Genomic DNA, 57,671 nt, shown 5'->3' with positions numbered 1-57,671 from the left:
GATCGGCATCAACATGGAAGACATCCATTGCTGTTTGTGTATGAATATCTTTTTCATGCTTAAAAGCATCGATTAGCTTTTCGTCTTTAGCAATATGTGCTAAAACACGTAATTCGATTTGCGAATAATCCGCTGCAAACATAATCCATTCTTTTTCTGACGGCACAAAAGCCTGTCTAATTTTACGTCCTTCTTCTAAACGTATTGGGATATTTTGCAAATTCGGATCGACAGAGCTTAATCTTCCTGTTTGCGTCAATGCTTGATTGTAGCGCGTGTGAATTTTATTTGTGTCTTTATTGACTACTTTTAATAATCCTTCAATATAAGTAGACTGCAATTTACCTAATTGACGATACAGTAATATCTTTGGAATTATCTCATGTTCATGTTCCAACTGTTCTAACACATCTGCTGCAGTCGAATATCCTGTTTTTGTCTTTTTAATGACAGGTAACTGTAATTTTTCAAACAGAATCGGACCAAGTTGTTTTGGTGAGTTCAAATTAAATTCTTCACCTGCAAGTTCATACACTTCTTTTTCAATGACAGCAAGGCGTTCTTTTAATTCTACCCCCATATCTTCCAGGCGTTTTATATCAACTAAAACACCAGTATGTTCCATTTCAGCTAATATAAGTGCAAGTGGTAACTCAAGTTCCGTTAACAAATTATATTGTTCATTTTCCCTTAGTTCTTTCTCCATTAATTCTTCTAACGCAAATAAAGCCGTGGTTTTACGAACAATATGTTCTGCTAAAACGTTCTGTTCCGGCACTTTTAATTTTGCACCTTTACCGTATACCTCTTCATCATATAAAACATGTGCTTGATCCATTCGTTCCGCAATGGCGGGAATACTATGTTGATCATCTGGATTTAATACATAAGACGCTAATAATAGATCAAATACAATTCCCCTTAGTTGGATACCTCGATTTAATAACGCAGTCTCAATTAGTTTTGCATCAAAGACAACTTTCTCTTTCGTTGCATTTTCTGCCCAGTCTTTAAAAATTTCTGATTCAACTGCAATATCTGTCGGAACAAAGAACTTCCCTTTGTTATTCACAATGCCAATCCCTACAATTGGAGCTTGATGATAATTTTCCTGGATCATTTCAACTGTAATAGCATCGTGGTCGGTGAAAATATCTTCAGAAAGGTTGGTAATCATTTCAAATTCTATTTCTTCGAGTGGTTCTTCCTCCATCGCTTCAATTGCATCATCACTCACTCTATTTAATAAAGATTGAAAGCCTAGATCCTTAAACAGTGTGATAACTGCTCGCTCATCGAACCCATCAAAAGCCAATTCATCTAATTTCACTTCTACCGGAGACTCACAATGAATCGTAGCAAGTTCCTTACTCATGAATGCATCATCACGAAAGTTTGTTAAGTTTTCCTTCATCTTCTTCCCGCTAATTTCATCGAGATGTTCATAGACGTTTTCGAGTGTGTCATATTGCTTCAATAGTTTTGTCGCTGTTTTCTCACCAATACCAGGAACTCCAGGTATGTTATCGGAGTTATCTCCCATGAGTGCTTTTAAATCAATGATTTGATCCGGCGTTAATTCCATTTTATCTTTCATATAAGCTGGGGTATATGCCTCAATTTCACTAATTCCTTTTCGTGTTAGCTGTAATGTGACGTGATCAGATACAAGTTGTAATAAATCCTTATCTCCAGATATGATTGTGACATCATATTCATCCTTTTTCGCTTTTGTTGCAAGTGTTCCAATAATATCATCTGCTTCGTATTGTTCAAGTTCATAATGTTTTATTTGATACGCATCTAGTAATTCACGCATAAGCGGAAACTGCTCTGATAATTCTGGTGGTGTCTTTTGCCGTCCACCTTTATAGTCTCCATACGTTTTATGGCGAAATGTCGTTTTTCCTGCATCAAAAGCAACTAACATATGGGTCGGTTTCTGTTCTTCAAGTATTCGCAGTAACATCGTCGTAAATCCATATACCGCATTTGTATACACACCTTTATCATTGTTTAACAAAGGCAATGCAAAAAATGCACGGTAAAGTATGCTATTCCCGTCGATTAGCACTAATTTTTTAGCCAATCAAATTCCTCCTCTATTACAATCCAATATCATTATTTTACCATTGTTCATTGGAATCTAAAAGTGAAGCAGTATATAGTCGACATGGAAGATAGATTTTCCCCTTGTAATGAAGTTAAAACGTAGGAGGAAAATAAAAAAACACTATATGCCACAGGTTGACATGTAGTGTTTTTACTTTTCGAATAAATTTTCTTCATCAACTTTTATTATTTTAAATCTCTAATGGACTTAAATAATAATGGTAAAATCGACATAATGATTATCCCTAGACCAGTTATTTGAATAACCTTGGATACATTTGTGGTTTCAATAAGTAAACCAAAAATCCAATAGCCCACAGGGAGAAGTACAAGACCGCCAAACATGTCGAGGCTCGTTATTCTTCCTAACTTTTCGTTATCAACAAGATCTTGTAACAGACTTTCCCAAACAATAATGAATGTGGTCATTAAGAACCCGATAATAGTTGTGAAAAATAGCGTAATCAATAATGAACTTGTTAACGCAAGAAAAAGAATGGATAGCCCTGTTGCTCCAATTAATGAATAGTACAGAATTCCTCTCGGTGGTAATTTTTCTTGTCTCCCCATCCAGAAAGCACTTAGTAAAGCACCGATAGCCATGGATGATAATGTAAATCCGTATGCTTCTGCGCCTGAAATACCAGAAGAACTAAAAGTATCTTTAATATAAATAGGTAAGGCAATCACATCAAATGAAGCAATAAAAATATTAATAATCGATGATACAACAATGCCAATTAATAACCAGTTGGTTGTTTGAACCGTTTTAAACCCTTCCAGTAAGTCTTTCCAATAGCTCTGTCTTTTGGACTCTTTTTCACTAGATTCATTGATTTTCTTATATAAATGGATGGTTGACAGAAATAAAGCAGAAAAGAAAAATGTAAATGTAGTAATACCAAATACAATGAACAATCCAACTGCAGTAATCAGGAAGCCACCTACAACTGGCGCAAGCATCTGACTGACTTGTCTTGAAATAGCTCTAAGAGAATTTGCATTGACCAATTGTCTCTTTTCAACAAGTTGCGGAATAATCCCCCTTGTTGTTGGTCGCGAAAATGTACTGACCATCCCCAAAGAGGCAGTTAGTGCATATATATGCAGAACATTTAGTTGATCAAAAAACAGGAGCAGACAAATTGTGAAGACAACTCCAGATTTAATCAAATCCGATATAACTAATGTATACTTACGGTTCCATCTATCAGTAAAAACACCACCAAATAATAAAACGATTATTTGGGGGGCGATATAAAAGGTATTGGCCAGGCTTAACTCAGCTGCTCCACCATTAATATAGAAGACTAAAAAAGGTAGGGCGGCTTGATACATGGAAGAACCAAAGACGGAAACAGACTGTCCCAACCAAAACTTAAAAAAGCTTCGGTTGGACAGTGTATTAAAAAGTTTTGCCTTTGAAAATTTTTTAAGCATTATTTAAAAGCCTGTAACCTTCCATATGATACCTGAAGCCATTGAGCAAATATACATTTCTGATCCATCCTTATTAAATCTTAAACAAGACGGCATTGTTAAACCTTGAATAACAGGTATTTCAAATCGATAATCTTTTTGTATGTTGGGGTCAATTGCAACAATAGTTCCTTTATGTGGTTCTCCTTCTGTTATATCTTTAATAGTCCCTGATGTGTGTTCCGATACAATCAATCGACCATTGGTGGTCCATTCCATATGTGTAGGAGTTCTTAGGTTGTAAGCATGAATATCAATACTAAGATTCGTACGACTCTGTACTTTTTTCAACATTAAAATCCCTCCTAAATATATTATACTTTTTATTATATACACAGGTAGCTATAAGAGTCAAACTATTATATCGATTCATACAATTATGAAGTTGCAGCAACTAGCTTCGATAGCGACTCAAATGGTATTAACTGACTGCTATTGTCATTTGGCACAAAAAGCGATTCTGGAACAAATACTAGAATTTCCACCCGGTTGAATTGCCCTTTCTAAATTTTTCATAGCAGTGAGTTATTTTTAGTCATACTCTCACTCGTTTTGTTTATATTCAATGAAAATAACCTCTCGAACTTTATGTTAACAAGCACGCACGAGGGGTTATTGTCCTATGCATTAGTTCGCTTATTATTTTAGGCTTTCGTTATGTATGTTTCGTTGAGTAGCTGCATGTTCGAATAACAAGAATGAAGCATAAAGCTGTATAGATGAAGGTATCGTATAGAAAAAACTGAAAAAACTCTTGATTGTCCATGTATAGACAAACAAGAGCTTTATCATTACAAATCCTCCATCATTTTAGGAGATAGGGGGTTATTCTCTAAACACTTGGCAAGACCTACCAAGGGAGGAAAATAGGACCAATCCTCATAGCTAGAAGTCTATTATTGTAATATTATTTAACGAGGAACAAGAATCTCATTTCATTCCCGCAGAAATTTATTCTCTATTAATCGGCAAGCTCACTGTAAACGTTGTCCCTTTATCAAGCGCACTATTAACCTTTATTGTTCCCTTATGTTGTTCAACAATATGTTTCACAATCGCAAGACCAAGTCCTGTTCCACCAGTATTTCGACTCCGCGCTTTATCAATTCGATAGAACCGTTCAAATATTCTTGGTATTAAGTGTTGTGGAATGCCAATACCCGTGTCTTGAATTTCAATGTGTATCTGTCCGTCTTTTTCTTTTACAGTTAACTTTACTTGTCCGTTTTCTGTCGTATAGCTAATCGCATTACCGAGTAAATTAAACATGATTTGTTTTACTTTGTTACGATCAGCAGTTAACGTAGTTGGTTTCGTTAAATTAGTAGTCAAAGTGATATTTTTTTCATCTGATTTCTTCTTCATAACGGGAATTACTTCTTCTAAAAGATCTTCCATTTGGAACGTTGATAGGTTTAATTGAAATCCGTCTTTCTCTAATTTAGATAATATTAACAAATCATCAATTAATAGATGCAATCGTTTACTCTCATCATGGATAATTCCCAAAAATTTATTTCTTGTTTCTGCATCCGTGATATCCTCTTCTAGTAATGTTTCAGCAAATCCTGAAATGGAAGTCATTGGTGTTTTTAACTCGTGTGAAACATTTGCTACAAAGTCTTTGCGTACAACTTCAATCCGTTTTAAGTCGGTAATATCATAAAATGCTAAAACTGCACCTTTCAACATATTCCTCTCGTTAAAGATAGGGGCGCCTACCACTTCAATATAGATTTTATCTACATTATGAGACAATGTAAAAAAGCCCTTTATATTTTTTTCATACAAAAATGTTTCTTGTACAACTTGATGAATCTCTTCTTTGTTTAAAACATCATAATATAAATATCCGATAAAGTCCTGTTTTGTTTTATGAAACATTTTAAGAAACTTTCGATTGACTAAATGAATATACCCTTTTTCATCGATGAGAACGAGCCCACTCTCTGTATTGTCAATAACAGTAGATAACTGCTCGGCTTGCATTTGTTCATGGAACGCTAATTCGGATAAATTTCTTGCTAGCACATTAATTTTTTTACTTAATTCACCAACACTTCCATTAAAAGAAGTATGCACTCTTGCACGATAATTCCCTTTTACTAGTTCACCCATTGTCCTAGATGCTTTCTGTATCGGTAAAATATATCGATGAAATATTTGTAGAAGTATAATGATTAGAATGATAAATTGAATGAATAATACGGAAAATAGTACGATATAATCATTCACCAAAAGTTGTAATACCGCCCCCGTAATTACAGTTAGCATGAATATCCCTATTACGTAAATGAATAGAGATTTAGAAAATAATGCCTTCATCGAAATGCATCCTCCATTTTATAGCCTAACCCACGGATTGTTTTTATATATCGTGGATTTTTCGTATCTACTTCTATCTTTTCTCGTAATCTACTAACATGTACGTCTACAATTCTTGTATCGCCAACAAAATCGTAATTCCAAACTGCTAACAACAGTTGATCCCGAGATAATACTCTTCCGGCGTGCTTTGCTAGATAATATAATAATTCAAATTCCTTTCGAGTGAAGGAAATACTTTCTCCATTTTTAACAGCTTCGTAACGTTCTGGGTATATGGTGATATCACCTATTTTTAATGTAGTAGATTTCTGATTTTGCAACGCGGTAGTTCTTCGTAAAATTGCATTAATTCTAGCCACAACTTCTTTTGGACTAAATGGTTTTGTTAAATAATCGTCAGCTCCAAGTTCCAAGCCTTTAATTTTATCTTCTTCCGCTCCTCTAGCAGTTAACATCAATATCGGCGTTTCATTATGGTGACTACGTAAATATTTACAAACTTCTAAACCGTTTAGCCCCGGCAACATCAAATCTAATACTATAAGGGCATAGTTATTCTTTTCTGCCTTTTTAATAGCCTTCTTACCATCAAATGCAATATCTGTTTCAAATCCAGCCTTTTCAATATTAAAACGTAATAATGTAACAATCGCTTCTTCATCATCAACGATTAATATCTTTTTATCCACTATTTTTTCCCCTTTTTTAATGAAGTTTTCATTCGATTCTATCCTTATCTTACAATTGTTTCACTAGAAAGGGAATAAAAGAAATGAATTGTAAATGAATTTTTACACTGAAAGACAGTTTCGCGTATTACTTGTTGCATTTTAATATTAATTTAGGGTAAAAAAAGTCTTCCCTCAGTGAACTACTCCCACCACTCACCACCCTTACGGGTCGCTTGATGAGGGAGACTTCTTTCGGAAGTACGTTAAAAAAAGTTTTTTAGAGATTGGGCAGTCAAACTGTTCGGTTTGTAAGGTGGACTAACTTCTAATTTACCTTCCATCACTTTTTCACCATTTGAAGCAAAACATATAGCAGATAGTGTGACAATATGTTTCTCACTATCTATTGCGATAACCTCTACAGTAAATTTAATTTCATCCTGATGGTATACTGGTTTTGGAAACACCATATTATGCCTCAGGATGTGGCTTCCTGGGCCAGGTAAATACATCGAAATAACTGATGAGATCATACCAAACAACATGACAGATGGTACAATCGGTTGTTTATACGGTGTCTGAGATGCATAATCATGTTGAATATACAAAGGGTTCGCATCATTTGTTAAACCTAAATATAATAACAGATCTTTATCCTCTACTATATATGTGCTAACATATGTATCGCCAATCTTTAATTCTTCTATTTTCTTACCTAAATTTCTTTTCTTGCCAATCATTACATCACTCCTCATAAATAATATTTAGGGTTATTTTTCCGCCTATTTCTATGTGAATGACAAATAATTACATCTGTTAAATCAGTTGCTGTGTACTAGCCGAACATTATCCTCAAAACTGCTTGCGCTTCCGACAAATAGACCGTACTACTGCAGTTGTTGCGAGAGTATGATGCATATTAACCTACCTTATCGATCATCTGTCTTAGTAAGCGCTATCATTATTGGGAATTGAAGTATTTAAAAAAAGCTGAGACATAAGGGTTTGATCCCTCTTTTTGTTTTGTCTCAGCCTTTTACAATTACTATTTTAATATTTCAAGTACCTTTTTAACAGAATCAGCCGATTTATCTAAAGCAGCTTTTTCATCTTCGGTAAGTTCAAGTTCTATAATCTTTTCTAGACCATTCCCGCCAAGTACTGTTGGCACACCAAGATAGATATCACGATATCCATATTCACCTTCTAGATAAGCTATTGCAGGAAGCACACGTCGCTGATCCTTAAGTATTGCCTCTGCCATAATAGTTAAGGATGCAGCTGGCGCGTAATAAGCACTGCCGTTACCGAGTAGGTTTACAATTTCACCGCCACCTTTACGTGTACGCTCTACTATCGCATCTAGACGTTCTTTTGATATTAATGTTTCTAATGGTATTCCACCAGCATAGGAGTAACGAATCAATGGAACCATATCATCGCCATGTCCACCAAGTACAAATCCTGTAATATCTTTTACAGACAAGTTTAGTTCTTGGGCAACAAACGTACGGAAACGCGCTGTATCTAATACTCCTGATTGACCAATTACACGTTCCTTTGGTAAACCAGATTCCTTAAATACTGTATAGGTCATCGCATCAACTGGATTTGTTAACACAATCATGTACGTGTTGGGCGAGTAACTCACAATTTCCTTCGCAACAGATTTCATAATTTTAGCATTCGTATTGACAAGGTCATCACGACTCATACCTGGCTTACGTGCAATACCCGCTGTAATAATAACTAAATCAGAATCTGCTGTGTCTTCATAATTTGAAGTACCAATGATATGGGCATCAAATCCTTGCACTGGACTAGCTTCAAGCATATCTAGTGCTCTTCCTTTAGTTGGAGATTCCATATTAGGTATATCTACCAATACAATATCTCCTAACTCTTTCTGTGCAAGCATTAAAGCAGTTGTTGCACCTGTGAAGCCTGATCCGATAACTGAAATCTTTTTACGTTTCATTCCCATGGTGCGTTCCTCCCCTTGGTATTAATCCATATTCTTAATTAATTCGTCACCAAACTCGGAGCATTTTACTTCTGTCGCACCGTCCATTAACCGTGCGAAGTCATATGTTACAACTTTTGATGCAATTGATTTATCCATTGATTTCGTAATTAAATCAGCTGCCTCTTTCCAGCCCAAATGTTCAAGCATTAACACGCCAGAAAGAATAACAGATGATGGGTTTACTTTATCAAGACCTGCATATTTTGGTGCAGTACCGTGTGTTGCTTCAAAAATTGCATGTCCAGTATCGTAGTTAATATTTGCTCCTGGCGCAATACCAATACCACCAACTTGAGCAGCTAGTGCATCAGAAATATAATCACCATTTAGGTTCATTGTTGCTACAACATCAAATTCCTTCGGACGAGTTAGAATTTGTTGTAAGAAAATATCAGCAATTGCATCCTTAATAATAATTTTTCCAGCAGCTTCAGCATCCGCTTGTGCTTTATTTGCGGCTTCTAAACCCTCTGCCTCAACGATACGGTCGTATTGATCCCATGTGAATACTTTATCGCCAAATTCTGCTTCAGCTACTTCATATCCCCACTTTTTGAAAGCACCTTCTGTAAACTTCATAATATTACCTTTGTGTACTAATGTAACACTCTTACGTCCTTCACGGATTGCATATTCAATTGCAGCACGTACAAGACGCTTTGTTCCTTCTTCAGATACTGGCTTCACGCCAATTCCAGAAGTTTCTGGGAAACGAATATTACTAACACCCATTTCATTTTGTAAAAAGTCAATCACTTTTTTCACTTCATCAGAGCCTTTTTCCCATTCAATTCCCGCATAAATATCTTCTGTATTTTCACGGAAAATCGCCATGTCTACATCTTCAGGATGTTTCACTGGTGAAGGTACTCCTTCAAAGTAACGCACTGGGCGTAAACAAGTGAATAAATCGAGTTCTTGACGTAAAGCAACGTTTAATGAACGGAATCCACCACCAATAGGAGTTGTAAGTGGTCCTTTAATCGCAATTAAATATTCATCAATAAGTTCTAATGTTTCTTTCGGTAGCCATTCCCCTGTTTCATTAAATGCCTTTTCCCCTGCTAAAACTTCTTTCCATACGATGCTTTTCTTTCCATCATATGCTTTTTCAACTGCAGCTTCTAAAACTTTACGTGCTGCGCTCCAAATATCTGGTCCTGTGCCGTCTCCTTCGATAAATGGAATAATTGGATGATTAGGCACTTGAAGTTGGCCATTTTGTACTGTAATTTTTTCTCCCTGTGTCATATGTATCCTCCTAAAATGTTTATACGTATTTATTTTATCATATTCTAAACAAACACGCTTGTTTGTTTTCTATGATTCCATAGGAATAGCCGGTATAGCCGGCTATTCTTGATCATACTCTTTCTGTTAACGGAATGTACTTCTGTGTTTGTGGTCCTGTATATTCTGCTCTTGGACGGATCAGTCGATTGTTTGCATATTGTTCTAAAATATGTGCAATCCATCCCGATACACGACTAACAGCAAAAATTGGTGTAAATAGATCATGTTTAATTCCTAAACTATGATAAACTGACGCTGAATAAAAATCTACGTTAGCAGGCAAACCCTTTTCTTTTTTAATATATTCCTCAATTTTAACCGACATATTGTACCATTTTGGTTCACCGATTAATTCTGTTAATTGTTTTGACATCTTTTGTAAATGTTTTGCACGTGGATCTCCCGAACGATATACACGATGCCCCATGCCCATAATCTTTTCTTTTCGTTCTAATGCCGTTTTTACGTATGGAATTGCATTTTCTTCTTCACCGATTTCCGTAAGCATTTTCATTACTTGCTCATTTGCTCCACCATGAAGCGGTCCTTTTAATGCGCCAATAGCTGCAGTAACACCTGAGTACATATCAGACAATGTTGCAACACATACTCTTGCAGTAAATGTAGAGGCGTTTAATTCATGATCTGCATGTAAAACTAACGCCTTATTAAATGCTTCTACTTCAATATCTTTCGGTTCTACACCATTTAACATATATAAGAAATTAGCCGCATAGCCTAGTCCATCTTTTGGTCCAATTGGATCTTTGCCATCGCGAATTCGTGCAAACGCAGCAACAGCTGTAGCTATTCGTGCTTGTAAACGAATTGCTTTACGATAATTTGCCTCATCCGTCATAACATCCGCTTCATCATCATACAATCCAAGAACGGATACCGCGCTTCGTAGTGCTGCCATAGGATGTACAGAACTTAAATCATATGAGTGTAGATGGTTTACAACACCTTCTGGTAATGCCATATTTTCACTAATTTCCTTTTGTAGTGTTTCTAATTGCTCTTTATTTGGTAGTTTCTGATTCCATAATAAGTAAATGACTTCCTCAAAAGTTGCATGTTCGGCTAGATCATCAATTCGATAACCGACATATGTTAGTTGATCATCAATAATAGAACTAATAGCTGATTGAGTTGCTACTATTCCTTCTAAACCTTTCGTTGCTGTCATTATATCCCTCTCCTTTTCTAGTACTCTTGTATTCATACAAGTAATCTGTGTATTAGATTATTGACAATATGATTACAATTTTCTTACAAATTTATGATATTGTCATCCCCAAAACTCATTATAAGATAAATCACGTACAAAGTGAATTGAAAGCGTTTATTTTTTGAGAAATTAATTTATAGACATGTCTATTTTGTTCTTTTTCAACATATGTAATATCTTGAGTACTTTTTTAATAATGAGGTGAAAAATTGTACAAGCAATTTAGTCAGCAATTAATTAGGGCCTTATTCGTCTTGTTCATTCCAATAACGGTATATTTACTATGTATGTATACATTACCTTATATCTACCCATTTCTTATTGCTTTTATTATTGCTTTTACTATTCAACCGGTTGTTAACTTTTTACAATTTCATTTAAGGTTTCCGCGAATAATCGCTACAATTACAGTAATGCTAGTTTGCTTCACACTATTATTCGGTATAATTTTTATGATATTGACTGAGCTTATACAAGGAACGGTTTACTTAGCTAACCAATTACCGAGTTATTACCAAACCTTTATTTCTCAAATAAGCGATATCATTCATCAATATACGCTAAAAATTACATCCATATTCAAAAATATTAATCCGCAATTCAATGATACCTTTGACATATATGTGAAACAAATGACAAACTATGTTGGTACTACAGGGGCAAATATGTTGCGCGATATGCTATTTCAAATACCTAGCACATTATTACTTATCCCAACATCGGTTACGGTATTTATTTTTATTGGACTTGCAACATTTTTTTTCACGAAAGACTGGAACTATTTCAAAAGAAGAGCTTTCACAATACTTCCACAACACTGGAGAAAAAATAGCTCCTCTGTGTTCCGGGAATTGAAACATGCGTTGTTCGGATATCTTAAAGCACAGGTTATCCTTATATGTATCTCTTCTGTCATCATTTTATTTGGTCTACTTATATTACAAATCGAACACGCCTTAACCATAGCACTGTTTGCCACAGTTGCAGATATATTACCTCTCATTGGTACAGGAATCATCTTTATACCTTGGATTTTATACTTATTTTTCACTGGAAATTATCCATTAACGATTAGCTTAGCAATTTTATATATGATTGTCATTATTACGAGGCAACTTTTAGAGCCTAAGATATTGTCAGCAAATATTGGCATCAATCCTTTATTAGGCTTATTTGTCTTATTCGTAAGTATGCAAATGTGGGGATTAAGCGGAATTGTGCTAGCTCCTATTATTCTTATTTGTATCGTCATGCTAGTAAAATTAAAGTTATTCCATACAATTTGGCATTTTATAAAAGGAAAATCAAACAGTTAGTCGTTGTACCTGCGTATAGAGAGCATTTCTTCAGCGACGATAGCGAATGTGAATGGTGTTTTTTTGAACCATTTGGCGAATTCTTTCATGAAAAAGTCTCTTAAAAGCTGTTCTTGTCCACGGAATAACAAAAATAAAACCAACAAGGTCTGTAATAAAGCCAGGTGTAAATAAGAATAACGCACCTATAAAAATATAAATACCATCAACAATTTGTTCACCTGGCATACGATGTTCCAACATAGCTTGTTGCGCTTGTCGCCATGTTTCCATCCCTTGCTTTTTCGCAATTGTAACACCAATCATTCCCGTTAAAATAATCCCTATCACAACCCACCACGGCCCAGCAATTCCTCCAATCCAAACAAATACACCAATCTCTAGTGCAGATAAAATTATAAAAATTAGTAATAACAGGCGCATGACAAAGCTCCTTTTCAATTAAAATTAATATGACAGAGGGTGATAAATTCATTATTAACTTGAATTTATCACCCTTATCATGAAAAAAACAATTACTTTTTTATATTATTGTCCAGCTTCATCACTCGACGACTAGCAAACTTTGTACACTACAATACGTTTGTTTGCCCGATATAGATATCACCTTTTGCACTATCTAATGTAATATCTTGCCCATCTTGAATTTTTGTTAATGCATCCTCTACTCCGACAATAACAGGTATTCCTAAACTAAGACCGACAACTGCAGCATGGGAAGTAATACCACCCTCTTCAGTAATGACGCCACTTGCTTTTTCAAATGCTGGCATCGTTTCACGATCAGTCCCAATCATGACAAGGATGTCTCCATCTTGTACTTTTTCGTTTGCTTCTTTTGCGTCCCTTGCGATAACTGCTCGTCCGTAGGCACTACGTTTCCCAATACCTTGACCTTTGGCAATCACATCTCCTACAATATGAACTTTCATCAAGTTCGTTGTTCCACTCTCTCCAATCGGAACACCTGCAGTAATGATAACGCGACTACCGCGCTGGAATAAGTTTGTTTCTAATGCTTGTTTAACTGCAAAATCTAACATTTCATCTGTTGTGGAAGTTCTGCTGCCTTTAATACAATGAACACCCCATACAAGACTTAACTGACGATTAACATGCTCGGAAGAAGAAACAGCAATAATCGGTGCTTTTGGACGATACTTGGATATCATTCTAGCAGTATATCCACTTTCTGTCGGTGTAATAATGGCACTTACATCCAAATTCATGGCTGTATGTGTAACCGATTGGCTAATTGCATCTGTAATCGTCATATCAACAGATTTTGAGCGTTTTTTCAAGATTGTTTGATGGTCTAGACCCGTTTCTGCTTTCAATGCGATATTAGCCATTGTTTGAACAGATTCTACTGGGTATTTACCTGCAGCTGTTTCACCTGAAAGCATGACAGCATCAGATCCATCAAAAATAGCATTTGCGACATCAGATGCTTCTGCTCTTGTTGGACGTGGATTTCTTTGCATCGAATCGAGCATCTGTGTTGCCGTAATAACCGGCTTACCTGCTATATTACATTTTTTAATTAACACTTTTTGTACCAATGGAACATCTTCAGCTGGTATTTCTACACCCAAATCACCTCTAGCCACCATCAGTCCATCAGATACTTCCAATATACTATCAATGTTGTCGACGCCTTCTTGGTTTTCAATCTTAGGAATGATTTGTAGATGAGTCGCATTTTGTTGTTCTAGCAACTCTTTAATTTCTAAAACATCTGAAGGTCTTCTTACAAAAGAAGCAGCAATAAAGTCAACATCTTGTTCAATACCAAATTTAATATCATTCGCATCTTTTTCTGTAATTCCTGGTAAATTAATTGACACATTTGGTACGTTGACACCTTTATGATCTTTTACCAGGCCAGAGTTTAATGCTATTGTTTTAATCTCATGTTGTTCATGATTAATTTCTGTTACTTCTAATTCAATTAATCCATCGTCAATTAAGATTTTTGAACCTTCATGAACATCATTTATTAATCCTTCATATGAAACAGAAAATCGTTCAGCTGTTCCTTCGACTTCTTGCATAGACAGATAAACATTATTTCCTTGTTCGATATTCGCTTGTCCTTCTTTAAAAATCCCTGTCCTAATTTCAGGGCCTTTAGTATCAAGTAAAATCGCAACTGTAGTATGTAATTTTTCAGCCGCCTTCCGAATATTTTCAATACGTTTTCCATGTTCTTCGTAATTTCCATGGGAGAAATTTAAACGAGCAACATTCATTCCAGCTTTAATTAATTGTTCTAAGGTTTCTACAGATTCTGATGCGGGCCCAATCGTACAAACGATTTTTGTTTTCCTCATTTTTTTGCCTCCATACACGATTTATTAAATAGATAGTTCTCTTGATAATTGGTACATATCCATGTCGATGGTATGTTTTTCTTCTAGTATCTTATTAATGTCATGGTTGATAAGTCGATTGTTTTGAATACCCACCATTCTTCCAGCCTGACCTTCTAACAACAAGTCCACTGCTTTTGCAGCTAAACGACTTGCCAAAACACGATCAGCTGCCGTTGGGGATCCACCACGTTGAATATGTCCTAAAACAGTAACTCTCGTTTCAAAATTTGTTGCTTTTTCAATTCGCTCACCATAATCAATTCCGCTGCCAACACCTTCAGCCAAAATAATAATACTATGCTTTTTACCACGTTCATGGCCTCGTAAGAGCCGATCTACCACATCATCAAAGTCATCCGTATGTTCTGGAATTAATATACTTTCGGCACCATCTGCAAGACCCGCCCATAAAGCTAAGTCACCAGCATTTCTTCCCATTACTTCAATGACATATGTGCATTCATGTGACGTAGCAGTATCTCTTATTTTATCAATAGCTTCAATAATTGTGTTTAAGGCTGTATCGAATCCAATAGTAAAGTCTGTACCAGCGATATCATTATCGATTGTTGCAGGTACTCCAATACATGGAAATCCTTTATCTGTTAATGCCTTTGCACCACGAAAACTACCATCTCCACCAATGACGATTAAACCTTGGATACCAAATTTCTCCAACTGTTCAATCCCTTTTTGTTGTCCTTCAGCTGTTTTAAATTCATCACAACGTGCAGACAGGAGTTTCGTTCCTCCGCGTTGGATAATATCACCAACAGAGCCAACTTCCATTTTCTTGATATTACCATCTATTAACCCTTGAAATCCATTCATGATTCCGTATATTTCGATACCATGATAAATACATTTTCTCGTTACAGCACGGATAGCTGCATTCATTCCTGGGGCATCTCCCCCACTTGTTAATACACCTATTTTCTTCATACTATCACCTCTAGGCTTCCAAATTTAGATAAATTGAACCTACATTTTGCTTAGCACTTCTACAAAGTATGAGACATACATTTGTTTTAATGGATACCAAGTGGAATATTAGTTACATGAAATTCGTTTTTTTGAACTTTTTTGAGTGTCTTTTATCGCTACTAAAATGGTCCATACACTTACGAAAAATCATACCATTCATTTACCACTTATCATACCCTCCGTATTCAAAGATAATAGCAAAATTTAAAAATATCAATTGATACGTAACGATGTTTTCCATCATTTTATATATGGTATACCATTACGTGACATCTAGGTGAATAGTGTGTACTATTAAAGGAAATCTAATCGTTCAAAATAACACATAAAGAGGTTGACACATCATGTCAACCTCTCCTCTTTATTCACTCTACTTCACCATACTGGCCGATATTTTTATATTTTTCCCACCGTTTTTCTAACAATTGATCACTTGAAAGTTGTTGTAATTCAGTTAGTGCATTTTGAATCGTCGCGTCAATTCCCTTCGCTAGTTCTTTCAGATGGCGATGGGCACCACCTTTTGGCTCTGGAATAATTTCATCAATTACTTCTAGTTGTTTTAAATCTTGAGCCGTGATCATCATCGATTCCGCTGCACGCTGCGCAAGCGTCGCATCTTTCCATAATATTGCGGCAGCTCCTTCTGGTGAAATAACAGAGTAAGTAGAGTTTTCCAACATATAGATTTTATCTCCTACTCCTAAGGCTAACGCTCCACCGCTACCTCCTTCACCAATCACGATACAAATGATAGGTACCGTTAATCCTGCCATTTCCATTAAATTACGGGCGATTGCTTCGCTTTGCCCACGTTCTTCTGCCTGCCTTCCTGGCTCCGCACCTTTCGTATCAATAAAACAAATAATCGGTCGATTAAATTTTTCTGCTAATTTCATATGGCGCAATGCCTTACGATATCCTTCAGGATGCGGCATTCCAAAATTACGTTTTATGTTTTCCTTCGTATTTTTTCCCCGTTGGTGGCCAATGACAGTTACAGGAAAATCCTTATAAAATGCAATACCAGCAACAATTGCGGGATCATCTCCAAAATATCGATCACCATGAAATTCGATAAAATCAGTAAAAATTTCCTGAATATAATCTAAAGTAGTAGGTCTCTCGGGGTGACGTGCCATTTGCACACGGTCCCAAGGCTTTAAATTTCCGTAAACATCTTCCTCTAAAAGTGCTAATCTTTTTTCTAACGTTTTAATCTCATCTGATAAATCTATCTCACTATCTTTTGTAAATCTTTTTAACTCACGGATTTTTTCTTTTAAATTTACAATCGGTTTTTCAAACTCTAATATATGTTTCACTGATGAGCACCACCTTTCTGGTGCATTTTCAATATTGTTGCAAGTAAAGGTTTTAAATCATGCCGATGAACTACACGGTCTAATTGACCATGTTTAAATAAAAACTCTGCCGTTTGAAAGTCATCTGGTAATTTTTCACGTGTTGTCTGTTCAATGATTCTGCGACCAGCAAAACCAATTAGCGCACCCGGTTCAGCAAAGTTATAGTCGCCTAATGAAGCAAAACTTGCAGATACTCCACCTGTCGTAGGGTGAGTCATAACGGAAATCATTAAGCCACCTTCTTGGGAAAAGCGGTTAATTGCTACAGATGTTTTACTCATCTGCATTAAACTAAGTACCCCTTCTTGCATACGGGCGCCACCAGATGCAGTAAAAATAATAAAAGGTAAGCTTTGCTCTCGTGCATGCTCAACAGCACGCGCTATTTTTTCTCCTATAACAGAACCCATACTTCCCATTCTAAAACTTGCATCCATCACACTAAATGCTGTAGCTTGTCCATCAATTAACCCCTTGCCCGTTACTACTCCCTCATTAAGACCTGTCTTTACGCGGTCCTTTTCCAACTTTTCTATATAATCCGGAAAGCCTAATGGGTTAGTGGAAATTAATTGTTGATCCCACTCTTCAAACGTGTTTTCATCGAACAAACTATGAATTCTTTCCCACGCATTCAATTGGTGGTGATGTCCGCAACTTGGGCAAACATTTAAACTTTTGTTCATTTCTTTTCGATAATATATTTTATAGCATTTTTCACACTTTTTCATTAGCCCTTCTGGGATATCCTGTTTTGTTTCTTCACTTGGAATGGTTACATACCTTTTCTTTTTTCCGAAGAGATCTTTAAGCAAGGTGACTCCCCCTCTTTCTAAACAGTTCAATCATTTTTCGTGTATACACTACTATAACTTATATAATTCAAAAATGATGTCGTAATCTGTCGGTTACTAAATTTTATTTTTTCTGCCCCATTATTTAATAATTCATAAATTTTATCTATTAATCAATTGTTCAAAAAATAACTGTTCTATTTTTGGACTATCCTTCTCTTGCAGTGCTGTTATAACATCCTTATAAAATGTTTGTTCATAGTAAAGATCATGTAATGTCTGTGTAAAAGATACGATAATTAACCATATCTTTTTTATTAATAAATTATTAGTCATATCGAATATATACTGAAAAAATGCCATATGCTTTTCATTTTCACCTGAATTTGCAGTATGCATAATGGTTTTCAACTTCATAAAATCTCCGTTTTCTGCAAAATGAATCGCTAACTTTGTAGCTTCTTTTTCTAATAATAGTTTCACCGTCGCAAGCTCTTGTCGCGTATGTTTTTCTCGTAAAATAAAGGATGCTAATAATTCAACTGATTCATAGGATTGATAATTACTTAAAAAAGTGCCTTCACCATGTCTTGTCTGAATTAATCCAAGTAGTTCCATTGCTCGCAATGCCTCACGTACAGAAGAACGTGAGGCATACAAGGTTTCTGCTAATTCTCTCTCAGATGGTAATTTATCTCCTGATACTAACCGATGATGGTCTATATAATTACGTATTTCTTCTAAAACACTATAATATACTTTCTGATGATTCGTAGTAGACAATTCACCACTCGACTCCTTCATGCGCCTTATTGTTCTACGTGCTCTGTTAGTTTTCTTGTTTTAGCAGCGACTTTTTCAGGATCAACTTGGATTCTAGCCACTCCGGATTCCATTGCAGCTTTGGCAACACTAGCTGCCACAATTGGAGCTACTCGCTTATCAAATGGACCTGGTATCACATAATCATCGTTTAATTCTTCCGCTTGTATAAGGGATGCAATAGCTTTCGCTGCTGCAATTTTCATTTTTTCGTTGATCCTTGTCGCCCTAACATCAAGTGCTCCTCTAAAAATCCCAGGAAAAGCAAGTACGTTATTAACTTGATTTGGGTAATCAGAACGACCAGTACCAACCACTCTTGCGCCAACTTCCTTCGCTTCCTCTGGCATAATTTCAGGTTCCGGATTTGCCATCGCAAAAATAATCGCGTCATCATTCATTTTTCGAACCATTTCTTTCGTTAGCGCTCCACCAACAGAAACTCCAATAAATACATCCGCACCTTCTAATACTTCTTCTAAGGAACCTTCCTGTTTATCTAAGTTCGTTATCTTTGCAACGCGATCTTTTACTTCATTCATACCATAAGCTCGTCCTTCAAATATCGCACCACGAGAATCACACATCACCATATTCCGGACACCAAAACTATATAATAATTTAATGATTGCAATACCAGCAGCACCTGCTCCATTTGCTACAACTTTAATATTCGAAAAGGATTTACCTACCAGTTTCAAAGCATTGATTAATCCCGCTACAGTTACAATTGCTGTACCATGCTGATCGTCATGAAATATCGGTATATTGGTTTCTTTCTTCAATCTTTCTTCAATAATGAAACAATTTGGTGCTGCAATATCTTCTAAATTAACTCCACCAAAAGTAGGTTCTAGTAATTTAACAGTACGAACAATTTCTTCCACATCATGCGTAGCTAAGCAAAGCGGAAAAGAATCTACTCCAGCAAAATTTTTAAATAAAACTGCTTTTCCTTCCATAACTGGTAGAGCAGCCTCTGGACCAATATTACCTAATCCCAATACTGCCGATCCATCACTCACTACCGCTACCATATTACCCTTCATCGTATAATCATAAACTTTATCTTTTTGCTCATGAATCACCTTACAAGGAGCTGCTACTCCTGGTGAATAAGCCAAGCTTAAATCCTTTTGGTTTCGCACAGCCACTTTTGACTTCATCGTTAATTTTCCTTGGGTTAATTTATGCATATGTAATGCTTCATTTTCTAAACTCATCATTATCGCTCCTTTATACATCGGCACTTCCTAATTGACACTCCATAGTGGTCTGACCACTTATTCAGTTAAAATAGAAGACTAGGCTCGTCTACAAATTATATCATAACACAAACCTAGTCTGTGACAAACAATATTTAACTGATACTATTATGCGTTTAGAACAACATTTTCATTTCCAAAATATTGCTGTAGTTGACTGATACATTCCTCGTTCGGTTGAATAAAATCATGCGTTAATTTATAAGTTTGCTTTTTTTCCTCATGATAAATCAGGATTGGTGTTTGACCTGGAAACTCTTTTGCTTTGGCTTTTAAAAATGACATTGCATTTTCTTCAGTATTATTCGTAATTTTAACAAATAACCTTTGATTACTTTCCTTAAACGCTTCTTCTTCAAACGGTCCTATTTCCGAAATAACCCATTGTAGCCTATCATTTCGCATATCCACTTTCCCATTTATTACTACAATTTGTTCTTCTTGTAGCCAAGTGCTTACTTCCCGATATATATTTGGAAATAACACAGCGTCCATTTCATTTGATTCATCACTTATTACTAAAAATGCCATCGAGTCTCCACGTTTTGTACGGATTTTTTTAATTGCTTGAATCGTGACAGCTCCTTTTCTAAAGCGCCCTATATTTTGTTCCGCTTCTTGTATAGAAATAAAGCCATTTTTCTTTAATTGCCTGCGATACATTTGTAAAGGGTGGTCAGAAACATACATGCCTAACAATTCCTTTTCATCTGCAAGCTTTTTGAATAAGGTAAAATCCTCAATCGGTACATAAGATTCATTGACTTGTAATTCGTCTTGAAAGAAGCTTGGTTGATCAAGAAATTCTTTAAACAATTCTCCTTGCTCCATCGCTTGGTCAATCGATGCTAATAAACTCGCACGATTAGGATAAATATCATCAAATACACCTGCAATAATTAACGTTTCTAATGTAGCTCGATTTATAGCTTTTGTTGATACACGTAAACAAAAATCAAAAAGACTAGTAAATGGTCCCGTTTTTCTAACATGCACAATTTCTGTCACTGCTTGGACACCAACACCTTTTATTGCCAGCAGCCCCATCCGGATTCCATTTCCTTCTACAGTGTATTTATGAAAACTATCATTAATTGAAGGTGGCGCTAAATGAATATCTACTGCTCTCATTTCTTTTATATAGGCACTCGTTTTATCAGGCTGATTTGAAACAGAGCTAAGTAACTCTGCATAAAAAGCTAATGGATAATGTGCTTTTAAATAAGCTAGTTCATATGAAATTTTACTATAAGCAACGGCGTGACTTTTAGGAAAGCCATAATTTGAAAATTTGACAATCCAGGCAAATAACTCCTCGCTAACACTTTTATTATATCCGTTTCTTATGCACCCTTGAATAAACGCTTCTTTTTGGGCAGCCATCACATCTTGTTTCTTTTTACTAACGGCACGCCGTAATATATCAGCCTGTCCCAAAGTGAAACCTGCAATACGATGTGCGATTTGCATAATTTGCTCTTGATATATTAGAACGCCATACGTTGATTCTAAAATTGGTTTTAAATCGGGATGCGGATATGTTACTTCTTCCAGACCATATTTCCGATTAATATAAAGCGGAATATTATCCATGGGACCTGGACGGTACAATGCGTTTACTGCGACAATATCTACAAATTCAGTTGGTTTGAGACGTGTCAGTACACGCTTCATACCGACTGATTCGAGTTGAAAAACTCCATTTGTCTTACCATTTTGTAATAACGAAAAGGTTTCCCCGTCATTTTCAGGAATTTTTGCAAGTGAAATTTTTCTGTTTAACACCTCATTTGCTGTTCTGATCATTCTTTCCAACAACGTTAAGTTTCGTAACCCTAGAAAGTCAAACTTTAATAAACCAATCGTTTCTAATTGATTCATTGCATATTGTGTTAAATAAATATTTGTAGAACTATTCATAAGTGGAACATGCGCTTGTAATGGTTGTTCGCTTATGACGATACCCGCTGCATGTGTTGATACATGCCGTGGTAATCCTTCTAATTTTATTGCAATAGCAAATAATAACGTCAATTTTTCGGATTGACGAATATAGTCATGTAACACTTTGTTTTCCCGTACAATTTGTTGAAGTGGTTGCTTCGTCTGTGCTGGGATATGCTGCATAATAAAATTTGTATCTTGTTGATTAATTCCGATTGTTTTAATCAATTCCCTAAGAAGGGACCTTGCCAAAAAGGTCCCGAATGTAATAATTTGTGCCACATGTTCCTTACCATATTTATTTTGCACATATTGAATAACCTCATCTCGACGATGGTCTGGAAAATCTACATCAATATCTGGCATTGTCACACGTTCAGGATTTAAAAACCTTTCAAATAGTAAATCGTGTTTTAATGGATCAATCTCCGTTATGTTCAATACATATGCAACAAGTGATCCTGCAGAAGATCCTCTTCCTGGTCCAACAATAATTTCCTTTTCTTTTGCATATTTAATAAAATCCCAAACGATTAAAAAGTAATCACTAAATTTCATCGTTTGAATGATTGATAATTCATAGTCTAGTCTGTCGCGAATTGTATCTGTCATCTGCACATATTTCTTTTTTACATTTTCATAGCATAGTTGTCGCAAATACATATTAGCTGAATCCACATCTTGTGGAAGTGGATAAGTAGGTAGTTTGCGTTCATGAAAAGATAAATCTACATTACACTGGCTCCTAATAACCTCGGTCATTTGCAATGCTTCCGGCCAAGATGATGTAAATATTTGTTCCATTTCTGTAGTGGAACGCAAATGATGGAATCGTTTTAATGCATGTGGACTTTTATCATTTGTCCAGCGTCGTCCTTGTTTCATTGCTTGTAAACAATCGTATGCAAGAACATCTCTTTCTTCCAAATAACGCACATCATTAATTGCAACAACTTGAAAAGAAGCTTTTTGTTGCAGTACTTGTAAAAATTGATTGACTACACGTTCTTCTTCCAATCCATGGTCTTGAATTCCAATAAAAAGACTATTTTTCTTAAATGTGTTCTTCCAACTCGTCACATACTTTTCTGCCTGTTCCATCCGAGTTTGCAGTCCAATTGTACCTAACTTACTTTGTATCGCTGGTAATATACCAAATACATCGCCTACATAATTTGCTAATGCATCAAGCGATATAACCGACGATTCGTTTGTATTTAAAAATGTGCTTAACCGTATTAAATCGTGGTAACCTTGATTATTTTTTGCTAATAAAATACATGTATCCACTTGTTCTGGTTCTGTCAGAACGTGTACAGTCATGCCTACAATTGGCTTAATGCCATTTTTTATACATGTTTGATAAAATGGTACAACGCCATGTAATACGTGTTCATCTGTCAATGCTAGAGCGGTAAGCTTTAATTCTTTTGCTTTTAAAACTAGCTTTTCAACGGTAACCGTACTTTCCATTAAACTATAGCCGCTTTTTACTTGTAGATGAGTAAATGACATAAAATCCCGCCTTTACTACTGTTATGTCTAAATCTATTATAGCGAAAACATAGGTTACTTGTACATGTACACATATCTTGTCCTCATTTTTCATACAATGTGAAAGAACCATTACATGTTGTTCAAGTAGATGATTCAGTTATTGAACATCCATTCAAAAGGGGATCTGTGCATGGAAGAAAGATTTTTCGTCTCGTTTATCCACTGTTTTTTCATCGCCTTTGGTGTAATCATTGGTGGGTCATTAATCGGAAGTATCGGTGCTTTTGCTACTGGCCACCCTCCTTTAAATGAAGTGAGTCAAATCGCTAAAAAATTACGTATATGGGCAATTGTTGCAGCTATTGGTGGTACATTTGACGCAATTTCAAACTTTGAGAATGCATTGGAAGGCTCTGCATTTGACGCTTTCAAACAAATCTTATTAATTCTTTCAGCTATGGGTGGCGTAAAGTTAGGATTAATTTTAATAGAATGGATTGTACAAGAGGATGTGGGATAATGCATATTCCGCCATTTTATAAAAAAGTAGGTTGGCAACGTTTTTTTGTTGGTGTATTTTTTGGTGCACTATTGTCCTATCTTGTCGTTATTTTTATGTATGGGAAAATGTACAGTGCGTTAGTTGAGGAGAACATGTCTTTACAGTCGGAACTTTCCACTATTCAAAAACAAAATAAAGCGCTCACAGAGGATAATGAAAATTTAGATGAGCGTGCAAAAAAGCCTTGGCTTGTGCAAAACATCTATATTGAAATATTAAATCCGGATGACTTAAAGATTGATAAATTAATCGAACATCAATTAGTCGAACTTGCCAAAGAGGAAATTAATCATCTCATTGGGCAAGAAGTTCGCTCCGTGTCGGAAAGTGCGGAACTTCTCATATCAACAATTGAAAATAAAGCTTTTAAAGTTGATGATTTTGCATATCGCTTTAATGTTCAAAAGCTAATTATTGATAGACAAATAAAAATCCATGTTGATGTTGATATTGAATAATCATCAATTTGCGTATATCGCACACATTTGAGGTTAAATCAAAGGACGCTCAATAATCATTTTCTACAAAGTTTAGTCTCATTTATACAATTTTATCATAGCATACATTATTGGGAAGGAGATGATTTAAAACATGAATATCATGTTGAACAAAAAAATTTGTGCTGAGAAAATAAATGATTTAAAGAAAGGCTATTGTGCATATGCTGAATCTTCCTATTTAATTAGAAAGTTAAAGCAGGAAATACTAAATGAAAATTTACAAGTAATTTTTGATTACACAAAAGGTGGTTGCTTCATTATTCCCATGAAAAAGGATAAGGGGTGTCCATAACATTTCAATGTAATTATATCTCACCCCTAGTTTTTTTCATTTTTAGTGGCTACGTACTTTAATCGGTCATCTCTCTCTTATATCCTATTTCTTCAGTACTGTGCACATATATGCTCCAAATCTGTTAATAATGCGTCAACATCTTCCCAGCTTTTTACGGAAGCGCCTGAAGCACGAGGATGTCCCCCACCATTATATTTTGCGGCAAGACGGTGAATTTCTGGGCCTTTTGAGCGCAAGCGAACTCGAATAAGGTCCTCTTCTTCTACAAACATAACCCATGTTAACACCCCTTCGATATCCCCAAGTACACCCACAAATTGACTTGTTTCAACAGATGTGACGTCAAATTCTTTGAGCAATTCCTTCGTTAACTTGATATAACAAACACCGTTTGGCGAGAGTGTATACTGTTGTAATACAAATCCTTTTAATTTCGCTATCTTTCCTTCCATATTATACATGGAATCAAAAAGTTGCTGACGGTCGAAATGATAACTAATTAATTTTGCTACAACCTCCATCGTTCTTGATGTTGTATTTAAAAATAAAAATCTACCTGTATCACTTACCATACCAGCGTAGAGCAATCGGGCAACTTCTTCATTCATTTTAAAACCATGATTTTTCCCTTGTTCATATAGTTCATAAATCATTTCACATGTTGAACTTGCTTTTGTATCCACCCATTGTATTTCTCCATATGTATCGTCATTCGGATGGTGATCAATTTTAATAAGTTTCCTTCCTAACGAATAGCGTTGATCATCAATCCGTTCTGTGTTAGCTGTATCACAAACAATGACAAGTGCATGTTGATAAAGTGTATCCTCGACTTGATCCATTTCTGTTAAATAAGCTAATGAAGGATCACTTTCTCCAACGATATAAACTTGTTTATCAGGAAAAGAATGCTTGATTAACTCACCTAGCCCTGCTTGCGAACCAATTGCATCTGGATCTGGTCTCACATGGCGATGAATAATAATAGTTTCAGACTCTAAAATAGCATCTATAATTTGGATTTGCTCCATACTGTATTGGACTCCTTTATCTTTAGTAAGCTGAACGGCTTATACCGTATTGTCATTATAATATATAGCTTTTTTTAAGACAACAATTCCATAGTACAGTACGTTCATTCCTTGTAAATGCTGCTCATTCTGGAAAGTTTTACGAAAACACGCTACAATAGAAGTAATTTCAGCACATTACTTGTAAGCATGTGCAATATTGGAGAAATTTTACTAGGAGTCGATACGATGTCAATAATTTTTGTAATGATTTTTGTAGTTTCTATTGTATTATACATCTATTATAAAGTTGCTATATTAAAAACAAAAGACGGCTTAACCCAACGATATTTTAATAGTAAAGCACGCATGTGCCTCGGTTCGTTTATCCTTTTCTTTGGCATGAACCAATATCTAACATACGGGACGAAATTGTCTTTATTTATTGGGATTATATTTATTCTGCTCGGTGGATTGCAATTAATTTCCGGTTACAAAGAAGCAAAACATTATCGGAATGAATACCGCAGGCTACATCCAGAGTCTTAGAAGTAGCGTTTCTCCTCATATTCATATTAGTAAAAAATGAAATGAATCAAAAAATGGTTCCATCATCAACACACATCGATGATTAGAACCATTTTTATTACCTTTAAACAGTACACCTTTAGCCTATATTTATATTAACGATTAATAATTTGCCCCATAATTAAGGCCTTACCTACCAATTTTTTATTATTAAATACATCGACATCAACTTTAGCATAAATTCTCCCAGCATCCAATAGCCGCGGTTTCAACAAAATTTGTTGATCGATGGGAACAGGTTTCAAATAATGTATCGTAATATTTTCAACAACTAATTCAGCCTTTTTTACTTGCAGCAGTTGCCTTCGCGCTGCTTCGGTTACTAATGAGTTAAATACACCATTTGATAGTGTGCCAAGTTGATTTGTCATTTGCGGAATAATTTTTGTTTGAAAGACCATTCCTATCTCGTCTACCAATTCTAGATTTTGGGAAACTAGGTCATCAATCGTTTCCCCAATTTGCGGTTGACGCTGAATTTGTTGCATCGCCTTTAATACATCTTGCCTTGAAACAACGCCTAATAAAATTTCTTGATCATCAACCACAGGTAAAACTTGCACACCTTCCCATACCATCATATGCGAAACATAAGCAAGCGATGTTTTTTCCTGGACAACGAGAGGATTCTTCGTCATTACTTTATCAATCCGCTCCGATTTATTTTCTCCCATAATATCACGTGATGTGACCATACCGACAACCCGATTATCACGGTCGAGTACTGGATAGCGTGTATGACGAGTTTTTTCGTTCATTTGATACCAATCTGTCACCAAATCGTGTTCATGCAAGTAATAAGCATCTTTAAATGGTGTAAATATATCACTTACAAAAACAATTTCTTTTTTTATAAGTTGATCGTAAATCGCCCGGTTAATCATCGCCGCCACTGTAAACGAATCATAACTTGTGGACATTACCGGCAATTCCTTGTCATTTGCTAATTGCTTAATATGGTCCGCGGTATCAAAACCACCCGTAATTAAAACAGCAGCTCCATCATGGAGGGCTAGTTCTTGTGCGTCAACACGATTACCTACAATAAGTAAAGAGTCAGGCTCCGTGTAGCGAGCAATCGCATCAAGTTGCATGGCGCCAATTAAAAATTTGTTTAATGTTTTATGGAGACCTTCTCGCCCACCAAGGACTTGTCCATCAACAATATTGATGACTTCTGCAAAAGTTAGCCGTTCAAAGTTTTCCTTTTTCTTCTTTTCAATCCGAATGGTTCCGACACGCTCTATCGTACTAACAAATCCTTGTGTTTCCGCTTCCTTTATTGCACGATAAGCAGTACCCTCACTTACAGCAAGTGCACGAGCAATTTGTCTAACCGATATTTTATGGCCAACTTCTAAAGAAATTATATGTTGGATAATTTGTTCGTGCTTTGTCATGTGTAAACACCCGACTTTCAACTGTACTAATAAAATTATGTTACTTTATTATACAGTTGAAACTGCACAATCTCAATAATTATGGGTACGATACCTTTGTTCATAATCCTGTTCCATTACCGGTGGATCATTTAATTGTAAAAGATTTGCTAAATTTGCCCCGACAACTAACATAAAAAATACAAGCCACGTTCCCCAAAAAATTGATTCTAATTGCGAGGATGCCTGTGGTATTAATGGCCAGGCAAAATACATAAAAAAGCTAGCTAGTAATAAACGTAAAATAGCATAGTGACGCATACATAAACTTCCCCCTATTACTGTTTACTACAGTTTATGACCTAATTGTACGATTGAGAACTAGTTTTGCAGATTAGATGTAAAATGATAAAAGTGACTAGTTTTAATGTCGACGATGTTGTTAATTTAATATAAAAGGCCAACATACCAATCCACGATGTTTTGCCCATAAAAGTAGGAAATTATACTCGCAAAAACAATGAATGGTCCAAATGGAATAACGTGTTTTCGTGATTTATTTTTACTTATGATTAAAAGTCCACCAAATAAAGCGCCTAAAAAGCAAGCTAGGAAAAAAGCAAGTAAAACCTTTTGTACCCCTAACACTATGCCCAATACCCCAAATAATTTCATGTCGCCTGCTCCCATACCACCCCGACTAACGAGAATGATAATATAAAGAGTTCCAAAACCAAGTAATGAACCTATGATTGAAGACCACCATGGATGAAGTGGTTGTATAATTCGTACACCAATTAATAATGGTAAAAAAAATAACAACAGACGATTTGGGATGATCATATAAGTTATATCTGATACGAAGACAATGATAAGCATAGAAATCAGTAGTAAGGCCGTAACTAATTCTACATGTAAGCCGATTTTTATATAGCTCATTAAAAATAATGTGCCTGTTAAAAGTTCAATGAAGGGGTAAGAAATGGGGATGGGGTGATGACAATTTTTACAATTTCCTTTTTGTAGAATAAACGATAGAACTGGAATAAGCTCTGTCCACCTAAGTTGTATTCGACAAGCTGGGCAACGAGAACGACTAATTCCGTATTTTTCATACTTTGGCATTCGTAAACCGACTACATGAAAAAAAGAACCAAAACATAAACCAATCATCGTAAAATAAATTCCAAGCCATACTTCCACAATTATTCTCCTATTCTAAAGACTACTAGCAAATGATAATCAATAAGCCTTTACAAACACTAAAAAGTCTTCGCAAAGGCCAGACACTACTAACTTAATAACGATTATAGGTACCCACACTGCAATCGTATTTCATCTTTTCAATGCAGTTCTTTTGTCCTAGGTGTACATTACTTTTATCATAGCAATAGCAATACGAAGCGTCAATATAGTTTTCGATATATTTAGACACATTCTAGTAGGCTGCATTCATGAAAGTTTCACTTTACATGAACCTTACAAGGAATTATACTTGTTCACAAAAAGGAACGACCACGATTCAAAATGGCCGTTCTTCTCGTACAAGTAATTTATACAACTACATTTCCAAAACTTCTCCTACTTTTAATACTTTTCCTTCACCAGTTTTAACTTGACTTGCAAATTTATCTGGATCTTGTTCAATTGGTGGAAATGTATTGTAATGGACAGGTACAACCATCTTTGCTTTTACCCAATCCGCTGCTAATAGTGCATCTTCTGGCCCCATCGTAAAATTATCACCAATTGGAATAAACGCAACATCAATATCGTGAAGTTCACCATACATTTTCAAATCAGAAAATAATGCTGTATCACCTAGATGATATAATGTTTTATTTTCTACTGTTAATAAAATCCCAGATGGCATCCCTGTGTATACGAATGTCCCATCTTCTTCCTCATAAGAAGAACCGTGAAATGCTTGCGTAAATTTAACTCGGCCAAAGTCGAAATCCCATGCACCACCAAGATTCATTGGATGTGTTTTTACACCTTGTCGCCCTAAATAAACAGCCAATTCATTTGGAGCAACTACTAAAGCATTATTTTGTTTCGCAATTTGTACCGTATCACCAACGTGGTCATTATGCCCGTGGGTTAATAAAATAACATCGACTATTAGTTCATTTGGATCCAGGTCACATAATTTATTCCCCGTAATAAAGGGATCGATAATAATGGCATGATCCTTTGTCTTTACTTGCACAACTGAGTGGCCATGATACGAAATTTGCATATGTAACATCTCTCCTTTTATAATCTATATATCCCATATATACCACATACAATATGTATTCGACAGATTTTCGATTTTTCCTTTATTTATAATCGATAGGAATGAGGCGTAAAAAAGGATCAGCCCTCATGACTAATCCCTTTGCCTACTATTAACTTTTTCCCATTTTTTCCTTTAATGCGGCCAACTCATCGTCTACATTGTCATCTAATTTAGCAAATTCGTCATCAAGTGTACGACCTTCTAAAGATAAATCTTCTGTTGTATCTGCTTCTGCCTCGTACTGCAATACCTTTTCTTCCATTCGTTCAAAACCAGACTTTGAATCATCATTCCCAATAGATGACATTGTACGGTTAATTTTAGTTCTAGTTTTTGCAGATTCGGCACGTGCTTTTAAGGAATCTTTCTTTAATTTCATTTGGGCGTACTCTTTCTTCATATCTGCTAGGCGAGCTTTGAGTTCCTCTGCATCCTTTTGTGCCCGCTCCCACGATTCCTGTAAAAGTGTTACTTGTTTTTCATATTCATTTTTATCTTGTAAAGCTCTTCTTGCCAAATCATCATCTTCCACTGTAATTGCCTGCTCTGCTTGCTGTTGCCTTTTTTCTACCATCGTTTTTGCATCCGCAAGTTTTCGACTAAGTATTTTTTCGTTGGCAATCTGTTTTGCTACTGCTTTTTCAGCTTCTTTTATATCTTCTCCCATATCACGCATAAACTGTTCAAGCATTTTCACTGGATCTTCAGCTTTATCTAACATCGCATTTAATTCTGAACTAATTACTGTTTTTACACGTTTAAAAAAGTTAACCATTGTTATTTCCTCCTTTAAGCTTATCTTTGTTCTTGGTATTACTATGTATTACGTAAAATATTGCATAAAGTTTCATAAAAATAATTACTTTTAAATCAATGGTTTTGTACAGTTCTCATCCATGTAAATAAGTCATCCAGTTTCTAAAACTTTATATCATATGATTCATAGTGTTTATCAGTATAAGCGTATACTAATCTTATGATACACTATTTACTGGATAGAATAACAATGATATAGAAAATGAGGTGTAAATATGTCAGAACGAATTCATCAATTATTAAAAAAGGTGAAACAGAATCATCTAGAAAGTATACTTATCACTTCTCAAGCAAATGTGTATTACTTAAGTAATTACTATACAGATCCTCACGAAAGAGTTATTGCAGTTTACTTAAGCGAGAAGTCCAATCCACTTCTAATCGTTCCTGCAATGGAGGTAAATGATGCAAAATCAGCCGGGTGGGAATATGACTTAATTGGATATCATGATCATGAAAACCCTTGGGAGTTATTTAAACAATTTTTATCTAAAAATAATGACCAGCCAAAAACAATGGGACTTGAACATCAACATGTAACCTTAAATCGATTTGAAGAAATAAAGCAAACATTTTCAAAAACAGAATTAGTAGATGCCCAAGAAATCATCGCTATGATGCGCTTAATTAAAAATGAATCCGAATATACATTATTAAAAGAAGCTGCAGAACTTGCAGATTTCGGTGTAGCTACTGGCATAAAAGCCATCGAGGAAGGAAAAACTGAATTAGAACTTATTGCAACTATTGAATATGAATTAAAAAAGCAAGGCGTTCAACAAATGTCTTTTTCCACAATGGCATTATCAGGTGATAAAACTGCATCTCCTCATGGCACACCTGGGCTAAAAAAAATAACACCAGGAGATCTTGTATTATTTGATTTAGGGGTTATTCATGCGGGATATTGTTCAGACATCACCCGTACCGTTAGTTATAAATCAATAACAGACGAACAACAGAAAATATATGAAACAGTACTTCACGCTGAACAAAAGGCAATTCAAACTGCAACACTTGGAACTGCTGTTGGTAAAATGGACCAAGCAGCACGAAACCATATTCAAGCAGCCGGATACGGTGAATATTTTAATCATAGAATTGGACACGGATTAGGAATTGAAGTACATGAATATCCGTCCATGCATGAGAACAATGAATTACCTATTCAAACTGGTATGTGCTTTACAATTGAGCCAGGTATCTATGTTCCTCATATTGGCGGTGTCCGCATTGAGGATATGATTTTTATAACAGATAAAGGTGCCGAGATTTTAACAAAGTCACCAAAAGAACTACAAATTATTGGTTAATTAAATAAATAAAAATAGAGAGTGAAATTTTTGACCTACATAAGAATCTCACTCTCTTTATTATTTAAATCTTACTACCACCATTTTATTACAACATGATAATTAAAGCAGTTGCAATACATCGGCTAATTCCATTTGATGTGCTTCAGCTACCCCTTTATGCGTCACAGAACCTTTATACGTATTGATCCCTTTTATTAATTCAGGAAATTTCTCACAGGCTTGCTTCAATCCATTATTTGCGATTTGTAATACGTAAGGAACCGTCACATTTGTTAATCCTAGCGTAGAAGTTCTTGGTACCGCACCCGGCATATTTGCTACTGCATAATGTAAGATACCATGTTTTGTATATGTTGGATGATCATGTGTTGTAACCCGATCGCTTGTCGCTACTACGCCACCTTGGTCAATCGCAACATCTACAATGACAGATCCCGGACTCATCGCCTTAACCATTTCCTCTGTCACAAGTTTGGGGGCACGAGAACCTGGAATAAGTACCGCACCAATAACAAGATCTGCTTCCGCAACCGATTCTGCGATATTCATTGGATTGGACATAATCGTTTTTAAATTTGCTCCAAAATGCTCATCGAGATAACGAAGACGTTCCGGATTTAAATCAATTAAAGTTACATCAGCCCCTAAGCCAATCGCAACTTTTGCTGCATTCGTTCCAACAACGCCACCACCAATTACAGTCACTTTCGCACGTTTCACCCCAGGAATCCCCGCAAGCAATACCCCTTTTCCACCATATGACTTTTCTAAAAACTGTGCACCAATTTGTGTGGCCATTCGACCTGCTACTTCACTCATTGGAGTTAGGAGTGGTAGTGCGCCATTGTCAAGTTGTACAGTCTCATATGCAATGCTTGTTATTTCATGTTTCACAAGCTCTTTCGTTAGCTCTTCCTCATTCGCTAAATGCAAATATGTAAATAAAATTTGTCCTTTATAAAAATACCCGAATTCACTTGGTTGTGGCTCTTTTACTTTCATAATGATTTCATGTGCCCACGCTTCTTTTGCTGTAGCTACAATTGTCGCACCTGCTTTTTCATATGACTCATCTGTAAAACCAGAACCAATTCCTGCATTTGTTTCTACATACACTTCATGGCCTGCACTTTTTAACGCAACAATCCCCGCTGGTGTCATTGCTACTCTATCTTCATGATTTAAAATTTCCTTCGGTACCCCAATTTTCATGTCATACACCTTCCATTATTTCAATTAATTTACTATCCTCTTTTAACCATACCACATTTTAATACGACTACAAAAATAATTCAGTAAGGTTTTTACCCCTACTGAATTATTTTACCATAATATGAGTTTTTACTACTTATTTTTTTTGGTTATTAAAAGAATGAATCGCGCGATTATTTTCCAATTGATCTTCTACTACACCACTTTGATAACTTTCATTTAACTGATTTTTAACTGCCTGAACACCTGCATTGTCTTCAAACATTTTTTGCTTTTTCTTTTTAGGCAATTGTTTCACCTCCACTATGTAGTTTGTACAATAATTTGTCTTATTTCATTGTCTTCTTTTACCAAAACATGCTTTATAATAAAGGTGTAGGATAATTAAAGGAGGTTGTTACAGTGAAACCAGAATATAAAAATATAATTGTTGCGGTAGATGGCTCAAAAGAAGCTGACATAGCCTTTACAAAATCCTTAGATATTTCAAAACAAAATAATTCACGACTTATCATTGCTCATGTTGTAGATACCCGTTCCATCGCTATTGTAGAGCCATACGATCGAACGATTATTGAAAAAGTGGAACAAGATACAAAAGATATGATTGATAATTATGTAAATAGGGCAAAAAATGCAGGTGTAGAAAATCTCATACCATGTATTAAATTCGGTTCACCTCGTACAGTGCTCACGAAAGATTTGGCAAAAGAATATGATGTAGATCTCATTATTTGTGGTGCAACAGGATTAAATGCAGTGGAGCGCTTCTTTATTGGGAGTGTCTCAGAAAGTATCGTTCGTTATGCGCCTTGTGATGTACTAGTTGTACGAAGTTAAAATGCAAGTGGTGTTGTTTCAATAGCAGGGACATACAGTCAGTTTACCTGCGATAAATTAACGAATGAGAATATCAAAATCTTCATCAAATACTCCGTTTAAAATCGTAATTCAGCAATAAAAAATAGCCCTCCATCTTATTGGGGTGCTATTTTTTATTTCAAATCCTTTTTAACCTCATTTACTACATGTGCAAGCTCGGGTAAGATTAATTTTTCCATTGCTAATCGTACCGCTCCTGATGAACCAGGCAAGGAAAATATAGCTGTATGATTAGAAACACCTGCAACTGCACGTGACATCATTGCTGCAGAACCGATATCTTCTTGATAACTTAACATCCGAAAAATTTCGCCAAAACCCGGAATTTCTTTATCAAAAAAGGCTGTTATCGTTTCGATTGTAACATCGCGATACGCAATTCCTGTTCCCCCAGTTAAAATGATTGCATCGATCTCTTCATTCGTACAGCCCGCTTGTACCACTTTTTTAATTTCTAACTGCTCATCTTGTACTATTTCCCTAGCGATAACACGGTGGTCATGATCTGTCAGATATTGTTCTATTAGCTGCCCGCTTTTATCCGTACCCATTGTCCGTGTATCACTTACTGTCAGAATCATACATTTTACAATTTGATGTTTTTGTTTGTGATGATGAATCACCATGAATCCCCCTCCCCTTATTTCTTCATGAAGACAAGCAAAAGGTATAGAAATACGTACCTTTTGAACGCGTATTTTAATTCGTTAATTTCATTGTATCTCTGGCAATCATAACCTCTTCATTAGTCGGTATGACAATAACTTTAACTGGTGAATGAGGATAATTAATAAATTGCTCTTTTCCACGAATCTTATTTAACGTTTGATCCCAATAAACCCCCATAAATTCTAACCCATTTAAAACCTTTGCACGTATTGTCGGACTATTTTCTCCAATACCTGCTGTGAAAATAATAGCATCTACGCCAGACATTTTAGCTGCGTATGAACCGATATATTTATGAATTCTTGATGCAAAAATATCTAATGCAAGTTTCGCACGTTCATTCGTATCCGCTTCTTCCTCTATATCCCTTAAATCACTTGAGAAACCGGATAATGCGAGCATACCACTTTTTTTGTTTAATACTTCCACAACTTCTTCTGCACTTTTGCCAGTTTTCTCCATAAGATATGGAATTAAAGCTGGATCAATATTTCCTGAGCGTGTTCCCATCGTAACTCCTGCAAGAGGCGTAAAGCCCATCGACGTATCAAGTGATTTTCCACCTTGGATAGCCGTAATACTAGCACCATTTCCTAAATGACAGGAAATAAGTCGTAACTGTTCTAATGGGATATTTAATAATTCAGACGCACGTTGTGATACGTATTGATGTGATGTACCATGGAATCCGTATTTGCGGATTTTATATTTCTTATAATATTCATAAGGCAAGCTATATAAATAAGAACTTTCTTTCATTGTTTGGTGGAATGCTGTGTCGAATACCGCAACCATCGGTACATTTGGTAATGCCTTTTTAAATGCTAGAATTCCTGTAATATGTGCAGGGTTATGCAAAGGTGCAAGTTCAGATAACTCATCAATATCCCGAATCACATCATCCGTAATAATGACAGATTCATTAAATTTCTCCCCGCCATGTACAACACGGTGACCTACCGCATCAATATCTTGTAATGATTGGATCACACCTGAAGCTGTAAGTTTATCTAATAATAAGTTTACTGCTACCTCATGGTCAGGTATATCTTGTGTAACGGTTTCTTTGTCTTTTCCAATCACTTCAAATGTAAAAATGGCATCGTTTAAACCGATTCTTTCTACAATTCCTTTTGCTTTTACCGTTTCTTCTGGCATCTCGATAAGTTGAAATTTTAATGATGAACTTCCCGCATTAATAGCAAGTATTTTTTTCATTTCTTCACTCCTCAGCATTATACAAGGCAGAAAGATCAATGGTCATGACCTCTCTGCTAAATTATCTTTAAACCATGCATTCAATTGTGATAACATGTCCTCCATCGCCTTCGTATTGTTAAAAGAAGGTAATTTTGCTAACAATGGCTGTTTTACTTGTTGGACTTGTTCGCCCTTTTTTTGAATGATAAAGATACTTTTTGCATTCTTTTCTACTTTAAACATACTTTCCGGCAATTGAAGTAAGCCAATAATGACAGCTTTTTCCTTTAAAAAAGCATGTAATTTATTTGCCTCTACACCATCAAACATAAAGTTGGGAACGATAAAAATTAAATATCCACCTTCTCTAGTGTAGGTGATACTTTGTTCAATAAATAAATGGTGTGCATAGGAATGTCCTTCATCAGCCTTTAATTCAAATTGACTTGCCCTAACATCGTCAGGATAATAACCAACTGGAAGATCGGTCACAACTAGATCTACTGGGTCTAATAAAAATGGTCTTAAACTATCTTGATGGAAATATTCGATTTCCATTTCTTGCAAGTTTGCATTTTGCAAAGATAATTGAACTAACGTTGGATCAACTTCACTACCATACGCTTCAATTGTTTTATTTTCCAACTGGCTTATCACGGTCGTTAATAAATTTGACGTTCCGCAAGCCGGATCAAAAATCATTACCTTTTCTTGTTGAGCAAACAATTTTTCTACTATATAACCAACAAACATTGCTACAGACTCTGGTGTAATCAGATGCTGTTGTTGCGTTGTATCTTTCATCCCTTTTAAGATAGCAAGTTGAACAGCCTTTCGAATTTCAATCGTACTAAACTGATCAATTTGTATTTTTTCAAGTTCACCATTTAATTTATGGGATAATAAATCATCTGCAATATGATCTGTTTGATTTTGAAATAATACATTCATTGCATGAGCTAAACTGTCTAAATAAGGCTCTTTTTCATGCTGTTCAATAATTGTTGCTACATGGTCCATCCATGTAAATAACGTATTAACATGCGATACTTCCAAAGCGAATCCCCCATTCTAATCCATTGGTCACGTAAAAATCTCTCTCAGCATCTTGAATGAGAGAGATTCAATTAATTATTTATTTTGCTTCCTTTGCAGCTTTCAAGGCTGAGTCATAGTCTGGGAAATTCGTTACTTCGCTTACATATTCCACATATGTAACGGTATTATTTGAATCCACAACAAATATACTTCTTGATAGTAGACGCAATTCCTTGATTAAAGCACCATATTTTTCACCAAAATCAGCTAATCGATGATCAGATAGCGTATCTAAGTTTTTAATACCATTTGCTGCACACCAACGCGCCTGCGCAAATGGCAAGTCCATACTAATTGTAAGTACTTGTACGTTATCTAACTTATCTGCTTCTTCATTAAAACGTCTTGTTTGCTCAGAGCATACGCCGGTATCCACAGAAGGTACAACACTAATTAACTTTACCTTTCCCGCGTAGTCGTCTAACGTTACTTCCTTTAAATCATTGGACAAAACAGTGAAATTTGGCGCCTGATCCCCAACTTTAATTTCACTTCCAACAAGTGTAACAGGCTCTTGATTAAATGTTACATGAACCATCACAAATCACTCCTTAAGCTATTCTATCTTCATTATGAGGAGAATCAAGTTAGATGTCCAATGATAACAATCCCATGTGTACTAGACCACAATTCATTATAAAGGTGTATTCGTTTTCAAAGCAAACGATAATCAAAATACATATTTTCTAAGTTATATCATATAATTTTGATCTTCATCATCAGATAGCTTTGCTCTTTTCAACTTTTTAAATTTACCCTTTTCTTCACTAGATTTATTACTATTTTGATTGCCGAATGATTCTTTTAACATTTGTTCAATTTTTTCCACTGCCTTTGGTGCAAAATCAATAATTTTTTCATAAATATGCACATTTTCATCAAGATGGACCATCTTTACTCCCTTTCCATTCACAATGAGAAAGGCAATCGGCGTTACAGATACACCGCCTCCACTTCCACCACCAAAAGGTAATACGGAATCACTATCTGAGCTATCTGAACTTCCTTTAAATTCACTTCCACCTGCAGCAAAGCCAAAGCCTAATTTAGATACGGGTATAATGACACTTCCATCAGGACTTTCCACTGGATCACCAATAATTGTATTTACGTCAATCATGTCCTTTAAATTTTCCATTGTTGTTGTCATTAAACCTTGAATTGGATGTTCTTCCATACGAAAATCCTCCTTTTATGTATGTTTTTTTATTGTTGCATTTTTTAATAATTTATTTGTAACACGTATAGCTTGTCCTAGTTTCACGGATACCATGCAGCTAAAATCCGTTCTAAAAACCTGTTGTTGAAAGGACGGGTAGACAGCAATTTCCGGATTCCTTTTAAATGGGGATGGCTGGTACACTAAACCTACTGCCGTGCCTTTTACAGCCCATAACGCTCCAGCTGCTATACCTGTTGTCATCGCATCTTGAACGCCAATGTTCGTTTTCCAACAAAACTCTTGAAAAACAACGGTGCGGATTATCAACTTCATTTCTTCCTTTAGCACCTGCAGTTCTTTCCATATATTTTTCATCTTTTTACCAACTTCCCTCTCCCTTATTATGGATTCGATAAATTGTAAAATATCATCCATATGAATATCTCCTGCTACTCCATCCAAAGTAATTTCACGTTGAAATAATGTAATTTTTAAAAAGCGAAACTTCACATAAATATGGTGATCAGCCTGCGAATAAACGTAATGAATATGTATATACACTTTGGATGTTAACAATAAAATAGCAAGTATAATCATCATTGTCATAACAACAATTATCATCACTTTCCATAGCAAGACGATCACCCTTTCAAAAACTTTTCTTCTTATATTGCATCAATTTTCCAATTTTATGCGAGATCAGATTACAAGTGAGATTTTTTAATACTTTTGGGTATTCAAACCATTCATGCTAAACTAGATATAAACATAAACATCTTTCTTGGAGGTTAAATGACATGACAAAACAGCCGTACCGTAAGCACATATTTTTTTATCATAAGCAGGATGAAACGATTAATGAGCAGCTTGAAAGACTAAAAGACGTTGCGGTAAACAATGATTTTACTGTTGTAGACGAGGCTAAAAAAGCTAATATTATTGTTAGTATCGGCGGTGATGGTGCATTTTTACAAACTGTTAGAAAAACAGGATTTAGACAAGATTGTCTATATGTGGGAATTGCACTTCAGCATGAAATTGAACTTTATTGTGATTTCAATTTAGAAAACTTTTCAGAACTATTGTATGCTGTTCAACATGAGGAAGAAATCGAAGTAAGGCGTTTTCCACTCATTGACGTATCGATAAATGGTGTTGCATCTTCCAAATGTTTAAATGAAATAAGTGTCCGTTCTCCAATTGTAAAAACAATCGTGATGGATATTTATATCGATGATTTACATTTTGAGACTTTTCGTGGCGATGGACTTGTTGTCGCAACACCAACTGGCAGTACTGGATATAATAAATCAACAATGGGAGCTATTATTGATCCAAAATTGCCTTGCTTCCAAGTTACGGAACTAGCTTCGTTAAATAATAATAAATATCGGACACTTGGATCTTCATTTATTCTTAGCAGTGAAAAGAAGTTACATTTAGAAATTGAACAAGGTGGAAATGATTTTCCAGTAATAAGCTTTGACAATGAAGCTTTTCCAATCCGAAATGTAAAAGAAGTCACCGTTGGCTTAAGCAATCAAGTCGTTAAAACTGTGAAATTAAAAAACAATACATATTGGGACCGTGTAAAACGTATGTTTTTGTAAATACTTTAGGTTTTCTATCTTATTGAAAATTTAAAAGGACTATCCCATTAATGGGATAGTCCACATCCATTCCTATATCAAATTGTTATTTTTGACCGCCTAATTGTTGCTGAGCAACTTGAACTAAACGTTTTGTGATTTCTCCACCTACAGAACCGTTAGCACGAGAAACAGTTTCACCACCAAGGTTAACACCGAACTCTTGGGCAATTTCTGTCTTCATTTGGTCTAGTGCTTGTTGTACGCCAGGTACTACCAACTGATTTGAGTTGTTTGCCATCTTCATTCACCTCCTTGGTACATTACTTACTATGTCGAAAAGAGAGGTGAATCATGCATGAAATTCACTGGAAAGTCATGCTAATGCTGGCAATTTTTAAAACAGATCTTTAAATTGGTCTTCTTGACGTTTTTGTCCTGTTATTGTAATGGTTTCAATTCCCGCGATTGTTTCTTCTAAGAGCGCATCATAATTATATTTTGCTTCATAGTAAGCTGACTTATCACGCTTTGGCTTTGTTTTTGGTGCCTTTGGTACAAAAATCGTACAGCAATCTTCATATGGACGAATGGATATATCATACGTATCAATTTTACGAGCAATTTTAATAATCTCTTGCTTATCCATCGCTACTAAAGGTCGTAGAATGGGGTAGTTTGTCACTTCATTTATCGTATTCATACTATCCATCGTCTGACTCGCCACTTGGCCTAAACTTTCCCCAGTAGCGATAGACAAGATTCCTTCTTGTTTACAAACAGCCTCACTTATACGGAACATCATCCGTCGCATGATCGTCATACCATATCCATCTTTTGTTTCTGCAAAAATCTGCTGTTGCAATTTTGTGAATGGCACAATATGAACTTTTATTTTATGTCCATATTGCGTAAGTTTTTCTGCTAAATCTAATACTTTCTGTTTTGCGCGATCGCTTGTAAATGGAGGGGAATGGAAATGTATCGCTTCTAACTCTACTCCCCGCTTCATTGTCAAATATCCAGCAACTGGACTATCAATACCACCAGATAATAGCAATAATGTTTTACCAGATGTACCTACTGGAAGTCCTCCAGCACCTGGAATTGTTGCACTCGTTATATAAGTTGCATCTGTGCGGATTTCTACCCGTACTTCTAAATCAGGCCGATGGACATCTACTGTGATTCCTTCACTATTTTCTAATAAATATCCTCCAATAATCTGATTCATCTCAAGTGAACCAACTGGAAACCCTTTATGTGCACGTTTTGTAACAACTTTAAATGTATGAACATGGGTTGCCTGTAATAATGCATATAAAGCAGCTTTTTTAATTTCTTCTACATCATTCGTTACTTTTAAAGCTAAACTTAAACTGTGAATGCCAAATATTTGCTGACACTTATTCATAATTGGTTCAGGATCCTGTCCATTTAATAATATAAACATTCTACCTTGAATTCGTTTCACTTTCACACCTGAAAATGATTTTAATTGTTGTTGGATGTTATGTTGCAATTTATTTAAAAATTTATTTTGATTTCTACCTTTTAAAGCTAATTCACCGTAGCGAATTAAAATATGATCGAATTCCATGTGTACCTACCTCATTACTTTTTTTAATTCATTCATAGCTTTCTTAAATATATCGAGAAATTCACTTATTTCTTCGTTTGTATTATCATATGAAAGGCTAATTCGTAAAGCTGATTGCGATCTTTCTAAACTAAATCCACATGCCTTAATGATACGACTCTCATCTAACTGCTTAGATGAGCAAGCTGATTTAGTCGAAATAAAGATATTCTTCTGTCCAAGTGTATGAATCATCACTTCTGGTTTTAATCCTGGTACGGAAATATTAACAATATGTGGTGCCCCGTTTTCAGGAGAATTCATGAAAACACCTTCCACTTCTTGCAATCCTTCTCTTAATTGCATATACAAGTGCCGAAGAGTGCTCCTCTCATCTGTCTCTCGCTCTTTTATAAGACGCATTGCTTTTACCATCGCAACAATTCCCGCTAAATTTTCTGTCCCAGATCGTATACCTGCTTGTTGTTCCCCACCATGAAATAGCGGATGTAAGGAAATGTGATTTCTTTTCACTAATATACCTGTCCCTTTTAATCCGTGAAATTTATGACCTGAAATCGTACATAGATCAACTTTTGCGCGTTCCAAATTGAGAGGAACCTTCCCAAATCCTTGGACATCATCAACATGAAAATACAATTTTGGGTATTGACTACATATGTGACCAATTTCTTCAATTGGTTGAATCGAACCAATTTCATTATTCACGTGCATGACACTTACTAATATCGTATCTTCACGAATTGCTGCTTCTAAATCATGTAATGAAATAACGCCAGCTTCATTAACCGGTAAATAAGTAATTTCAAAACCAAATGTTTCTAAACTTTTACATGCATCATAAACAGAAGGGTGTTCAATTTCGGTCGTAATAATATGTTTTCCTCGATTTTGATGTTCAAAGGCAATTCCTTTAATTGCAAGATTATTCCCTTCTGTACCACCTGAAGTAAAAAACACTTCATTTTCAGCAACTTCCAATAACTGTGCAGCTTGTTCTTTCGCTTTCAATAGGAGTCTTTCTGCGTCACCACCAAACTGGTGGATGGAAGAAGGATTCCCAAAGAATCTTGTCGTTACCTGTTGAAAGCTTTCGATTATTTCTTTATGTGGCTTCGTTGTCGCACTATTGTCTAAATAAATCATTATACAGAACCCTTTCATGAAAAATCAACTTGTTATTAACTTCGCTCCCTAAACAAAAGAATAGGCTGACAGTCGAAAAGTAATCCTTTTCTACGGGGCAGCCTACGTACTTTTACATTACAAAATTTCTTGCATTTGCTCAATTTTTTTAATCGCACCAGGTTCTACTTCCTCAACAGCCTTTACCGCTTCTTCTAACGCACTTTCATACTCATAAGTACGAAATAGTCGTTCAGATTCTGCTAATTTAGCCGCTAAAACTGGATCCTTACTACGGTAACGGTTTGCATATTGAATAACGTGTTCAGTAAAATATGCCTGATCCAACATAAAATCTGTCTGTTCTATCAATTGATCAATCATTAATTTTGCCTCATTTAATGCTTGTTGCACTTCCGCAATATCTAACGGTTTTTTCTCAAGCACTTGAAATACATATTGATTTTTTTCTTGCGCATTTTCCATAATATTTAATATGAATTCCGGAATACCTGGTATATTGCTTTTTTTCAGCTTCCGATACGTACTTTGTAGTTGTTCGCGCATCTCAGATAATTGTGCTTTTGCTTTTATCTCATCTTGACGAAGATTTAATAAACCTTCTTTAAATTCTTCATGTCTTGCACGCAATTCCTCTATTTGTTTAAATCCACTTTCAAGCTGCTCTCTGAGAGTCGAATGAGCCGTTTGATCGTCTGTTAGATTTCTAGTTAATTCACTGAATTGATTTTGCAATTGGGTAATTGCTTTATCCAGTGACAAATATTTTTCCATGTCCATATCGTCTAAGTAATAGGTTTGTTTTATTTCATCAACTTCCAATCTTGTTGATTCTAAAGTTGATGCTGTTTCACTTAGAGCAGATTCATAACTCTTAACATGTGAATCCACATAGTTTTTCGCAAGTGCTTCTTTTTCTAGTAATTGATACATCTCTTTTATACGTATCTCAAGTTCAGCTACTACTTTTTTGGCTTCCTTTATTTCAGCTTGTTCTAATTCTTTTTCACAATCCTGTAGCCTTTGTTTATATTGCTGAATTTCTTTTTCAAATCCGAGATGTTCTACCCGGTAACCATCTTCTTTCATAGAATGTAAACCGTTAGATAATTCATCGAGTTCAGATGGTAGATGATGACTACATGCTTTAAAAATAGACGGATACTCCTCAAATGATTCTTTTAATTTCTCAAAATCAACCTTGACTTCTTCAACATGTTCTTTTGCTGCAAGATAATTTCCTGTATTTACAAGTTCAAAGTAATAATTTGTTCGTTCTTCCAATGTTTTTATATTGGCTTCAAACTTATTTCCAGCTTTTCCATATTGATAAAATTGTTGTGTCAGTTGTTTTTTAAGTTGACTTAATTCTGGTACAATTTGTTCTACTTCCATTCGACTCGTTTTCTCTGTATCAATTAATTCATCGAGTTCGGCTATGATTGTATCAATATCTTGTTCAATTTCTTTCAAAGTGCTAGCTATTTTTTGTAATAGTTTTTTTGCAGTTGGAAATCGATAACGATCCGCCGCTTCCTCCGCATCAAATAATTGTTCCTCTAAATTCGGCAATTCGTTTGTAACAATCGTTTCCCATTTATCTTTCCACATTTCAAACTTATCTTGTGTTTCACCAGAAAGATTTAATTTTTTTATTCTAGCAATCTCTGAAGCAACATTTCGATTTACAATTTCCATCTTCCGATTATCTAGTTGATCCACTTCATCGTAGATACGTTTACGAAAAATTAACCCCGCAATTAAAATTGCAATGATTACTAAAATACCACCGATAATAAATTCCATAAGATGCCTCCTAACCAGTTCCAAATAAGAGGGAGTATTTTATACATATATTAAATGTTAAATGTTTCTCGACTATCCATTATTGTATTTTTTAAATCGTTATACGCTATTATTTATAATACCATGTAATAGGTATTTTTGGCTAAGAAAACTTAAATTAATTGGTTATCTGACATTTTTCGAAAAATACATGCGTTTTCTTCTACAAATTTCTTGGAAGTAATTCAATTTTGCAATTTTCTATACTGGATTGATAACCTTCTTATCAACGATTGAATCGAGCCACTGATGAATTGTTTGAACATATTTAATAGCAAATTCCTCATTAGAATATGTACCAATAACTTGTGCTTTTAACTCCGTATGTAAAATATAAGGTGTAATAAGCATTCCTTTTAATTGCATAAATAAAAAATGACGGTCTATTAAGGGAACATTCCCTTCTTTCACAACATCAAAAAACAACTTGCTTAGATAGTGATTTTCTTTTGCTAAATAAGTTACAGTAATTTCACGTACAAAAACTGAATCTAACGTTAGTTCCCGATGGATAAAACAAGACATTTGGTGATGCTGTTGTTTATAATGTATAATTACTTCAAGTAACTTTTTTAGTTTTTCTAATGATTGCAATGTTTGTAACTTATGTATATTTTCTTCTACTATTTTGAAATATTCTTCATAGTAATTTGTAACAACATTTTCTAGTAAACCTTGTTTACTTCGGAAGTAATAGCTAATTGCCGAAACGTTGACAGAAGCCTTTTCCGCAATATCACGCACAGATGTCCCGCTAAATCCTTTTTGATAAAATAATAATGAAGCAGTATCCAATATTTTTTGCTTCGTTTGATTGGTTTTCAAAATACTCAACCTCCTTGGGCGTCTAGGTTATTAGCGTAAATAATCGGAATCTACTCTCATACCATCTAAATACGACATAGAAGCTAAAATTCCTGCAAACAATCGCAATTATCGCATTTGAATACGAATATTACATGCAAAGGATGATTTATATGTTTCAAACTTCAGCTTATACAGGAGATAGAGTAAAAGACTATGAATTTGTAACCAAACAACTTGATGCACTCGTTGCTGATGAAAAAGATATGATAGCTAATTTAGCAAATGCTGCTGCCTTATTAAATCAATTTTTAGATCACATTAATTGGGTAGGCTTCTATTTATGGAAAGAAGACCAATTGGTTCTAGGTCCATTTCAAGGGTTACCTGCTTGTATTCGTATTCCATATGGAAAAGGTGTATGTGGTACAGCGATTAAAGAACAAAAGACACAACTAGTCCCAGATGTAAATCTTTTTCCGGGGCATATCGCTTGTGACTCCCAAAGCCAATCCGAAATTGTCATTCCATTAATTGATAAAGACCGTATCATAGGTGTACTTGATATAGACAGTCCAATAAAAGATCGATTTGACGAAACTGACCAATATTATCTAGAAAAGTTTGCAGACGTGTTATTAAAAGCAATAAAAAGCTAAGAGCTAGACGCTCTAGCTTTTTATTGATATGGAATAACTTTATTTTTTCCAGCATGCTTTGCTTCGTATAGTGCTTTATCTGCACAAATAAATAAGTTGACAACCGATTCCCTTTGTTGACAAGACCACATCGCGACACCAGCCGATAAAGTAACGCGTGGATTGGTAAGTTGTGTCACTTTCGCAAGAATTCGCTCAGCCACGATTTCACTATCGGAAATGTTACATTCATGTAGGTAGATAGCAAGTTCCTCACCACCCCATCTAGCTGCAATGTCGTGACTACGAATGCTTTCACACAATATATTCGCAACTTGAACTAACACACGGTCCCCTATATGATGACCATAATGATCATTTATTTTTTTAAAATCATCAATATCGAATAAAACAAGACTACCCATTTTACCTACTTCCATATGCTCTTTAATTCTATCATCCAAATAAGCCCTTGTATGTAATTTTGTTAAATAGTCTGTAATGGCAGCATGTTCCAGTTTTTCTTTTAAGATGGTATTTGATAGTGCAAGTGTAGAATGCCCAATGAGTGCTTGGACAATTTTGAAACTCTCAAAAGTAAAATAATAAGGTTTTTCATGTAGCAACACAATCATCGCCCGACTAACCCCTGCATATTGCATTGGCACAGCCATCAATGATCGAAATTGTAAAACTCCATCGGCATAATTCCCTTTAATTAATCCATCATTTTTCGAGGTTACCTTCCCAAATAAATCATTAACGAGGGCCGTACCAGCCTCTGTATAAAAATATTCCGTGCTTCCCTCTAGTATCTGCACGACACTATCATTATTCGCTTTATGTATAATTCCTATTTGTGAGTACTTGCACCGTTCAGCAATTTTTCCCTTCAATAGTTTTATAATCTCACATACATTTAAATTTGAATTTAATTGACGCGAAGTCTCATTAATTAATCGTAAATCAGTAACTAATCGATTCGAATTTTGAATCAATGTTGTATTTTCAATTGCCTTTCCTGCTACTTTTGCTAATTGAGAAATAAAGTTAATTTCCTTTTTAGGAAAAAATAAATCTGCTGGGGCGATTACTTCAAGTACACCATATACACCTTGTTTACCTTTTAAGGGGGCATATAATCGATTACCCTCATGATGATTATCTAATAATGTTGTTCCACTTAAAAATGCACGTGTACTTGGTTCGTTTACACCCTGCTCATCATATTCAAGAGATTTTATTGGTAAACTCGTAGTTTCTATATCTTGTGATAAAAATAAATAGACAGTTAAACCAGGATACTGAAACTTCATATCTTCAATTATTTTCTCTAAAATAACTGTTTTATTTATGGTGGAATCCAATTGATAGCTTAGATCATATAAAAAACGCAGCTTATGTTTAGATTCCTTATTTTTATGAAAGTACTGTAATGTTTTAATAAAATTTTCAGTAAGTTCCTTTATGGCTTCATGTGATTCTAAAACGAGCTCATTTTCATTTGTTTCAGAGCCAAATATCATATACCCAATAAGATTGGTATCTAATTCAAGGTGAATATAATGAATAAGATACGGAGGAGTATCTGTTGTTTTAGTGAAAATTTGTTGCTTTAATACAGGATTACCTTGTATATCTTTCATAAAAGATGGCTGAAAGAGGCTCTTTCCTTGTTCATTTACACCGACTAACTTAAATACCGCTTCCCATTCATCGTAAATATAAATTGCTATATAGCTTTGATTCACAATATTAGCCAAATGATTTGCCACTGTTGAAAAGAATTCTCCATTACCATTACATTTTGGCATGTCACTTATTAAATCGAAATATAAACTGCCCAATTCCTCTTTTACTGTATGTAATTTCATTTTATCACCTTAATATGAAGATTAAATTCATAAATATAGGACTAATGTCACGTTTTTATTATAGCGAATATCTTGTTTGTTTTCATATATAAACAACTATTTAGCATAATTTTTTTCATTATAATAAATATCCTTCGTATATGTTGACTTATCGTGTCATAACTTTTATACTAGTCTTTGTGTAAAATAATTAAGTAGCCTAAGTGAACCACCGCTTGGACTCATTTTGTTCCTCATGAAGAGGTGTATCGCGTAACCCTCAGCTGCTGGGGCGATGGTACATGAAAACAAAATGAACATCGGTAAGGAACACACATGCGTTTATTTTATGCAAATAATAAAATATAAGGAGGAAATGTCTCATGGCACGATATACTGGACCGATTTGGAAAAAATCACGTCGTCTTGGCATTTCATTAACAGGAACTGGTAAAGAGCTAGATAAGCGCCCTTATGCACCAGGTCAGCACGGAGCAAATCAAAGAAGAAAGCTTTCAGAATACGGATTACAGCAACAAGAAAAGCAAAAGCTACGTTTTATGTACGGTTTAAACGAACGTCAATTCCGTACACTATTTGCAAAAGCTGGTAAAATGAAAGGTGTTCATGGTGAAAACTTTATGATTCTTTTAGATTCACGCCTTGATAACCTCGTTTACCGTCTTGGCCTTGCTCGTACACGCCGTCAAGCTCGCCAACTTGTAAACCATGGTCATATTACAGTTGATGGAAAACGCGTTGATATTCCATCTTATCAAGTAAAACCAGGTCAAACAATTGGTGTTCGTGAAAAGGCTAGAAACCTTGACATTATCAAAGAAGCAGTTGAAGTGAACAACTTTGTTCCAGACTACTTAACATTTGATGAAGACAAATTAGAAGGTCAGTTCACAAGATTACCTGAACGTTCTGAACTTCCAGCTGAAATTAACGAATCACTTATCGTTGAGTTCTACTCACGTTAATATTAGCACTTTGCATTTTAACGTAAACAAAACCCTTGAAATGTTGTTAAATCAACGTTTTGAGGGTTTTTTATTTTGTGGTTAATTCTAAAAATATAATATGTACACCCCTTATCATTCTTTTATCTATGTTTGTCTTAGGATTTACCATTTGTCACCACCGTATGTGACAATTGAAATAATATCAGGAAAAATTAATTTAAAACGAAAAGGATTTTTGGGGGCTAAAAGATCTCATTCCTCTATATTTTTTCACAGAAGAATTAGACCAATGGTATTCACAATTGCCCGTTTAGGGAATACTTCTCTATTGGTTTGTTAAAATATCCTTTAAAATCTTTGTGTCTTCTGAAGATATGTCAAAGCCATTTTTTTCGTGACCAACATACATTACTCTGCCTTTTTCTCCTGTATTCCCAAGCACAAGGTGCAATCCGTGAGTTTCCCCATTTTCATAGCGAATTAAAATATCATAATCAGGCTTTTCAGTATCGACATTAACTTTCTGTTCCCTACCTTCTGCATTTTTCAAAGCCTCTTCAAACCTTGATATGGTTGTGTCTTTATCAATTGTTGCAATATAATTTTCGTTTATTCCACCATAGCCACCAGATTTAGAAATGGAAATCGATGAAATATCATCTAACATCATCATTTCCTTTTCTTGAGATTGACAAGCAAATAAAAGTAATGTACAAAAAGATAACAATAATATAAAAAGTATTTTTTTCAAAATGTCTCCCCCTGTATTGATAATCATATTTCTCCAATTCCATAAGCAAGGATACTAAATAAAAAACTAATGATTGTTAAGCCTCCAACGGGAATAGAAAAAACTTGTTGTTTTTGAATTCAACGATAGCCGTGATTGCTCCCCCTACACACAGCACCAACCATATAGGCACAAACAATGCATCGGCAACGTCCATTGGTAGTAAACTTTATCCATTAGTCAAGAAAAAGAGCCATTGAAAAGTTAATAGCCCTACTATTATATAAGAAATCTTATAAGGACGTTTTCCCTTTCCACTTTTTCTAATAGCCAAAATTGCAGGCACAATAAACGTTGTAAGTACAATGATACCGAAAATTATCAAGAATATTAATGAAATAGTAATGATTAACACTTCCTTTCAATTTATGAACAAGTACCGGCGGCTCCCATTTCATTTCCGATCTTGATTGTCTAATCCCTTCGATATTCAAGAATATCCCCCGGCTGACAATCCAATGCCTTGCAAATTAATTCTAAAGTAGATAATCGAATCGCTTTTGCTTTTCCATTTTTTAAAATAGATATGTTAGCCATTGTGATTCCAACCTTTTCGGATAATTCTGCTACACTCATTTTTCTTTTTGCCAACATCACGTCAATATTGATTATAATTGCCACTATTTTCACCTCAGACCGTTAAATCATTTTCTGATTTTATATCTAAAGCACTTTTCAACAACTTCTGAAGAACCATAGTGAAGACTGCAATAACAACGGAACAAAAAATAATTGTAAATATGATAATTGCTATTCCGGGATGTAAAGCGTTTTGTGCCAATAAGAAGATAGCCCCTATTGCATATAAGCCACTAATTGTTATTGCACAGTATTTTATGTATCTTAATGCATTTACAGACAACTCCGAGAAGGCATTGCTTTTATCAATGTAGGTTAAAAGTTTCAAAGCTTTATACAAAGCAAAGTAAAACGGGATTCCTGTTACATACAAACCGATTAAAACGGGAAATCGTAAATAGGAAAACTCAGGAAACATTTCTGCAGTATCGTTTGCTAATCTAGGTAACCAAAATATAAACAAGGCAAGTACCATAATCCCAATAAAATAAACGGCAATTCTTAAAAAGAGTGTTGTTCCTCGTTGCATTTAAAAGCACCTCACTTAATTATCATCATTGTAATGTTAACACAACTTTATCGTAATTCAATAAATATATATTCATTTTCAATGAATTCTTATTGATTATTGACATAAAAAAGTATCTTTGAGTAAACAAAGATACTTTTCAAAAATATTGTAAGCCTAAATAATACCTCATTATTTCAACACAGCCTCATTCCACAGTCTGACTCCGTTTGCCACACGTATTTATTCAGCTACCGCACCCGTAAAAGGAAGTTACTTTACTTTATGGTAAAGATTCTTTAAATATTAAAAATCTCTAAGGATCTGATATTATACTAAATCACCTATTTTATCTAATAGATCATTCCCATACTTTACTCACGTTAATAGAACTACTTCTTAAAAAGCAATTAAAACCCTAGAAAGGTTGATTTATCAACATTTCTAGGGTCTTCCTTTTTCTGTGCTTCGTAGAATAATTTATTCTTCCCCAACAATTTGGGGGTCTTATAAAGGATTAAAGAATTTCTCTTTAAATCCATGATGGTAAATCAATTTAATAAATCTTTACCTTGCTGTCGAATACAAAAAATGATTGGTAAACTGATACAAATAACCAACAAAAAAATTCCCGTATATATTTCAATCATTGGAATTTTTGTCCATTGATACAATTCATTTTTGAGATAAAATGCATCTTTGAGTACTCGATTAGCAATAAAGATAAATACAAAACCAACTGGAATGATTTTCATTAGTAGTGATAAATAATGTTGACTGGTTTGAGAGAGGAATAAGAGAATTCCGCTATAAGCCATCCCAGTCAAGTAAACTAACAATATAACGTTCACTATCCACTCGGCAAATGTCCATTGATAAAAAGATAGTAATAAAGGTTCCTCATTATCGATAAAAAATGAATTCAATCCATTCGAAAAATATTGTGTGAAATCAGTAAAATACAACAAACTTCCAAAAATCCCTACGACAAAAGTAATCAACAAAAAGCTAGCAGTCATACCAATAATAAATTGTGTCCAAAGAATGTTCCGTCCATGACGACTACTCCATTGAATTTTTTGTAACCCTAACAAGCGATCTCTAACAAAAAAAGAAGGGATCAATATGGACAATAGAAAAATAAATAAGATAAGAATACTTTCAAAATAACTAGCAACTGTCGAAGATAAATAACTGGGCAAAATATTCCGCCAACCATCTTCCATAAACAATGTTTCTGAAAGCCTTTCTCTTTCTTTTTCCGTATAATGTTCATCATTGAGAAACACTTCCGATGAATCAAATTGGTTCATAGAATTATATAAGTTTTGTAAGACATTGATTTTATCCACCATTGAATGAGCGGTATCATTTATCAAGTCCTGCTGTATCCCATCGATTTGTTTAACGATTTCTTTCTCTTTTTCATTCATCTCATTGATTGCCCCAAGGGGAACGTTTTCTTCATACCAGGATTCAAACTCAGCATAATTTCCAAGTTGAAGTTTTTTTGCGATAGGGTTTTCCGAGACAATCATGTCCGCTTGTTTGACCAAGGTAACATACTCCGCTTCGATTTCTGCTATTTCTTCATCTTCAAGCGTTTGTCCAAATCGATTTTGCCAATCAGAAGCTTGCTCATAAATAGGAATCAAACCGCCATTCGGCCAAAATTTATGGATAAAAGTCAACTCTTGATTGAAGAACACAATCGTTATCAAAAGTGCAACAAGAAGTAAAATCGGTTGAAATAATTTTTTAAACTCAACAGTAAACACTTTATTTTACCTCCTTTGTAGCATAGAATTTACTTGTTAAAATACCGCCAATGCCTAAGAGAAATATGTTGATTACCATTGCAATTGATTCTTGCCACGGAATTGTTGCATAAGGTCCCATTTCCGTAAACCAATAGCCTTGTACTTTCCACAGTGAAATGGGGTGCCACATCAATAGAGAATGCAAGTTCCACCACCCCATTTGATTAATGATTTGTTCCAGTCCCAGGAAGACAACATACATGATAACAAAGACAATAAATCCTCGAAATAAATGATCTGTCCATAAGCCTATGAGAAAATTAAATCCATGACAGATAATGATTAATAGTCCACCTAATACAATGGACAGAATCGTATAGTTTAACAATGTCATTGGTTGCCAAGGTATAAAGGGAATTTCCAGCGATTGAGGGACATAAACATTTAAGTGAAATTGTGTCGACATACTTGTCTCCCATAATGTTCCAATAGGATACATATGATTAAAAATGCCAAACGTCAACATGACCATCGTTACATAAAATAGAAATATGAGAATGAAGCTCGCTGCATATTTACCCACTTGTGTTTTACGTCCTGTTTTTGATGTCACCACTAAGACATCTGTTTTCGTTAAACGCTCAGAAGTACTTCCATACAAACCTAATAATAAAGCAAAAATCAAACTTTCTCCTAAAATCGCACGAAATAATCGGTTTCTTATAAAGGTGAAGATACTCATTGTTTCTCCCGCTGTGCCCATTTCCAATGCAGCTTGTTCTTCTGCTAATTCATGTACGACAGAAGTTAATTTTTCGTATTTTATCTTCATTTTTTCAGCGACTGAACCTTGAATTTGAAAATAATTAATCATTTCTTGACCTAACACCTCTGTTGCGTAATGTTGAAAAACATTCTCTAGTTTAGCAGTTTCTATCAGTAATCGCTGTTGATTTCTACTAGTATATTGATTGGAAAGTTTTTCATGGAATTCGGATGTAATTAAAGTTCCTGTTTTTACTTCAGTTTCCTGAACATAATTTAAATAAGATTGATCCAGCTCTGCTGTCGCAATATACATTGTATTTAAAAATAAACTTGCGATAAAAAACAAGAAGATCATTGGCTGTTCAAATAGTTTACGAATCTCAAAGGGGATAATTCGCAACATCTTCAGCCACCCTATCTCGATAAATGTACAGAAATGCGTCTTCCAAACTTGGACGTACTTCCACCCCTTCCTTTGGGATAAATGGGCTTGCAATTCTTAGCAAATGACCTTTATCGCTTTCTGTTTCACTTAATAGCAATTGCTCTTGAGCTAATTGATAAGTAGCGGGAACTTCAAAAATTTTCCCTTGTACCGATTGGGTAATTTGGGAGGGTGTTTCGCAACAGTACAAGTGATGATTTTTAATCATAATGATTTGTTTTGCAATCGTCTCAACATCCGAAACGATGTGTGTAGATAAAATAACAATCCTGTCTTGAGCAAGACGATGGATCAAATTACGAAAACGAACGCGTTCTTTTGGGTCTAAGCCTGCTGTTGGCTCATCTAAAATGAGCAACTTCGGATTATTTAACATCGCTTGAGCAATTCCTACCCGCTGAATCATCCCTCCCGAAAAACGTTTCATTTTCTTATTTTTCACATCAGAAAGTGCAACAAGTTCTAAAAGCTGATCAATCTTTTCTTTCGCTTCTTTCTTATTCATTTTTTGTAATGCTGCAATATATAATAAAAATCTTGTGGGAGTATAATTGCCATAGTAACCAAAATCTTGTGGCAAGTAACCTAATATTCCCCGATACTCCGCTCCAAGCTCTTTAATTGCTTGTCCATTCCATAATATTTCACCAGAGGTTGGAAATAAAAGTGTTGTAATCATTTTCAATAATGTCGTTTTTCCCGCACCATTCGGAGACAATAATCCATAAACGCCATTTTCAAAAGTCAAAGAAATATCCTTCAAAATTGGATTGGACTGAAATTTCTTACTCACATGATTAAGTACTAACATAGGTAATCGTTCCTTCCTTTTTCATAAAGTAGCTGTAACGCAATAAATAGAAAAATAAAAGTACTAATCCAAAAACAAGCACTGTGACAATTGAAAGCGGCAGATACAACAGAAGCTGAGCAATCCAGTCTTGTTTCCAAGCAAAGAGAACTCCCACAGCCCCCCATATAGTCGGCGTTACCCAATAACTGCAATACATCGGTATTTTGTATTCTAGAAGGAGTTGAATATTAGCAAATAAAAACAAGGAAGAAAAAGACAGACTAAGCAATCTCATCAACGAAAGTTCCTGACCAAGCAATTGCCAAATAAGGATATTACCCCCAACAGAAACAACTAAAGAAATCCCACTAAACGCCAACATACGTATAATGAATAGTTCCTTCAAAGAAACACTTAGTGTCATTTTTAGTTCAAAGGTTCCTAATAGTCTCTCTTTCCAAATTCCAAGAAAATACAACAGTGCATAGCAAATAGGAGATGCCCCAAAAACAGTAAAATAAATTTCATCACGGTGGTCATTCTCAAGTAAATGATGTAAATCAGGAAAATATAGTATCCCCACTCCTATCAATAAAAGTCCAACAATAAATAAAATATCTCCCATTCCCCAAAATAGATAACGGAAACCAACTTCTTTATAATAAGAGCGAAGAAATTCTTTAAACGTTATTGGACGAAGATTGACTTCTTTTAAAATAAAAGCAATGCTATTTTCTCTTTCATCCCGTGTGAAAAGGATACTTTTTTTCTCACTATTCATGTTCACTAAACTCCTCTCTAATTCTTTTAATCAATCGATAGTACTGGGCTTTGATTCGCTCCTCTTTTTTAACAAGCAATGAAGCAATCTCTGGAAATGATAATTCCCCATAGACTCGTAACCGAAAGACTTCCTGGATTTCCGGACGAAAGCTTGCAACATATTGATTAATCGCTTCTAATAACTCCTTCTGATACAAACTTTCATCAAAATCTTTTTCTTCTCCCCATTGCACATCTTTTAATTCTAACCAAGTTGCCTTCACCCTGCGGCGTGCATCAATGACTTTATAGGTTCCAATACGGAAAATCCATGTTCTAAATGAAGATTTGCGTTCATCATAAGAACTCAATCCTTTTAGAGCAGCGATAAAAACTTCCTGTGTTAAATCAAGAGCGTCATTTCCGTTACCAACTTGACGATAAAGATAAAAATACAGGTCATCATAATAACGTCGAATCAATTCATTTGCTGCCTGATTCGAACCTTTTTTTAATATGTAACGAATTAAACGCTTATCAGTTAACACTTTTCTACTCCTTTCTATTTCATTACCTTTATATTCGAAATCCAAGTTATAATCGTTGCACTATTTACTTTTTACTATATCAAAGTCAGATTTGTTGACTTCTTTGCAACAACTTTGGCAGATGGAATAATAAGGTCATACCTTAACGCTAAATCTCTTTCTACACTATCCAGCATCGTGTGCATTTCTTCTAATATTTCAGCCCACCACAGTATTTTGTATTGATGATTGCCTCTTAAATTATAGTCTTCGTAAAAAGTTACTCGTAAAATTATTTCACATTGAACAAGAGAAGTTACTTAACTTCTTTCTATATGAAAATGGAAAACCAAGAAAAGACATTTAGTGAATATGAATTAACTCCCTCTGCACTAGATAAATGGATAAAATAGAGTAAAACAACTGGTTCATTTAAAGAAGAAGATAATCGTTCCACAGAAGAAAGTGAATTAACTAAAGCGATTATTGATATTTCCCATAAAAAACTGCCAAAATTACGGTCCCCGAAAAATCAAGCCTGAATGAAAGAAAAGAGGTATGGTTGTCTCAAGAAGACGTATAGGACGTATAATGTTTAAGGCCCGTTGAATATAAAATAGTTGCTCCTTAAAACATTTGTCCAGTTTAGTGTTGACATACCATTCTCTTTTTTTATGGGAATGTATAAACATCCTCTATATCTTTATAGCTATCTAAAAATAATAAGTCTCTCTATTTAAATATGGAAAATGTATCTTGAAAAAAGCTGATTTTCTATCTCCCCCTCCATTAATAACAAAACAGATCACTTTTGGTAAGTGACCATTAGCGATCTGTTTAATGAAGTCATCTTTAACCATTTATTTAGAAACTAGAAGGTAGATTCCCCCGGCTTTTATCTCTTTATTTTCTAACAACAGGGATCCACATTTCGCCATATACTAAGCCGCCCTGTTGTCCCATCAAAACTACAGCATTTGGACCGCCAACATAAGATACATTCGTTACTTCCATAAGGACTTCACCAAACGCAATACCAGTAAGCTTGTTACCCAACTCTTCGTCTGTATGCGCTTCCCCTTTAACAACGATGTATTCCCCTTTAGGAAATTCGATAAGTCTAGTTGCCTCTGGTAAGGACTCCTCCGCCATAACACCAACGTAATGCATCATCTTGTTATTCACCGCTTCGTTGACAACAAAAATGTAGTCATTTTTTGCGACAGTTTTTAGTTTATCAAGGCGTCCATCTTGGTTAACGGCATGCCAAAAGTCTGCTTTTTCCTTATTAATTCCAGCTTGGTCTGTGTAATCACTCTTCATTTCTACTCCAAAACCTAAAACAGTAAAGCTGTCCTTTTCTACTAAAGTATAGTTTGCCATTACAAAAATCCTCCTTTTAAATGAAACAAAAGATTTGGTTTTTCCTTTGTTAAGTTTTATGATAGCATTAAACCGTGTCAAAAAATGATACTGTTAAGAGGGAAGCCAATGAAAAAAGTTGAACGGATTAATACCATCATGCGGTATATCAATAACCGCTCTTTCTTTACAATATCTGAAATTATGCGTGAATTTAATATTTCTCGTTCGACCGCTATTAGGGATATCAGGGATATTGAAGCCATGGGGATGCCATTAGAAGCTGAAGTTGGAAGGGATGGAGGTTATTCCGTTATGAGTAACTCTGTTTTGCCTTCCGTTCGCTTTACCAATGATTGTATTTCGCAAGTGAAAAGTGAGCCACTTCGCAATTAAATTTTGAACCACCCTAAAATAAATAATTATTCATCAGTTGATTCGTTTTTTAGCCATTCCT

The 57,671-nt window shown here is 35.1% G+C and carries 56 protein-coding genes and 1 pseudogene (1 of these 57 running past the window's edge); 11 read left to right on the top strand and 46 right to left on the bottom strand.

Annotated features, from left to right (window positions below):
* From polA to citZ, 9 genes are all read right to left on the bottom strand, one after another.
* On the bottom strand, positions 1–2,089 hold the 5' portion of the coding sequence (gene polA / locus ACFFIS_RS14410; protein ID WP_390188113.1) for a DNA polymerase I. 545 nt of this gene lie to the left of the window's left edge; the window shows 2,089 of its 2,634 coding nt (coding positions 1–2,089); its start codon is at positions 2,087–2,089; the stop codon falls past the left edge of the window.
* Between the two features lie 209 nt (positions 2,090–2,298).
* Positions 2,299–3,552 (bottom strand): MFS transporter, encoded by a 1,254-nt coding sequence (locus tag ACFFIS_RS14405; RefSeq protein WP_320379362.1) that lies wholly within the window; start codon positions 3,550–3,552, stop codon positions 2,299–2,301.
* 3 nt (positions 3,553–3,555) lie between these two features.
* The gene (locus ACFFIS_RS14400; RefSeq protein ID WP_390188112.1) at positions 3,556–3,882 is read right to left on the bottom strand and encodes an SMP-30/gluconolactonase/LRE family protein; all 327 of its coding nucleotides are present in this window, start codon (positions 3,880–3,882) and stop codon (positions 3,556–3,558) included.
* A gap of 660 nt (positions 3,883–4,542) precedes the next feature.
* Positions 4,543–5,916: a two-component system histidine kinase PnpS gene (gene pnpS, locus ACFFIS_RS14395; RefSeq protein WP_320379364.1), complete on the bottom strand. Its 1,374-nt coding sequence runs from the start codon at positions 5,914–5,916 to the stop codon at positions 4,543–4,545.
* Positions 5,913–6,608 carry a response regulator transcription factor gene (locus tag ACFFIS_RS14390; protein ID WP_390188110.1) on the bottom strand — a complete coding sequence of 232 codons (696 nt, stop codon included), beginning with the start codon at positions 6,606–6,608 and terminating at the stop codon, positions 5,913–5,915. The genes pnpS and ACFFIS_RS14390 overlap by 4 nt, the downstream gene beginning before the upstream one ends.
* Before the next feature lie 245 nt (positions 6,609–6,853).
* Positions 6,854–7,330 carry a MaoC/PaaZ C-terminal domain-containing protein gene (locus ACFFIS_RS14385; RefSeq protein ID WP_390188109.1) on the bottom strand — a complete coding sequence of 159 codons (477 nt, stop codon included), beginning with the start codon at positions 7,328–7,330 and terminating at the stop codon, positions 6,854–6,856.
* Between the two features lie 305 nt (positions 7,331–7,635).
* On the bottom strand, positions 7,636–8,574 hold the full coding sequence (mdh, locus tag ACFFIS_RS14380) for a malate dehydrogenase (RefSeq protein ID WP_390188108.1): 939 nt from the start codon (positions 8,572–8,574) through the stop codon (positions 7,636–7,638).
* A 21-nt stretch (positions 8,575–8,595) separates the two neighbouring features.
* Complete coding sequence (gene icd / locus ACFFIS_RS14375; RefSeq protein WP_390188106.1) at positions 8,596–9,867, bottom strand: NADP-dependent isocitrate dehydrogenase; 1,272 nt, start codon at positions 9,865–9,867, stop codon at positions 8,596–8,598.
* A gap of 112 nt (positions 9,868–9,979) precedes the next feature.
* Positions 9,980–11,098, bottom strand: coding sequence for a citrate synthase (gene citZ / locus ACFFIS_RS14370; protein ID WP_320379366.1), 1,119 nt, complete (start codon positions 11,096–11,098; stop codon positions 9,980–9,982).
* A gap of 251 nt (positions 11,099–11,349) precedes the next feature.
* Between citZ and ytvI the strand changes: the two genes are divergently transcribed.
* Positions 11,350–12,456: a sporulation integral membrane protein YtvI gene (gene ytvI, locus ACFFIS_RS14365; RefSeq protein WP_320379367.1), complete on the top strand. Its 1,107-nt coding sequence runs from the start codon at positions 11,350–11,352 to the stop codon at positions 12,454–12,456.
* Positions 12,457–12,486: 30 nt separating this feature from the next.
* Here ytvI and ACFFIS_RS14360 read toward each other — a convergent pair whose 3' ends face one another.
* From ACFFIS_RS14360 to dnaE, 8 genes are all read right to left on the bottom strand, one after another.
* Positions 12,487–12,879, bottom strand: a complete 393-nt coding sequence (locus ACFFIS_RS14360; RefSeq protein ID WP_320379368.1) for an FxsA family protein — start codon at positions 12,877–12,879, stop codon at positions 12,487–12,489.
* 149 nt (positions 12,880–13,028) lie between these two features.
* Positions 13,029–14,789, bottom strand: a complete 1,761-nt coding sequence (gene pyk, locus ACFFIS_RS14355) for a pyruvate kinase (RefSeq protein WP_390188105.1) — start codon at positions 14,787–14,789, stop codon at positions 13,029–13,031.
* Positions 14,790–14,813: 24 nt separating this feature from the next.
* On the bottom strand, positions 14,814–15,773 hold the full coding sequence (gene pfkA / locus ACFFIS_RS14350; RefSeq protein ID WP_390188104.1) for a 6-phosphofructokinase: 960 nt from the start codon (positions 15,771–15,773) through the stop codon (positions 14,814–14,816).
* A 407-nt stretch (positions 15,774–16,180) separates the two neighbouring features.
* Positions 16,181–17,140 carry an acetyl-CoA carboxylase carboxyl transferase subunit alpha gene (accA, locus tag ACFFIS_RS14345; protein WP_390188102.1) on the bottom strand — a complete coding sequence of 320 codons (960 nt, stop codon included), beginning with the start codon at positions 17,138–17,140 and terminating at the stop codon, positions 16,181–16,183.
* Positions 17,137–17,997 (bottom strand): acetyl-CoA carboxylase, carboxyltransferase subunit beta, encoded by an 861-nt coding sequence (gene accD / locus ACFFIS_RS14340; RefSeq protein ID WP_390188100.1) that lies wholly within the window; start codon positions 17,995–17,997, stop codon positions 17,137–17,139. The genes accA and accD overlap by 4 nt, the downstream gene beginning before the upstream one ends.
* 141 nt (positions 17,998–18,138) lie before the next feature.
* Positions 18,139–18,759, bottom strand: a complete 621-nt coding sequence (locus ACFFIS_RS14335; protein WP_320379369.1) for a FadR/GntR family transcriptional regulator — start codon at positions 18,757–18,759, stop codon at positions 18,139–18,141.
* A gap of 26 nt (positions 18,760–18,785) precedes the next feature.
* On the bottom strand, positions 18,786–20,021 hold the full coding sequence (gene ystJ / locus ACFFIS_RS14330; RefSeq protein WP_390188098.1) for an NADP-dependent malic enzyme: 1,236 nt from the start codon (positions 20,019–20,021) through the stop codon (positions 18,786–18,788).
* Positions 20,022–20,171: 150 nt separating this feature from the next.
* A complete protein-coding gene (dnaE, locus tag ACFFIS_RS14325; protein ID WP_390188097.1) occupies positions 20,172–23,522 on the bottom strand; it encodes a DNA polymerase III subunit alpha in 3,351 nt (1,116 codons plus the stop codon).
* 172 nt (positions 23,523–23,694) lie between these two features.
* On the opposite strand from dnaE, the gene ytrH reads away from it, so the two are divergent.
* The 3 genes from ytrH to ACFFIS_RS14310 all read left to right on the top strand — a co-directional run bounded on the left by ytrH (position 23,695) and on the right by ACFFIS_RS14310 (position 24,858).
* Positions 23,695–24,024, top strand: coding sequence for a sporulation membrane protein YtrH (gene ytrH / locus ACFFIS_RS14320; protein WP_320379372.1), 330 nt, complete (start codon positions 23,695–23,697; stop codon positions 24,022–24,024).
* A complete protein-coding gene (gene ytrI / locus ACFFIS_RS14315) occupies positions 24,024–24,524 on the top strand; it encodes a sporulation membrane protein YtrI (protein WP_320379373.1) in 501 nt (166 codons plus the stop codon). Before ytrH ends, ytrI begins: the two co-directional genes overlap by 1 nt.
* Positions 24,525–24,657: 133 nt before the next feature.
* A complete protein-coding gene (locus ACFFIS_RS14310) occupies positions 24,658–24,858 on the top strand; it encodes a YtzJ family protein (RefSeq protein ID WP_390188095.1) in 201 nt (66 codons plus the stop codon).
* 92 nt (positions 24,859–24,950) lie between these two features.
* On the opposite strand, the gene ACFFIS_RS14305 is transcribed toward ACFFIS_RS14310, so the two are convergent.
* Positions 24,951–25,892 (bottom strand): DHH family phosphoesterase, encoded by a 942-nt coding sequence (locus ACFFIS_RS14305; RefSeq protein ID WP_390188093.1) that lies wholly within the window; start codon positions 25,890–25,892, stop codon positions 24,951–24,953.
* 228 nt (positions 25,893–26,120) lie between these two features.
* On the opposite strand from ACFFIS_RS14305, the gene ACFFIS_RS14300 reads away from it, so the two are divergent.
* Entirely contained in the window at positions 26,121–26,420 is a 300-nt protein-coding gene (locus ACFFIS_RS14300) for a YtpI family protein (RefSeq protein ID WP_390188091.1), read from the top strand.
* A 134-nt stretch (positions 26,421–26,554) separates the two neighbouring features.
* On the opposite strand, the gene ACFFIS_RS14295 is transcribed toward ACFFIS_RS14300, so the two are convergent.
* From ACFFIS_RS14295 to ACFFIS_RS14275, 5 genes are all read right to left on the bottom strand, one after another.
* On the bottom strand, positions 26,555–27,859 hold the full coding sequence (locus ACFFIS_RS14295; protein ID WP_390188090.1) for a DRTGG domain-containing protein: 1,305 nt from the start codon (positions 27,857–27,859) through the stop codon (positions 26,555–26,557).
* Positions 27,860–27,931: 72 nt separating this feature from the next.
* Positions 27,932–28,159, bottom strand: a complete 228-nt coding sequence (locus ACFFIS_RS14290; protein WP_390188088.1) for a hypothetical protein — start codon at positions 28,157–28,159, stop codon at positions 27,932–27,934.
* A 126-nt stretch (positions 28,160–28,285) separates the two neighbouring features.
* Positions 28,286–29,041, bottom strand: a complete 756-nt coding sequence (locus ACFFIS_RS14285) for a prepilin peptidase (RefSeq protein WP_390188086.1) — start codon at positions 29,039–29,041, stop codon at positions 28,286–28,288.
* A gap of 358 nt (positions 29,042–29,399) precedes the next feature.
* Complete coding sequence (locus ACFFIS_RS14280) at positions 29,400–30,080, bottom strand: metal-dependent hydrolase (protein ID WP_320379377.1); 681 nt, start codon at positions 30,078–30,080, stop codon at positions 29,400–29,402.
* A 151-nt stretch (positions 30,081–30,231) separates the two neighbouring features.
* Entirely contained in the window at positions 30,232–30,897 is a 666-nt protein-coding gene (locus ACFFIS_RS14275) for a PspA/IM30 family protein (protein WP_390188085.1), read from the bottom strand.
* A 256-nt stretch (positions 30,898–31,153) separates the two neighbouring features.
* Between ACFFIS_RS14275 and ACFFIS_RS14270 the strand changes: the two genes are divergently transcribed.
* The gene (locus ACFFIS_RS14270; protein ID WP_390188083.1) at positions 31,154–32,251 is read left to right on the top strand and encodes a M24 family metallopeptidase; all 1,098 of its coding nucleotides are present in this window, start codon (positions 31,154–31,156) and stop codon (positions 32,249–32,251) included.
* A gap of 102 nt (positions 32,252–32,353) precedes the next feature.
* On the opposite strand, the gene ald is transcribed toward ACFFIS_RS14270, so the two are convergent.
* Both ald and ACFFIS_RS14260 read right to left on the bottom strand, forming a co-directional pair.
* Positions 32,354–33,466: an alanine dehydrogenase gene (gene ald, locus ACFFIS_RS14265; protein ID WP_390188081.1), complete on the bottom strand. Its 1,113-nt coding sequence runs from the start codon at positions 33,464–33,466 to the stop codon at positions 32,354–32,356.
* Positions 33,467–33,602: 136 nt separating this feature from the next.
* Positions 33,603–33,755 carry a hypothetical protein gene (locus ACFFIS_RS14260; RefSeq protein WP_320379379.1) on the bottom strand — a complete coding sequence of 51 codons (153 nt, stop codon included), beginning with the start codon at positions 33,753–33,755 and terminating at the stop codon, positions 33,603–33,605.
* A 113-nt stretch (positions 33,756–33,868) separates the two neighbouring features.
* Between ACFFIS_RS14260 and ACFFIS_RS14255 the strand changes: the two genes are divergently transcribed.
* Positions 33,869–34,306, top strand: coding sequence for a universal stress protein (locus ACFFIS_RS14255; protein ID WP_320379380.1), 438 nt, complete (start codon positions 33,869–33,871; stop codon positions 34,304–34,306).
* Between the two features lie 155 nt (positions 34,307–34,461).
* Here the strand turns inward: ACFFIS_RS14255 and ACFFIS_RS14250 are convergent, their stop codons facing one another.
* The 6 genes from ACFFIS_RS14250 to ACFFIS_RS14225 form a co-directional block, all read right to left on the bottom strand.
* Positions 34,462–34,974: a MogA/MoaB family molybdenum cofactor biosynthesis protein gene (locus tag ACFFIS_RS14250; RefSeq protein WP_390188079.1), complete on the bottom strand. Its 513-nt coding sequence runs from the start codon at positions 34,972–34,974 to the stop codon at positions 34,462–34,464.
* Positions 34,975–35,047: 73 nt separating this feature from the next.
* The gene (locus ACFFIS_RS14245) at positions 35,048–36,235 is read right to left on the bottom strand and encodes an acetate kinase (protein ID WP_320379381.1); all 1,188 of its coding nucleotides are present in this window, start codon (positions 36,233–36,235) and stop codon (positions 35,048–35,050) included.
* A gap of 42 nt (positions 36,236–36,277) precedes the next feature.
* Positions 36,278–37,273, bottom strand: a complete 996-nt coding sequence (locus ACFFIS_RS14240) for a class I SAM-dependent methyltransferase (protein WP_320379382.1) — start codon at positions 37,271–37,273, stop codon at positions 36,278–36,280.
* A 79-nt stretch (positions 37,274–37,352) separates the two neighbouring features.
* On the bottom strand, positions 37,353–37,853 hold the full coding sequence (gene tpx / locus ACFFIS_RS14235) for a thiol peroxidase (RefSeq protein ID WP_320379383.1): 501 nt from the start codon (positions 37,851–37,853) through the stop codon (positions 37,353–37,355).
* A gap of 153 nt (positions 37,854–38,006) precedes the next feature.
* Entirely contained in the window at positions 38,007–38,492 is a 486-nt protein-coding gene (ytfJ, locus tag ACFFIS_RS14230; protein WP_320379384.1) for a GerW family sporulation protein, read from the bottom strand.
* 15 nt (positions 38,493–38,507) lie between these two features.
* Positions 38,508–39,113, bottom strand: coding sequence for a DUF2953 domain-containing protein (locus tag ACFFIS_RS14225; protein WP_320379385.1), 606 nt, complete (start codon positions 39,111–39,113; stop codon positions 38,508–38,510).
* A 161-nt stretch (positions 39,114–39,274) separates the two neighbouring features.
* Between ACFFIS_RS14225 and ACFFIS_RS14220 the strand changes: the two genes are divergently transcribed.
* The gene (locus ACFFIS_RS14220; protein ID WP_320379386.1) at positions 39,275–40,087 is read left to right on the top strand and encodes an NAD kinase; all 813 of its coding nucleotides are present in this window, start codon (positions 39,275–39,277) and stop codon (positions 40,085–40,087) included.
* 85 nt (positions 40,088–40,172) lie between these two features.
* Here the strand turns inward: ACFFIS_RS14220 and ACFFIS_RS14215 are convergent, their stop codons facing one another.
* The 5 genes from ACFFIS_RS14215 to refZ all read right to left on the bottom strand — a co-directional run bounded on the left by ACFFIS_RS14215 (position 40,173) and on the right by refZ (position 45,482).
* A complete protein-coding gene (locus ACFFIS_RS14215; RefSeq protein ID WP_320379387.1) occupies positions 40,173–40,373 on the bottom strand; it encodes an alpha/beta-type small acid-soluble spore protein in 201 nt (66 codons plus the stop codon).
* Between the two features lie 90 nt (positions 40,374–40,463).
* Positions 40,464–41,666 (bottom strand): tRNA uracil 4-sulfurtransferase ThiI, encoded by a 1,203-nt coding sequence (thiI, locus tag ACFFIS_RS14210; RefSeq protein WP_390188075.1) that lies wholly within the window; start codon positions 41,664–41,666, stop codon positions 40,464–40,466.
* Between the two features lie 6 nt (positions 41,667–41,672).
* Entirely contained in the window at positions 41,673–42,812 is a 1,140-nt protein-coding gene (locus ACFFIS_RS14205; protein WP_320379388.1) for a cysteine desulfurase family protein, read from the bottom strand.
* A 117-nt stretch (positions 42,813–42,929) separates the two neighbouring features.
* Entirely contained in the window at positions 42,930–44,618 is a 1,689-nt protein-coding gene (gene ezrA / locus ACFFIS_RS14200) for a septation ring formation regulator EzrA (RefSeq protein ID WP_320379389.1), read from the bottom strand.
* A 240-nt stretch (positions 44,619–44,858) separates the two neighbouring features.
* A complete protein-coding gene (refZ, locus tag ACFFIS_RS14195; RefSeq protein ID WP_390188073.1) occupies positions 44,859–45,482 on the bottom strand; it encodes a forespore capture DNA-binding protein RefZ in 624 nt (207 codons plus the stop codon).
* Positions 45,483–45,634: 152 nt separating this feature from the next.
* On the opposite strand from refZ, the gene msrC reads away from it, so the two are divergent.
* Positions 45,635–46,120, top strand: coding sequence for a free L-methionine (R)-S-oxide reductase MsrC (msrC, locus tag ACFFIS_RS14190; protein ID WP_320379392.1), 486 nt, complete (start codon positions 45,635–45,637; stop codon positions 46,118–46,120).
* 20 nt (positions 46,121–46,140) lie between these two features.
* Here the strand turns inward: msrC and ACFFIS_RS14185 are convergent, their stop codons facing one another.
* Positions 46,141–47,973 (bottom strand): sensor domain-containing diguanylate cyclase, encoded by a 1,833-nt coding sequence (locus ACFFIS_RS14185; RefSeq protein WP_390188072.1) that lies wholly within the window; start codon positions 47,971–47,973, stop codon positions 46,141–46,143.
* A gap of 362 nt (positions 47,974–48,335) precedes the next feature.
* Between ACFFIS_RS14185 and rpsD the strand changes: the two genes are divergently transcribed.
* Positions 48,336–48,938: a 30S ribosomal protein S4 gene (gene rpsD, locus ACFFIS_RS14180; RefSeq protein ID WP_390188070.1), complete on the top strand. Its 603-nt coding sequence runs from the start codon at positions 48,336–48,338 to the stop codon at positions 48,936–48,938.
* 307 nt (positions 48,939–49,245) lie between these two features.
* On the opposite strand, the gene ACFFIS_RS14175 is transcribed toward rpsD, so the two are convergent.
* The 9 genes from ACFFIS_RS14175 to ACFFIS_RS14135 all read right to left on the bottom strand — a co-directional run bounded on the left by ACFFIS_RS14175 (position 49,246) and on the right by ACFFIS_RS14135 (position 57,235).
* Complete coding sequence (locus ACFFIS_RS14175) at positions 49,246–49,671, bottom strand: YhfM domain-containing protein (protein ID WP_390188069.1); 426 nt, start codon at positions 49,669–49,671, stop codon at positions 49,246–49,248.
* 453 nt (positions 49,672–50,124) lie between these two features.
* Positions 50,125–50,331, bottom strand: a complete 207-nt coding sequence (locus tag ACFFIS_RS14170) for a helix-turn-helix domain-containing protein (RefSeq protein WP_320379397.1) — start codon at positions 50,329–50,331, stop codon at positions 50,125–50,127.
* A gap of 10 nt (positions 50,332–50,341) precedes the next feature.
* Entirely contained in the window at positions 50,342–50,818 is a 477-nt protein-coding gene (locus ACFFIS_RS14165) for a DUF2975 domain-containing protein (protein WP_320379398.1), read from the bottom strand.
* Positions 50,819–51,348: 530 nt separating this feature from the next.
* Complete coding sequence (locus ACFFIS_RS14160; protein ID WP_390188067.1) at positions 51,349–52,575, bottom strand: hypothetical protein; 1,227 nt, start codon at positions 52,573–52,575, stop codon at positions 51,349–51,351.
* 1 nt (position 52,576) lies between these two features.
* A complete protein-coding gene (locus tag ACFFIS_RS14155) occupies positions 52,577–53,728 on the bottom strand; it encodes a hypothetical protein (RefSeq protein ID WP_320379401.1) in 1,152 nt (383 codons plus the stop codon).
* A complete protein-coding gene (locus ACFFIS_RS14150; protein ID WP_390188066.1) occupies positions 53,706–54,581 on the bottom strand; it encodes an ABC transporter ATP-binding protein in 876 nt (291 codons plus the stop codon). The genes ACFFIS_RS14155 and ACFFIS_RS14150 overlap by 23 nt, the downstream gene beginning before the upstream one ends.
* Complete coding sequence (locus ACFFIS_RS14145; protein WP_390188064.1) at positions 54,568–55,344, bottom strand: hypothetical protein; 777 nt, start codon at positions 55,342–55,344, stop codon at positions 54,568–54,570. Before ACFFIS_RS14145 ends, ACFFIS_RS14150 begins: the two co-directional genes overlap by 14 nt.
* Positions 55,337–55,873 (bottom strand): RNA polymerase sigma factor, encoded by a 537-nt coding sequence (locus ACFFIS_RS14140; RefSeq protein WP_390188062.1) that lies wholly within the window; start codon positions 55,871–55,873, stop codon positions 55,337–55,339. Before ACFFIS_RS14140 ends, ACFFIS_RS14145 begins: the two co-directional genes overlap by 8 nt.
* Before the next feature lie 882 nt (positions 55,874–56,755).
* On the bottom strand, positions 56,756–57,235 hold the full coding sequence (locus tag ACFFIS_RS14135; protein ID WP_320379405.1) for a GyrI-like domain-containing protein: 480 nt from the start codon (positions 57,233–57,235) through the stop codon (positions 56,756–56,758).
* Between the two features lie 108 nt (positions 57,236–57,343).
* Here ACFFIS_RS14135 and ACFFIS_RS14130 point away from each other — a divergent pair.
* Positions 57,344–57,571: pseudogene (locus ACFFIS_RS14130) on the top strand (helix-turn-helix transcriptional regulator); the annotation flags it as partial.
* Between the last annotated feature and the right edge of the window lie 100 nt (positions 57,572–57,671).

Origin of the sequence: Paracerasibacillus soli, assembly GCF_042432965.1 — a bacterium.
In the GTDB taxonomy this organism is placed as follows: Bacteria; Bacillota; Bacilli; order Bacillales; family Amphibacillaceae; genus Paracerasibacillus; species Paracerasibacillus soli.
The sequence above is the reverse complement of the archived record's forward strand: the minus strand, read 5'-3'. Positions and strand labels throughout refer to the sequence as shown.

Coding starts and splice junctions, on each gene's coding strand:
- ACFFIS_RS14405 (WP_320379362.1), bottom strand. CDS start 3,552: ATGCTTAAAAAATTTTCAAAGGCAAAACTTTTTAATACACTGTCCAAC.
- pnpS (WP_320379364.1), bottom strand. CDS start 5,916: ATGAAGGCATTATTTTCTAAATCTCTATTCATTTACGTAATAGGGATA.
- ACFFIS_RS14385 (WP_390188109.1), bottom strand. CDS start 7,330: ATGATTGGCAAGAAAAGAAATTTAGGTAAGAAAATAGAAGAATTAAAG.
- mdh (WP_390188108.1), bottom strand. CDS start 8,574: ATGGGAATGAAACGTAAAAAGATTTCAGTTATCGGATCAGGCTTCACA.
- icd (WP_390188106.1), bottom strand. CDS start 9,867: ATGACACAGGGAGAAAAAATTACAGTACAAAATGGCCAACTTCAAGTG.
- citZ (WP_320379366.1), bottom strand. CDS start 11,098: ATGACAGCAACGAAAGGTTTAGAAGGAATAGTAGCAACTCAATCAGCT.
- ACFFIS_RS14360 (WP_320379368.1), bottom strand. CDS start 12,879: ATGCGCCTGTTATTACTAATTTTTATAATTTTATCTGCACTAGAGATT.
- pyk (WP_390188105.1), bottom strand. CDS start 14,789: ATGAGGAAAACAAAAATCGTTTGTACGATTGGGCCCGCATCAGAATCT.
- pfkA (WP_390188104.1), bottom strand. CDS start 15,773: ATGAAGAAAATAGGTGTATTAACAAGTGGGGGAGATGCCCCAGGAATG.
- ystJ (WP_390188098.1), bottom strand. CDS start 20,021: ATGAGTTTAGAAAATGAAGCATTACATATGCATAAATTAACCCAAGGA.
- dnaE (WP_390188097.1), bottom strand. CDS start 23,522: ATGTCATTTACTCATCTACAAGTAAAAAGCGGCTATAGTTTAATGGAA.
- ytrH (WP_320379372.1), top strand. CDS start 23,695: ATGGAAGAAAGATTTTTCGTCTCGTTTATCCACTGTTTTTTCATCGCC.
- ytrI (WP_320379373.1), top strand. CDS start 24,024: ATGCATATTCCGCCATTTTATAAAAAAGTAGGTTGGCAACGTTTTTTT.
- ACFFIS_RS14310 (WP_390188095.1), top strand. CDS start 24,658: ATGAATATCATGTTGAACAAAAAAATTTGTGCTGAGAAAATAAATGAT.
- ACFFIS_RS14305 (WP_390188093.1), bottom strand. CDS start 25,892: ATGGAGCAAATCCAAATTATAGATGCTATTTTAGAGTCTGAAACTATT.
- ACFFIS_RS14300 (WP_390188091.1), top strand. CDS start 26,121: ATGTCAATAATTTTTGTAATGATTTTTGTAGTTTCTATTGTATTATAC.
- ACFFIS_RS14295 (WP_390188090.1), bottom strand. CDS start 27,859: ATGACAAAGCACGAACAAATTATCCAACATATAATTTCTTTAGAAGTT.
- ACFFIS_RS14290 (WP_390188088.1), bottom strand. CDS start 28,159: ATGCGTCACTATGCTATTTTACGTTTATTACTAGCTAGCTTTTTTATG.
- ACFFIS_RS14280 (WP_320379377.1), bottom strand. CDS start 30,080: ATGCAAATTTCGTATCATGGCCACTCAGTTGTGCAAGTAAAGACAAAG.
- ACFFIS_RS14275 (WP_390188085.1), bottom strand. CDS start 30,897: ATGGTTAACTTTTTTAAACGTGTAAAAACAGTAATTAGTTCAGAATTA.
- ACFFIS_RS14270 (WP_390188083.1), top strand. CDS start 31,154: ATGTCAGAACGAATTCATCAATTATTAAAAAAGGTGAAACAGAATCAT.
- ald (WP_390188081.1), bottom strand. CDS start 33,466: ATGAAAATTGGGGTACCGAAGGAAATTTTAAATCATGAAGATAGAGTA.
- ACFFIS_RS14250 (WP_390188079.1), bottom strand. CDS start 34,974: ATGGTGATTCATCATCACAAACAAAAACATCAAATTGTAAAATGTATG.
- ACFFIS_RS14245 (WP_320379381.1), bottom strand. CDS start 36,235: ATGAAAAAAATACTTGCTATTAATGCGGGAAGTTCATCATTAAAATTT.
- tpx (WP_320379383.1), bottom strand. CDS start 37,853: ATGGTTCATGTAACATTTAATCAAGAGCCTGTTACACTTGTTGGAAGT.
- ytfJ (WP_320379384.1), bottom strand. CDS start 38,492: ATGGAAGAACATCCAATTCAAGGTTTAATGACAACAACAATGGAAAAT.
- ACFFIS_RS14220 (WP_320379386.1), top strand. CDS start 39,275: ATGACAAAACAGCCGTACCGTAAGCACATATTTTTTTATCATAAGCAG.
- ACFFIS_RS14215 (WP_320379387.1), bottom strand. CDS start 40,373: ATGAAGATGGCAAACAACTCAAATCAGTTGGTAGTACCTGGCGTACAA.
- thiI (WP_390188075.1), bottom strand. CDS start 41,666: ATGGAATTCGATCATATTTTAATTCGCTACGGTGAATTAGCTTTAAAA.
- ACFFIS_RS14205 (WP_320379388.1), bottom strand. CDS start 42,812: ATGATTTATTTAGACAATAGTGCGACAACGAAGCCACATAAAGAAATA.
- ezrA (WP_320379389.1), bottom strand. CDS start 44,618: ATGGAATTTATTATCGGTGGTATTTTAGTAATCATTGCAATTTTAATT.
- msrC (WP_320379392.1), top strand. CDS start 45,635: ATGTTTCAAACTTCAGCTTATACAGGAGATAGAGTAAAAGACTATGAA.
- ACFFIS_RS14185 (WP_390188072.1), bottom strand. CDS start 47,973: ATGAAATTACATACAGTAAAAGAGGAATTGGGCAGTTTATATTTCGAT.
- rpsD (WP_390188070.1), top strand. CDS start 48,336: ATGGCACGATATACTGGACCGATTTGGAAAAAATCACGTCGTCTTGGC.
- ACFFIS_RS14165 (WP_320379398.1), bottom strand. CDS start 50,818: ATGCAACGAGGAACAACACTCTTTTTAAGAATTGCCGTTTATTTTATT.
- ACFFIS_RS14155 (WP_320379401.1), bottom strand. CDS start 53,728: ATGTTGCGAATTATCCCCTTTGAGATTCGTAAACTATTTGAACAGCCA.
- ACFFIS_RS14150 (WP_390188066.1), bottom strand. CDS start 54,581: ATGTTAGTACTTAATCATGTGAGTAAGAAATTTCAGTCCAATCCAATT.
- ACFFIS_RS14145 (WP_390188064.1), bottom strand. CDS start 55,344: ATGAATAGTGAGAAAAAAAGTATCCTTTTCACACGGGATGAAAGAGAA.
- ACFFIS_RS14135 (WP_320379405.1), bottom strand. CDS start 57,235: ATGGCAAACTATACTTTAGTAGAAAAGGACAGCTTTACTGTTTTAGGT.